The organism is Sporosarcina sp. P34, from assembly GCF_002743375.1.
In the GTDB taxonomy this organism is placed as follows: Bacteria; Bacillota; Bacilli; order Bacillales_A; family Planococcaceae; genus Sporosarcina.
This window is the reverse complement of sequence record NZ_PDZC01000006.1, coordinates 115,343-173,013: the sequence shown is the minus strand read 5'-3', so window position 1 is coordinate 173,013 and position 57,671 is coordinate 115,343. Positions and strand designations below refer to the sequence as shown.

At 39.3% G+C, this 57,671-nt stretch carries 62 protein-coding genes, 1 other RNA gene and 1 riboswitch (2 of these 64 running past the window's edge); of the genes, 20 read left to right on the top strand and 43 right to left on the bottom strand.

The genetic code is table 11. The features are described 5' to 3' along the window. The 4 genes from CSV63_RS10895 to CSV63_RS10880 all read right to left on the bottom strand — a co-directional run. Positions 1–221: the beginning of a LutC/YkgG family protein gene (locus CSV63_RS10895; RefSeq protein WP_099695816.1), read on the bottom strand. It extends 496 nt beyond the left edge of the window; 221 of the gene's 717 nt are visible here — the first part of the coding sequence; the start codon lies at positions 219–221; the stop codon falls past the left edge of the window. 2 nt (positions 222–223) lie between these two features. Then, positions 224–1,645, bottom strand: coding sequence for a LutB/LldF family L-lactate oxidation iron-sulfur protein (locus tag CSV63_RS10890; protein WP_099695815.1), 1,422 nt, complete (start codon positions 1,643–1,645; stop codon positions 224–226). A 20-nt stretch (positions 1,646–1,665) separates the two neighbouring features. Next, a complete protein-coding gene (locus tag CSV63_RS10885; protein WP_099695814.1) occupies positions 1,666–2,385 on the bottom strand; it encodes a (Fe-S)-binding protein in 720 nt (239 codons plus the stop codon). A gap of 148 nt (positions 2,386–2,533) precedes the next feature. Further along, positions 2,534–3,256, bottom strand: coding sequence for a FadR/GntR family transcriptional regulator (locus tag CSV63_RS10880; protein ID WP_099695813.1), 723 nt, complete (start codon positions 3,254–3,256; stop codon positions 2,534–2,536). A gap of 217 nt (positions 3,257–3,473) precedes the next feature. On the opposite strand from CSV63_RS10880, the gene CSV63_RS10875 reads away from it, so the two are divergent. Further along, entirely contained in the window at positions 3,474–5,300 is a 1,827-nt protein-coding gene (locus tag CSV63_RS10875) for an L-lactate permease (RefSeq protein WP_099695812.1), read from the top strand. 43 nt (positions 5,301–5,343) lie between these two features. Here CSV63_RS10875 and CSV63_RS10870 read toward each other — a convergent pair whose 3' ends face one another. From CSV63_RS10870 to CSV63_RS10860, 3 genes are read right to left on the bottom strand one after another with little or no spacing between them, the layout of a single operon-like run. Next, positions 5,344–5,853, bottom strand: coding sequence for a methylated-DNA--[protein]-cysteine S-methyltransferase (locus CSV63_RS10870; protein WP_483315657.1), 510 nt, complete (start codon positions 5,851–5,853; stop codon positions 5,344–5,346). Positions 5,854–5,872: 19 nt separating this feature from the next. Further along, positions 5,873–6,187 carry a DMT family transporter gene (locus CSV63_RS10865; protein ID WP_143565396.1) on the bottom strand — a complete coding sequence of 105 codons (315 nt, stop codon included), beginning with the start codon at positions 6,185–6,187 and terminating at the stop codon, positions 5,873–5,875. Between the two features lie 2 nt (positions 6,188–6,189). Then, positions 6,190–6,525 (bottom strand): DMT family transporter, encoded by a 336-nt coding sequence (locus tag CSV63_RS10860; RefSeq protein WP_099695809.1) that lies wholly within the window; start codon positions 6,523–6,525, stop codon positions 6,190–6,192. Between the two features lie 156 nt (positions 6,526–6,681). Further along, positions 6,682–6,782, top strand: a riboswitch (SAM riboswitch). 80 nt (positions 6,783–6,862) lie between these two features. On the opposite strand from CSV63_RS10860, the gene CSV63_RS10855 reads away from it, so the two are divergent. Continuing rightward, on the top strand, positions 6,863–7,993 hold the full coding sequence (locus CSV63_RS10855; protein WP_099695808.1) for a methionine biosynthesis PLP-dependent protein: 1,131 nt from the start codon (positions 6,863–6,865) through the stop codon (positions 7,991–7,993). A 130-nt stretch (positions 7,994–8,123) separates the two neighbouring features. Here the strand turns inward: CSV63_RS10855 and CSV63_RS10850 are convergent, their stop codons facing one another. From CSV63_RS10850 to CSV63_RS10835, 4 genes are all read right to left on the bottom strand, one after another. Further along, positions 8,124–8,306, bottom strand: a complete 183-nt coding sequence (locus tag CSV63_RS10850) for a hypothetical protein (protein ID WP_099695807.1) — start codon at positions 8,304–8,306, stop codon at positions 8,124–8,126. A 218-nt stretch (positions 8,307–8,524) separates the two neighbouring features. After that, a complete protein-coding gene (locus CSV63_RS10845) occupies positions 8,525–9,040 on the bottom strand; it encodes a type 1 glutamine amidotransferase domain-containing protein (RefSeq protein ID WP_099695806.1) in 516 nt (171 codons plus the stop codon). Positions 9,041–9,107: 67 nt separating this feature from the next. After that, entirely contained in the window at positions 9,108–11,177 is a 2,070-nt protein-coding gene (locus CSV63_RS10840) for a FapA family protein (RefSeq protein WP_158233953.1), read from the bottom strand. Between the two features lie 59 nt (positions 11,178–11,236). Next, positions 11,237–11,470: a hypothetical protein gene (locus CSV63_RS10835; RefSeq protein WP_099695804.1), complete on the bottom strand. Its 234-nt coding sequence runs from the start codon at positions 11,468–11,470 to the stop codon at positions 11,237–11,239. A 112-nt stretch (positions 11,471–11,582) separates the two neighbouring features. Here CSV63_RS10835 and ssrS point away from each other — a divergent pair. From ssrS to CSV63_RS10820, 3 genes are all read left to right on the top strand, one after another. Then, positions 11,583–11,776, top strand: a non-coding RNA gene (ssrS, locus tag CSV63_RS10830) — 6S RNA. 310 nt (positions 11,777–12,086) lie between these two features. Then, entirely contained in the window at positions 12,087–12,569 is a 483-nt protein-coding gene (locus CSV63_RS10825) for an antibiotic biosynthesis monooxygenase family protein (protein WP_304442418.1), read from the top strand. A gap of 66 nt (positions 12,570–12,635) precedes the next feature. After that, positions 12,636–13,133 (top strand): DUF3231 family protein, encoded by a 498-nt coding sequence (locus tag CSV63_RS10820; protein WP_099695803.1) that lies wholly within the window; start codon positions 12,636–12,638, stop codon positions 13,131–13,133. 483 nt (positions 13,134–13,616) lie between these two features. Here CSV63_RS10820 and CSV63_RS16515 read toward each other — a convergent pair whose 3' ends face one another. Next, positions 13,617–13,778 (bottom strand): hypothetical protein, encoded by a 162-nt coding sequence (locus CSV63_RS16515; protein WP_158233952.1) that lies wholly within the window; start codon positions 13,776–13,778, stop codon positions 13,617–13,619. A gap of 183 nt (positions 13,779–13,961) precedes the next feature. Between CSV63_RS16515 and tatA the strand changes: the two genes are divergently transcribed. Next, a complete protein-coding gene (gene tatA / locus CSV63_RS10810) occupies positions 13,962–14,174 on the top strand; it encodes a twin-arginine translocase TatA/TatE family subunit (protein WP_099695801.1) in 213 nt (70 codons plus the stop codon). Positions 14,175–14,492: 318 nt separating this feature from the next. On the opposite strand, the gene CSV63_RS10805 is transcribed toward tatA, so the two are convergent. After that, positions 14,493–15,092 carry a LysR family transcriptional regulator substrate-binding protein gene (locus tag CSV63_RS10805; RefSeq protein WP_233192047.1) on the bottom strand — a complete coding sequence of 200 codons (600 nt, stop codon included), beginning with the start codon at positions 15,090–15,092 and terminating at the stop codon, positions 14,493–14,495. Positions 15,093–15,142: 50 nt separating this feature from the next. Continuing rightward, positions 15,143–15,313, bottom strand: a complete 171-nt coding sequence (locus CSV63_RS16780; protein ID WP_233192045.1) for a LysR family transcriptional regulator — start codon at positions 15,311–15,313, stop codon at positions 15,143–15,145. A gap of 121 nt (positions 15,314–15,434) precedes the next feature. Between CSV63_RS16780 and CSV63_RS10800 the strand changes: the two genes are divergently transcribed. Continuing rightward, positions 15,435–16,130 carry a YczE/YyaS/YitT family protein gene (locus tag CSV63_RS10800; RefSeq protein ID WP_099695800.1) on the top strand — a complete coding sequence of 232 codons (696 nt, stop codon included), beginning with the start codon at positions 15,435–15,437 and terminating at the stop codon, positions 16,128–16,130. Between the two features lie 126 nt (positions 16,131–16,256). Here the strand turns inward: CSV63_RS10800 and CSV63_RS17040 are convergent, their stop codons facing one another. The 3 genes from CSV63_RS17040 to CSV63_RS10785 all read right to left on the bottom strand — a co-directional run bounded on the left by CSV63_RS17040 (position 16,257) and on the right by CSV63_RS10785 (position 18,777). Beyond that, on the bottom strand, positions 16,257–17,039 hold the full coding sequence (locus tag CSV63_RS17040; RefSeq protein ID WP_099695799.1) for an ASCH domain-containing protein: 783 nt from the start codon (positions 17,037–17,039) through the stop codon (positions 16,257–16,259). A 238-nt stretch (positions 17,040–17,277) separates the two neighbouring features. Continuing rightward, positions 17,278–17,814 (bottom strand): acyl-CoA thioesterase, encoded by a 537-nt coding sequence (locus CSV63_RS10790; protein WP_099631905.1) that lies wholly within the window; start codon positions 17,812–17,814, stop codon positions 17,278–17,280. A 141-nt stretch (positions 17,815–17,955) separates the two neighbouring features. Then, the gene (locus CSV63_RS10785) at positions 17,956–18,777 is read right to left on the bottom strand and encodes a Cof-type HAD-IIB family hydrolase (protein ID WP_233192043.1); all 822 of its coding nucleotides are present in this window, start codon (positions 18,775–18,777) and stop codon (positions 17,956–17,958) included. 236 nt (positions 18,778–19,013) lie between these two features. Here CSV63_RS10785 and CSV63_RS10780 point away from each other — a divergent pair, with 236 nt between their 5' ends. Then, positions 19,014–19,760, top strand: a complete 747-nt coding sequence (locus tag CSV63_RS10780; RefSeq protein WP_099695798.1) for an AAA family ATPase — start codon at positions 19,014–19,016, stop codon at positions 19,758–19,760. Positions 19,761–19,815: 55 nt separating this feature from the next. Here the strand turns inward: CSV63_RS10780 and CSV63_RS16510 are convergent, their stop codons facing one another. Beyond that, a complete protein-coding gene (locus CSV63_RS16510; protein ID WP_158233951.1) occupies positions 19,816–19,959 on the bottom strand; it encodes a hypothetical protein in 144 nt (47 codons plus the stop codon). A 128-nt stretch (positions 19,960–20,087) separates the two neighbouring features. Between CSV63_RS16510 and CSV63_RS10775 the strand changes: the two genes are divergently transcribed. Beyond that, the gene (locus tag CSV63_RS10775) at positions 20,088–20,279 is read left to right on the top strand and encodes a hypothetical protein (protein WP_099695797.1); all 192 of its coding nucleotides are present in this window, start codon (positions 20,088–20,090) and stop codon (positions 20,277–20,279) included. A 462-nt stretch (positions 20,280–20,741) separates the two neighbouring features. Here the strand turns inward: CSV63_RS10775 and CSV63_RS10770 are convergent, their stop codons facing one another. The 6 genes from CSV63_RS10770 to CSV63_RS10745 form a co-directional block, all read right to left on the bottom strand. Then, complete coding sequence (locus CSV63_RS10770; RefSeq protein ID WP_099695796.1) at positions 20,742–21,263, bottom strand: YcxB family protein; 522 nt, start codon at positions 21,261–21,263, stop codon at positions 20,742–20,744. After that, positions 21,247–21,837: a histidine phosphatase family protein gene (locus CSV63_RS10765; RefSeq protein ID WP_099695795.1), complete on the bottom strand. Its 591-nt coding sequence runs from the start codon at positions 21,835–21,837 to the stop codon at positions 21,247–21,249. Before CSV63_RS10765 ends, CSV63_RS10770 begins: the two co-directional genes overlap by 17 nt. Positions 21,838–21,849: 12 nt before the next feature. Further along, complete coding sequence (locus CSV63_RS10760) at positions 21,850–23,022, bottom strand: MFS transporter (RefSeq protein ID WP_099695794.1); 1,173 nt, start codon at positions 23,020–23,022, stop codon at positions 21,850–21,852. 96 nt (positions 23,023–23,118) lie between these two features. Beyond that, complete coding sequence (gene msrA, locus CSV63_RS10755; RefSeq protein WP_099695793.1) at positions 23,119–23,784, bottom strand: peptide-methionine (S)-S-oxide reductase MsrA; 666 nt, start codon at positions 23,782–23,784, stop codon at positions 23,119–23,121. A gap of 92 nt (positions 23,785–23,876) precedes the next feature. Further along, a complete protein-coding gene (locus CSV63_RS10750; RefSeq protein WP_099695792.1) occupies positions 23,877–24,431 on the bottom strand; it encodes a GNAT family N-acetyltransferase in 555 nt (184 codons plus the stop codon). 164 nt (positions 24,432–24,595) lie between these two features. Further along, a complete protein-coding gene (locus tag CSV63_RS10745) occupies positions 24,596–25,234 on the bottom strand; it encodes a pentapeptide repeat-containing protein (protein WP_099695791.1) in 639 nt (212 codons plus the stop codon). Between the two features lie 81 nt (positions 25,235–25,315). On the opposite strand from CSV63_RS10745, the gene CSV63_RS10740 reads away from it, so the two are divergent. Beyond that, a complete protein-coding gene (locus CSV63_RS10740) occupies positions 25,316–25,804 on the top strand; it encodes a DinB family protein (protein ID WP_099695790.1) in 489 nt (162 codons plus the stop codon). Between the two features lie 44 nt (positions 25,805–25,848). Here the strand turns inward: CSV63_RS10740 and ytvA are convergent, their stop codons facing one another. From ytvA to CSV63_RS10710, 6 genes are all read right to left on the bottom strand, one after another. After that, positions 25,849–26,607, bottom strand: a complete 759-nt coding sequence (ytvA, locus tag CSV63_RS10735; protein ID WP_233192041.1) for a YtvA family blue-light photoreceptor — start codon at positions 26,605–26,607, stop codon at positions 25,849–25,851. 164 nt (positions 26,608–26,771) lie between these two features. Beyond that, a complete protein-coding gene (locus CSV63_RS10730) occupies positions 26,772–27,704 on the bottom strand; it encodes an ABC transporter ATP-binding protein (RefSeq protein WP_099695789.1) in 933 nt (310 codons plus the stop codon). Then, positions 27,704–28,768, bottom strand: a complete 1,065-nt coding sequence (locus tag CSV63_RS10725; protein ID WP_099695788.1) for an ABC transporter ATP-binding protein — start codon at positions 28,766–28,768, stop codon at positions 27,704–27,706. Before CSV63_RS10725 ends, CSV63_RS10730 begins: the two co-directional genes overlap by 1 nt. 15 nt (positions 28,769–28,783) lie before the next feature. Continuing rightward, entirely contained in the window at positions 28,784–29,809 is a 1,026-nt protein-coding gene (gene opp3C, locus CSV63_RS10720) for an oligopeptide ABC transporter permease (RefSeq protein WP_099695787.1), read from the bottom strand. After that, positions 29,809–30,741 (bottom strand): oligopeptide ABC transporter permease, encoded by a 933-nt coding sequence (gene opp3b / locus CSV63_RS10715; protein WP_099636523.1) that lies wholly within the window; start codon positions 30,739–30,741, stop codon positions 29,809–29,811. The genes opp3C and opp3b overlap by 1 nt, the downstream gene beginning before the upstream one ends. A gap of 171 nt (positions 30,742–30,912) precedes the next feature. After that, positions 30,913–32,643 carry a peptide ABC transporter substrate-binding protein gene (locus CSV63_RS10710; protein ID WP_099695786.1) on the bottom strand — a complete coding sequence of 577 codons (1,731 nt, stop codon included), beginning with the start codon at positions 32,641–32,643 and terminating at the stop codon, positions 30,913–30,915. 191 nt (positions 32,644–32,834) lie between these two features. On the opposite strand from CSV63_RS10710, the gene CSV63_RS10705 reads away from it, so the two are divergent. Further along, entirely contained in the window at positions 32,835–33,179 is a 345-nt protein-coding gene (locus CSV63_RS10705) for a DUF3899 domain-containing protein (protein ID WP_099695785.1), read from the top strand. 82 nt (positions 33,180–33,261) lie between these two features. Here the strand turns inward: CSV63_RS10705 and CSV63_RS10700 are convergent, their stop codons facing one another. Continuing rightward, positions 33,262–33,813 (bottom strand): YusW family protein, encoded by a 552-nt coding sequence (locus CSV63_RS10700; protein WP_099695784.1) that lies wholly within the window; start codon positions 33,811–33,813, stop codon positions 33,262–33,264. Between the two features lie 110 nt (positions 33,814–33,923). Here CSV63_RS10700 and CSV63_RS10695 point away from each other — a divergent pair, with 110 nt between their 5' ends. Then, positions 33,924–34,823 (top strand): catalase, encoded by a 900-nt coding sequence (locus tag CSV63_RS10695; RefSeq protein WP_099695783.1) that lies wholly within the window; start codon positions 33,924–33,926, stop codon positions 34,821–34,823. Between the two features lie 200 nt (positions 34,824–35,023). Here CSV63_RS10695 and CSV63_RS10690 read toward each other — a convergent pair whose 3' ends face one another. The 4 genes from CSV63_RS10690 to CSV63_RS10675 form a co-directional block, all read right to left on the bottom strand. Continuing rightward, positions 35,024–36,448, bottom strand: a complete 1,425-nt coding sequence (locus CSV63_RS10690) for a glycosyltransferase family 2 protein (protein ID WP_099695782.1) — start codon at positions 36,446–36,448, stop codon at positions 35,024–35,026. Position 36,449: 1 nt separating this feature from the next. Then, entirely contained in the window at positions 36,450–37,490 is a 1,041-nt protein-coding gene (locus tag CSV63_RS10685) for a HEAT repeat domain-containing protein (protein ID WP_099695781.1), read from the bottom strand. Continuing rightward, a complete protein-coding gene (locus CSV63_RS10680) occupies positions 37,483–38,328 on the bottom strand; it encodes a response regulator (protein ID WP_158233950.1) in 846 nt (281 codons plus the stop codon). Before CSV63_RS10680 ends, CSV63_RS10685 begins: the two co-directional genes overlap by 8 nt. 101 nt (positions 38,329–38,429) lie before the next feature. Then, positions 38,430–39,503, bottom strand: coding sequence for a hypothetical protein (locus CSV63_RS10675; RefSeq protein WP_099695779.1), 1,074 nt, complete (start codon positions 39,501–39,503; stop codon positions 38,430–38,432). A gap of 217 nt (positions 39,504–39,720) precedes the next feature. Here CSV63_RS10675 and CSV63_RS10670 point away from each other — a divergent pair, with 217 nt between their 5' ends. Further along, positions 39,721–40,605 (top strand): amidase, encoded by an 885-nt coding sequence (locus CSV63_RS10670; protein WP_099695778.1) that lies wholly within the window; start codon positions 39,721–39,723, stop codon positions 40,603–40,605. A 1,143-nt stretch (positions 40,606–41,748) separates the two neighbouring features. Then, positions 41,749–43,155 carry a purine-cytosine permease family protein gene (locus tag CSV63_RS10665; RefSeq protein WP_233192040.1) on the top strand — a complete coding sequence of 469 codons (1,407 nt, stop codon included), beginning with the start codon at positions 41,749–41,751 and terminating at the stop codon, positions 43,153–43,155. Positions 43,156–43,259: 104 nt separating this feature from the next. On the opposite strand, the gene CSV63_RS10660 is transcribed toward CSV63_RS10665, so the two are convergent. Next, on the bottom strand, positions 43,260–43,772 hold the full coding sequence (locus CSV63_RS10660; protein WP_099695777.1) for a flavin reductase family protein: 513 nt from the start codon (positions 43,770–43,772) through the stop codon (positions 43,260–43,262). A gap of 293 nt (positions 43,773–44,065) precedes the next feature. Here CSV63_RS10660 and CSV63_RS10655 point away from each other — a divergent pair, with 293 nt between their 5' ends. The 3 genes from CSV63_RS10655 to CSV63_RS10645 all read left to right on the top strand — a co-directional run bounded on the left by CSV63_RS10655 (position 44,066) and on the right by CSV63_RS10645 (position 47,148). Continuing rightward, positions 44,066–44,329 (top strand): translocon-associated protein subunit alpha, encoded by a 264-nt coding sequence (locus tag CSV63_RS10655; protein WP_099695776.1) that lies wholly within the window; start codon positions 44,066–44,068, stop codon positions 44,327–44,329. 222 nt (positions 44,330–44,551) lie between these two features. Continuing rightward, the gene (locus CSV63_RS10650; protein ID WP_233192038.1) at positions 44,552–45,385 is read left to right on the top strand and encodes a gluconate 2-dehydrogenase subunit 3 family protein; all 834 of its coding nucleotides are present in this window, start codon (positions 44,552–44,554) and stop codon (positions 45,383–45,385) included. A 17-nt stretch (positions 45,386–45,402) separates the two neighbouring features. Then, positions 45,403–47,148: a GMC family oxidoreductase gene (locus CSV63_RS10645; RefSeq protein ID WP_099695775.1), complete on the top strand. Its 1,746-nt coding sequence runs from the start codon at positions 45,403–45,405 to the stop codon at positions 47,146–47,148. Between the two features lie 703 nt (positions 47,149–47,851). Here the strand turns inward: CSV63_RS10645 and CSV63_RS10640 are convergent. Continuing rightward, a complete protein-coding gene (locus tag CSV63_RS10640; protein ID WP_099695774.1) occupies positions 47,852–48,154 on the bottom strand; it encodes an NAD-dependent epimerase/dehydratase family protein in 303 nt (100 codons plus the stop codon). Positions 48,155–48,352: 198 nt separating this feature from the next. On the opposite strand from CSV63_RS10640, the gene CSV63_RS10635 reads away from it, so the two are divergent. From CSV63_RS10635 to CSV63_RS10625, 3 genes are all read left to right on the top strand, one after another. Then, positions 48,353–48,907, top strand: coding sequence for a TetR/AcrR family transcriptional regulator (locus tag CSV63_RS10635; protein ID WP_099695773.1), 555 nt, complete (start codon positions 48,353–48,355; stop codon positions 48,905–48,907). 66 nt (positions 48,908–48,973) lie between these two features. After that, entirely contained in the window at positions 48,974–49,441 is a 468-nt protein-coding gene (locus CSV63_RS10630; RefSeq protein WP_099695772.1) for a GNAT family N-acetyltransferase, read from the top strand. Then, positions 49,438–50,781: an MATE family efflux transporter gene (locus CSV63_RS10625; protein ID WP_099695771.1), complete on the top strand. Its 1,344-nt coding sequence runs from the start codon at positions 49,438–49,440 to the stop codon at positions 50,779–50,781. The genes CSV63_RS10630 and CSV63_RS10625 overlap by 4 nt, the downstream gene beginning before the upstream one ends. Positions 50,782–50,881: 100 nt before the next feature. On the opposite strand, the gene CSV63_RS10620 is transcribed toward CSV63_RS10625, so the two are convergent. The 6 genes from CSV63_RS10620 to CSV63_RS10595 form a co-directional block, all read right to left on the bottom strand. Continuing rightward, entirely contained in the window at positions 50,882–52,825 is a 1,944-nt protein-coding gene (locus CSV63_RS10620; protein WP_099695770.1) for an ABC transporter permease, read from the bottom strand. Next, positions 52,815–53,576, bottom strand: a complete 762-nt coding sequence (locus CSV63_RS10615) for an ABC transporter ATP-binding protein (RefSeq protein WP_099695769.1) — start codon at positions 53,574–53,576, stop codon at positions 52,815–52,817. Before CSV63_RS10615 ends, CSV63_RS10620 begins: the two co-directional genes overlap by 11 nt. Before the next feature lie 103 nt (positions 53,577–53,679). Then, positions 53,680–54,681: a sensor histidine kinase gene (locus CSV63_RS10610; RefSeq protein ID WP_099695768.1), complete on the bottom strand. Its 1,002-nt coding sequence runs from the start codon at positions 54,679–54,681 to the stop codon at positions 53,680–53,682. Beyond that, positions 54,678–55,367 carry a response regulator transcription factor gene (locus CSV63_RS10605; RefSeq protein WP_099695767.1) on the bottom strand — a complete coding sequence of 230 codons (690 nt, stop codon included), beginning with the start codon at positions 55,365–55,367 and terminating at the stop codon, positions 54,678–54,680. Before CSV63_RS10605 ends, CSV63_RS10610 begins: the two co-directional genes overlap by 4 nt. Before the next feature lie 107 nt (positions 55,368–55,474). Beyond that, positions 55,475–56,254, bottom strand: coding sequence for a YqhG family protein (locus CSV63_RS10600; RefSeq protein ID WP_099695766.1), 780 nt, complete (start codon positions 56,252–56,254; stop codon positions 55,475–55,477). A gap of 13 nt (positions 56,255–56,267) precedes the next feature. Next, positions 56,268–57,671: the 3' portion of a DEAD/DEAH box helicase gene (locus tag CSV63_RS10595; protein ID WP_099695765.1), read on the bottom strand. Its footprint extends 129 nt past the window's final position; only the last 1,404 of its 1,533 coding nucleotides appear in the window; its start codon lies off the right edge, out of view; the stop codon is at positions 56,268–56,270.

Genomic DNA, 57,671 nt, shown 5'->3' with positions numbered 1-57,671 from the left:
ACTGGCAATGATTCTTTTGTCGTTTCGACAATATCTGTATGAATTTGCTCACATTGCACACGTAATACTTCGAGCAATTCATCTAGTGAAGCGCCTGCTAATACTGTACGCTGGGGCTGATGTTTCCAGATCGGTTTTTCTACTTTCATCTTGGGTTCGCGCCCTAATTGTGCCGCAATGGTACCTAGAAAAGCATCACGATTTTGAATTGTTCCTCCCATGCTTATTTGCCCCCTTTCTGATCATAGAACCAGTCACGGAAACGCGTATTGCCGACAGCTGGGAACTCCCGTAAATCGGTCCAGTCCTTCAGCGGTCCCGGACCTTTTGAAATCCGGTCATTTTTCGTCAAAGGCTTCATCGCGGTAGATGCTACCTTTGAGCCCATAGAATACAACGGATTCGATGCAGCACCAATCCCGAATGCTTTCATTGCCAGTCTTTCGGAAATAGGTGATCGACCTTCTTCTTCCACAATGATGCGTCGATGTGTGTGAAGTAGTTCGTGAAGCGGGATTTTCACCGGACAAGCATCCGTGCACGCTCCGCATAGTGTGGAAGCGAAAGGCAACTCTTTAAAATCATCGTAACCACCAAGCAACGGCGATAGTACAGCACCTATTGGGCCCGAATAAATTGAGCCGTAGGAGTGCCCACCGATATGACGATAAACAGGACATACGTTGACGCAAGCAGCACATCTGATACATTGCAACACGGATTGAAATTCTGTTCCTAAAATTTCGGATCGTCCATTATCGACGATAACTAAATGGAATTCTTCTGGTCCATCTACATCCCCTTCATCCCTAGGGCCGGTTAACGCTGTGACATAACTCGTCAACTTTTGCCCCACTGCACTTCGTGTCAATAAGCTGACTAATACTTCGAATTCTTCAAAAGAAGGTACTACCCGCTCCATGCCCATTACCGTAATTTGAGTTTTCGGCAATGCAGAGACAAGTCGTGCATTCCCCTCATTCGTCACAAGACTAATGGAGCCTGTTTCAGCAATCGCAAAGTTGCAGCCTGTAATACCTATGTCTGCATCCAAGAATTCCTGGCGTAGCTTTTCACGTGCATGCAAAGCCAGTTCTTCCGGTTTAGAAGTCTTATGATAATCCAATTTCCCCTCAAAAACCTCGCGAATTTGTTCTCTATTTTTATGAAGGGCAGGTGCTACGATATGAGACGGCGGATCATGATCATCCACTTGAAGGATATACTCTCCTAAGTCAGTCTCTATGACTTCACATCCGGCTTCTTCCAGTACGGCATTCAGATTAATTTCTTCCGTTACCATCGATTTAGACTTCACGACTTTTTTGCCATCTTTTTTCTTAACGACATCCCGAACATAGTCACTTGCTTCTTCAGCAGTTTTCGCAAAAAATACGTGACCGCCACGTTCTGCTACGTTTTCACTTAGTTGATGTAAATAGAAGTCCAAGTTTTCAAGGACATGCTGACGAATTTCTTCTCCATGTGAACGCCATTCTTCCCAATTACCCAGCTCTTCTGCAGCGTCTAGCCGTCTACCATGCAAACGCTCCTGAGCACTGGCCACTGCTTGTCTCATAAAATCGTCTGAGATATTATCCTTTGTTCGATCGGTAAAGTTTTTCTTGCTGAATTTCATAGCCATTACTATCACCTCACTTTTATTTACTCACGACTATTTAACACTTGTGCGATGTGCATGACACGGATTGGTTTGCCAACTCGTTCTGCACGTCCCCCAATATTCATCAGACAACCACAGTCTGCCCCGATTAAATAATCTGCTTCAGTCACTATGGCACTATTGACCTTCTCATCTACCATCTGTTCAGAGATATCTCCCATCTTAACGGAGAATGTACCGCCAAAGCCGCAACAATTGTGCGCATTGGGTAAAGGTATCATTTCGAGTCCTTCCACTTGATTCAATAACTTTTTCGGTTCTTCGCTAGCGCCTAGTAATCTCGTCATATGACAAGACGGATGGTACGTCGCTTTTCCTTTCAATTTCGCTCCTACGTTTTCTACTTGCAGTACATTCACAAGAAATTGAGTGAACTCATACGTTTTATCTGCCAACTCTTGAGCCCTCGGTAACCAATTCGGATCGTCTTTGAATACGTCAGGATACAGTTTAAACATCGTCGCACAAGATCCGGATGGAGTCACTACATACTCTGCATTTTCAAATGTCTTTATCATATTTTTCATCGCTGATTTTGAATTTTCTACATAGCCACTGTTATAAGCAGGTTGTCCGCAACATACTTGTCCTTTTGGAAACGACAATTCACAACCTTGTCTTTCGAGCACTTCTACCATGTCTTTTCCAGCGTCTGCATAGAACATGTCCACTAGGCATGTGATAAACAAGCTAACTTTCATAGTCATTCACCTCTTCAAAATAGATTTTATAATGTCAACAGGTCATCAGATGACTTTAAGTTATTTCCTAGCATACTATAAAGCTTATTGATTTAACAGATATTTATGACAAATAATTTAAAAATCACCCGTAACTAGACGGGTGATTTCATATTTTGATTGACTTCAAATAATTAGACAATACATTTTCTACGTTGACCAAATGTCCTTGCATATGAATTGCTGCGAGATCTGGCTGCTGTTTTTTAATCGCTAGAAAAATCGCTTCATGCTCTTCATACAATCGATCAACTGTCGCCGCTTCCGTATACAAGCAGATTCTCCGAGTTTCCCTCATAGATTCTCCTATTAGGCTTGCCACATGGTTCATTAGTGTAACAAGCAACGTGTTGCCCGTAGCTTCTGCAATCGCAAAGTGGAAGTCAAGATCCGCTTTTTCCCCAAGAAGAATATCACCTGCATGTTCTTTCATACTGCGCAAAGCCTTTTCCATTTTCGCTAAGTCTTCATCTGATCGATTTAGCGCCGCGTTGGTAACTGCTCCTACCTCTAGTATTTTCCGTACGCCTAGCAAATGATCGACGTCTTGCTGATTCATCAAAATAGCGCTTTGCAATGGAAATGCCAAGTCTTCAGATGAAAATTCATTGACGTACGTCCCTTCACCTTGCCGCATTTCAATGAGCCCCAATGCACGCAATGATGTCAACGCTTCCCGAATGGCTGATCTTCCGACACTGAAGCTTTCCGCCAATTGCTGGACGGAATCCAGTTTATCTCCCGGCTTAAGCTCGCCGCTTCGAATCATTTCCAGTAAAGCATCTGCTACTTCTTCATATATTTTCTTAGGCTTGATTTGCTTATACTTCATGATCTTTCACTCCTGTCTGCTGTATTCATTATAATCCAAAAATACACCCTGTGCTAAATTCACATATATTATTCACTATCAGAAAACACAAAATTCTTCTTGTCTTTTAATTTGGCAGTCTATATAATCAAAAAAAGAAGTCATTAGGTCGTCTGATGACCTAATGAGTAGCAGTTAAATGAAAACGTTTTCAAAAAAGATACTGGAGGTTATTTATTTGAATTTACTTGTATTGTCTCTTATTGCTTTACTGCCCATTATTACTATTTTTGTATTTTTGGTCTTATTGAATTGGCCCGCAAGTAGGGCTATGCCTATTGCACTCGTCGTTACTGCTTTGATAGCTATATTCATTTGGGGAACGAAGACAAATATCGTGGCGGGAGCTGCGTTCAACGGATTAATTACCGCTTTAGAGGTTATATTCATTGTCTTTGGCGCCGTACTCTTGCTCAATACAATAAAAGAAAGCGGAGCAATCCACACAATTCGTAGCGGTTTCACTTCCATTTCACCAGACCGTCGTATCCAAGCGATTATTATCGCCTTTTTATTTGGTTCTTTCATCGAAGGTGCATCAGGATTTGGGACACCAGCTGCAGTTGCGGCACCCTTGTTAGTCGCGGTCGGTTTTCCTGCACTTGCTGCAGTTATGGTGTCATTAGTAATTCAAAGTACAGCCGTATCGTTTGGAGCGATCGGAACCCCTATTCAGATTGGTGTCAGTACAGGCCTTTCCGATCAGCCCGCTGTCATGGCAGCCCTTGAAAAAATAGGCATGAGTTTTCCGGAGTTTCTACTGCAAATTACTATGAATACTGTACTAATTCACGGTGTAATTGGTTCTTTAATTCCGTTATTTCTGGCTGCCCTGCTGACACGCTTCTTCAGCTCTGCCAAGTCCTTCCATGAAGGGTTGAAAGTGTGGAAGTTTGCATTGTTTGCAGGTCTAGCATTCACTATTCCTTACTTCATTATCGGAATTACATTAGGTCCAGAATTCCCTTCCTTGCTGGGTGCACTCATTTCATTGATCATCGTGATCCCCGCTGCTAGAAAAGGTTTATTCATGCCAAAACCAGAAGATACTTTTGAATTCCCACCGCGCACACAGTGGGAGGAAGATTGGTTCGGCAAACTGAATCACGAAGCGCCCAAACCGCTGGATGAGAGCCGTAGAATTTCGATGTTGAAGGCATGGATGCCATATTTAGTGCTAGCAGGTTTGCTTGTACTTTCAAGAACACTTGAACCCTTCACTGCTTTACTTAAACATTCCGCTGTTACACTCAAATTTGAGAATATGTTCGGTTCGGGTATCACAACGGCATCTACACCATTATTCTTGCCCGGTTTCTTCTTTATTGTTGCTTCATTGTTCGGTTATTTATTGTATCGAATGAAACCTTCAGAGTACGTAGTTGCTTGGAAGAATTCGTTCCACACAGCTGTTACTGCAGGAGTTGCATTAATATTTGCCGTACCCATGATTAAAATATTTTTGAATACTTCATTGGCAGCCGGAAAAGTGGCTGCAGATAGCGCATCTTTAGTCGGTGAAAACATGCCGCTTATTTTAGCTGAAAGCGTTTCAGTCGTAAGCGGAGAGTTTTGGCCAATTGTTGCACCAGTTGTCGGTGCGCTCGGCGCATTCATTGCTGGCAGTAACACCTTTAGCAACATGATGTTTTCACTGTTCCAATTCGGCGCAGCAGGTAATATCGGTCTTGATACTGCTCAAGCAGGCATTGTTGTAGCGATGCAGGCAGTCGGCGGCGCTGCCGGAAACATGATTTGCGTGCATAACGTCGTAGCTGCTTCGGCTACAGTCGGACTAATAGGCAAGGAAGGGCTACTCATACGACGCGTCCTCTTCCCTCTAAGTTATTATCTGCTGACTGCAGGTTTCTTGGGAATGGCAATTATTCATGGAATCTTCAATATCTGGCTACTCATTGCCATCATCATTGTTGTTGGGTTTATAATGAAAATGGCGACAGATAAACGTAAGTTGTCTGCAAATATCTTGCGACAGCCTTCTTAAATAGCAACAATAAAAGAGCCTTAGGGCTCTTTTATTGTTGCTATTATTCATTTATCTTCATGTGAATACTTTCAAGCAAAATCAGCTTCGCTTTTTGGTTTATCCCGTCACGATAGCCTGACAAACTGCCATCTTTCGCAATAACACGGTGACAAGGCACCACAGCCATCACAGGATTCTTGCCTATTGCAGATGCCACAGCACGAACAGATGACAATTTCCCAATCTGTTCCGCGATGTCTGAATACGTCATAGTTTTACCATACGGTATTCGTTGTAGTGCTTCCCATACTTGCAGTTGAAACGATGTTCCTTTTAAATCAAGTGGAACCGCTGAAAATTCTTTCGTTGTACCCGATAAGTACTCCTTCATCTTGCTTATATAGACTCCGAGCTTTGTTTCATCTTCTATTAAGTCAACTGTATCCAACCGGTACGACCAGTCTTTCATACGTTCTACACTATCTTCAGCTAGACCCGCATAGCACAGTCCTTGTTTTGTAGCAGCTATTGTTACAGTCCATTCATTAAAATTAAAATTTGTCCAATAAATCAGTTATGCCACTCTCCTTTCATCCGAATAACTTCAAGCCTACAGCACCGAAAATGATGAGCGATAAAAAGAAGAGACGTTTGATGCTAGCAGATTCTTTGAATATCAAAATCCCCATTAGCACCGCTCCCGCCGCTCCTAAACCTGTCCATACCGCATAGGCTGTACTCATCTGAATTTCGCGCATAGCAAGAGACAGGAAAACAAAACCAAAACCAAAAATCCCCACAATAAGTAACAGTCTTTTAATTGAACGCTTCTGTAAATAATAATTAATACTCACCACACCGAAAATCTCACCGAGACTGGCAATCACTAAGTATATCCAAGCCACTGTCAGCCACCTCCTTCTATATCGGCTTTTTCATCTGTTGTCAGCTTAATGCCGACTACTCCAATAACGATGAAGCCGATGAAGGTCAGCGTAACCCACGTAAAACTTGCTTGAAAGAAGAATATATCTACTAAAAGGATTGCAGCGGCACCAGATCCAGTAAAAACAGCGTATACCGTACCGGAAGGTAATCTCTCACATGCTTTTATAATAAAATAAAAACTCATTACAATCGCCATAACCGTTCCTGTCCATTGCATTACAGTTTCAGAATAACGAAGACCAACTACCCAGAAGATCTCTATAACAGCCGCCAATGCGACATAGCCCCAAGCCAAAATGAAAATCTCCTTTCCGTTATGAATAGTATCTATCAGTATAACAAATCTTTTACTGAAACAAAAAATCAATAACTGATGGTAAAAGGAAACTTGCATCTAACATATCTGCATGATAGAATAAATTCGTCAACAGTTTTTCCTATATTACGAATATTCTTATCGAGAGAGACGGAGGGATAGGCCCAGCGATGTCTCAGCAACCAGCCACAGGCACGGTGCTAATTCCAAGGGTGACACCACCTTGAAGATGAGAATACTGTATACACTTGTATGTTCGAGGGCCTATTCGAAAAGAAGAGGTTCTTTTTTATTTTGCCGGGGGGGATGGATATTCATGACAAACAACGGATTAGAAACTAGATTAGTACAACTTGGAAACCATAGTGATGAGAAAACCGGAGCAGTCAATACACCGATATACTTGTCTACAGCGTACCACCATGAAGGTCTAGGCAAGTCCACGGGGTATGATTACACACGAACAAAAAACCCTACGCGTTCTATCCTGGAGGATGGAATTGCAAACTTAGAATCAGGTGACCAAGGATTTGCATGCAGTTCTGGAATGGCGGCCATTCAACTTATTTTATCTTTATTTAAAACAGGTTCGGAACTATTGGCGCCTGAAGACTTATATGGCGGTACTTATCGCCTGTTTAATCAATATGAAGAGACGTATAATATTAAGACGCGGTACTTATCGTTCAATGACGTTTCAGAAGTCGAGCAAGCGATTACTGAGCGCACAAAAGCGATCTTCTTGGAAACACCTACAAATCCATTAATGCAAAACATAGCCATCAGTACGTATGCGGAATTAGCTAAAAAACATGATTTATTGCTAATTGTCGACAATACGTTTTTAACACCTTATTTCCAGCGGCCAATTGAGGAAGGCGCAGATATTGTCATTCATAGCGCGACGAAATATATCGGCGGACATAATGATGTGCTCGCAGGTCTAGTCGTGGCAAAAGGTGAGGAATTATGCGAACGTCTATTTACCAACCATAATGCGATTGGAGCTACATTGTCTCCTCTTGATTCATGGCTTGTCGTACGCGGTCTAAAAACATTGCATTTACGCATGAAACAGCATGATGCAAATGCGAAAGTGATGGTATCTTATTTAGAACAAGAACCTCTCATTACCGACGTGCTCTACGCTGGAATCGGCGGAATGTTATCATTCCGTGTACAAAATAGTGAGTGGGTCGGGCCATTCCTTGAAAATATGAACTTAATTTCATTCGCCGAAAGTTTGGGCGGTGTGGAAAGCTTCATTACGTATCCAACTACACAGACGCATATGGATATTCCATTAGAAGAACGTAACCGTCGTGGTGTAGACGACCGTTTGCTACGTTTCTCAGTGGGAGTAGAGGATGTAGAAGATTTGATCGCGGATGTAAAACAAGCCCTTTATGCTGCAAAAGAAGTAGTCGAAGGCGTAAAAGTTCAATAATCGTAAACAGTACAACTCGAACAGTCAATTTAACTATGACAGTTCGAGTTATTTTTATTCACTCATAGCAAGACACGATAGATTGAATCTATACAAAAAAGCATCCAATTATATTGGATGCTTTTCTTTATTAATGAGCTTGATGCCATTTTTTCTTTTCACTCGCATAGACGACCGCTGCCGGTGCTGCGATAAACGTAAGCGCCGCCATTCCGGAGAACATACCCGCCAGTTCTTTACTTCCAAAGGAAAATCCAGTTGCTGCACCTAATATAATTCCTGCTACTACCGCTAACGCAACAATCTTATACATGTTAGACCCCCGACCTTTCATTTGTAAGACGCGATCGTCTCTCTGATTTATTCGTTACTTTTATCATACTCTCATTGAGAACCTTTTTCAAGTACAATTGAGAATCTTTTTCAATGTTTGTCAACATGTACTATTATCGTATGTTGTAGGCAGTAGTATAATGTGCAAGGGACATAAAAAAACGTCAAGGCTTTTACACCCTGACGTTCAACGTATTATTATTTTTCTAGCAGTTTTACTGATTCACGATTAAAAGCTGGAATATCATCAGGTGTACGGCTTGTTACTAGTTGATTCTGACAGACTACAACTTCTTTGTCAGCGTATTTTGCACCCGCATACTCCATATCTACGCGAATCGACGTATATCCCGTTGCATCGCGGCCTTCAAGTGATTTTGCTGTTATTAGCAATTGCGGACCATGACAAATTGCAAAGACAGGTTTTTTTGCATCCATGAACTCTTTGACAAATTTCACAAAACGATCATCTGCACGTAAAATATCCGGTGAAAATCCACCTGGAATAAACAATGCATCATAATCTGACGATTTAACGTCAGCAATCGCTCTATCAATTTTCACTTTAGTATTTTCTTTCATACCCGTTACTTCCGATCCTGCTTCCGTACCGATCACTTCTACTTCATGTCCAGCTTCTTTATAAGCAGCAGCTGGTTTCAAGTATTCCGAGTCCTCGAACATATCTCCAAGTACTGTTGCAATTTTAGCCATAATGCTTACCACTCCTTATATGATGTTCTATAAATACTATTCCACATAATAAAGAGATTAAACATTATTACCCGAGGTCTAGTTCCCCTGCAGCATCCAATCGAGCAGTAATGTTCATTGCATCTTTGGAGAAAACGTATTTGCGGGTACCGATATAAATTTCTGTTCCTGCATACACTGCTCCTATTTTGATACGTCCTTCTGCACTTGTGCGAACAACGGTTTTGACAGGACTTTCAGAACCAGCCTCCTGCATCGCGACTTCTAGACGAGCATAAATTTCTCCTCCTCTGCACACACCTTTTATTCTAATCGTTTCATCCGCAGTTAAATCGCTATGATAGATACCTTTTGAAATCACTTCAATATGTCCGCTACTATACAGTTTGCTATTAATCGCATATGGAACGCTCAACTTAGTCTGCGGTAAACTTTCTACAGCATACAACTGAGTGAGAATATACGCATCTTCAATCAACCGCTCAAACTCCTTCATACTCTGGAGATGTTCATTGAGCGGATTAATAAAGATCGCATATAAACGATTTGCTACGCTTAACCATTCTTCGTCTACTTTTTCATTTTGTTCACGAACTTTTAGTATGAATTTTTTATTAAGGTCTTCGAACTGAGCATAACGCTTCTCCATTAGTAAATAAATTAAGCGTTTCAACTCTGATGGACTTAGCTCTAATTCTTCTCGACCACGAATAATGAATATCTGATTCACTGCCTCTTTAATCTGAATAAGCATTTCCGTCACACTTTTAATCAGAACTACTAATTCATTGACCGCAGCCTCCTGCTTGCCAACGGTTATTGTGGAGGACAACACATTACCTTTTACTATAACTTGTTTAGTCGCATGAATTTCTGCTTTTGTAATGGATCCAGTGACAAATACGCCTCCTGTCGCGCCTACAAACATGGAAGGTAAAATATTTCCACCGATACGTACATCACCTTCAAAGCGTATGTTGCCACTTTCGAGACTTACTTCTCCTGGATGAATGAATTCATTATTGACATCAATTTTCACAATATGACCTCGTCTATCCAATACGGGTTTTCCTGAAATTAACGCCACGAGATCTGCTTGCACTTTCTGAATATTTTTCCCAGGCCGTAGTATAATATCACGTACAGGCTTCACAGGAATCGCACGTCCTAACAAGCTCTTTCCGGGCGTGCCCGGAACAGGCATAATATGTGTCGCAATCACTTGACCTTCTTGCACATTGGTGATCGCATTCATTTCTCTAAAATCCACCTTTTCTTCACTGTTTGGGTCAAATTCCTCATAGTAGATATGTACTTCTAAATCACCGTCTGTGCCGTTAACTGGAAGTGTACCTTTCGCGACGATTAGCTCATACGGCTTATCTACTTCTGTTACTTTTTTGATTGCCGGGAACAAAATTCCCTGTTGAACACCCATTGCTTTCAATTCGTTCACAATCGTCTGTGGCTGTAGATCATTGGTATATTCAATTGTTTCTTCAACACGAATTGCCAAACATGGAGACCAAATGGTATCTACTAAAGAACGCTTAACTCGTTTACCAGGTGTGAAAGAAAGTAATGCAATCATATCTTTCTCTAGCAATTGAATCGTGAACTTCGAAGCAATAACTTCATCTTGAATTGTAACCTCTACTTTATCTTCTGGCTGAATCAATTTAGGTTCTGATTGTACTTCTCCATTAATCGTGATGATTGCATGATCATTTGGTATAATTGACGGCAGGCTGTCTCCAACAAATTGAAACTGTATGTCGCCGTTGTGAATTCTAGCACTGCTTAACTGCAGATTCGATTCTGTAGTTGATGTTGCTTGCGTCACATTATGCTCTTGTTGAACTGAAGAGGTGATGATAGTTTCCATATCTATTTCATCTAGCAATCCAGCAAGTTCCTCAATTTTAGATAGCGGACGTTCAACGGATTGTTTGGCTTCACTATATTCTGCCTTTGTAACTTTAACTTCTGCCATAATTTTTCGTAAGCCCATTAAACGGCGTGTTGGATTGGAAAGAACATCTACATTTACCTGTTCACGTCGCAATTCTAAAATATCCAGAGCCTGCTGAATCGCTTCTTCCACTGTATTCGCTTGAACTGTTATTACTTTTTTCAATGTAATCATCCCCGTCTTTCTTACTATTACTTTCATAGTATCACAACGAGGTCTGATCTCTAAAAGAATATTCCGATAATTACTAGTATAGCTATAATAAACGATCCGATTTGCCCGATTACCGCAGATGAAATGACTGGTTTCTTTTGAAATATATCGATTAATTCAATATCCTCCCGAAGTTGTTTTATCTCTTGACGGAGCCCATCCATTTCTTGATTTAACTTACTGATTTCCTGTGTCTGCCTTGTAACCAGTTCCTGTTTTTCCGAGTTTTTTTCATGTTGTTCCATACATGACCACTCCTTGTCTTTTCACTTCTATACGTTTTATCTTACGTTTTGGTTTCAACGAACAGAAGAACTTTCCATTTGCATTTCATCTTTCGCGGGTGTAAGATATATCTACAAGCTGTATTGTTCGTACAACATTAAGTTTTAACCTTTAAGCTGTAAAAGGGAGTTTATTACGAAACGCAAATGGCGTGCTGGGTTCCTTTTAGCAACCCAGACATACAGGAACGTTTTCCGCAAACACCCACTTTGAGGAGTGGTGGTTTAAAACTTTCTATGACTAAGTACGGCAAACACGGCTTACATAAATAAAGACAAACCCTTCTATCTTGGATGGAAGGGTTTTTTTGTATGCAAAACGACTTGAAAAGCAAAGGTCAACTTTTTTCAACTACTATTTTCTTAAGAAAGTATTTTGCCGTCTGACGACAATCTCCTTTTCCATTTTCGTTAAAAAATAATCACATGTCTTTACACATTTCTTTACTACATCTCGTGCATTGGCGTATTAACAATATCAGGCTACTAGCATTGCTTCCTTATTCATTGAAAGCTTTTTCCTTTCTACGTTATACTAGATACTACTTATAAAATAGAAAAAGATGAGGTGTTTCAATTGAAATTATTTAAATGGACAGGGCCACTGGAGGAATCAGGTAACTTACCAGAAGAAGCACGTGCTTCACTAATGAATAATGATGAAGAAGTGCTTGTACTGCAAGAACAGGAAACCACTCTAGACAATGCAATCGAATACGATGTGTTGGATCAAAGCGGGGATCTTCCATCTGGGCGTTTTGCTGTATTAAACAATATTCCAGTAACTGAAGAAGGAAGAGAGATTTTTGAACAACGCTTTAATAATCGCGCACGTCTAATAGAGGCAGAACCAGGATTCGTAGCGATCCGCGTATTGCGGCCCGTACACTCTGGCACATATGTGATTTTGACTATGTGGGAAGACGAAGAATCCTTCAAAAACTGGCAAGAATCACAAGCTTATGGGAAAGCGCATGCGAAACGTGGCACAGAAGATGGTGTCGATCAACGTCCTAATATCTTCTCGGGACCTTCATTTGTTACAACTTATAAAAAATAAGTATAAATAAACGATATTTGCAAAGACTACTCTTGAAGTGAAAATCATGATGAGGAGAGTGTTTTTGTGGGTATTTTAGATGGTAATCCAAAAGATCAACCTATGCATTACGGGGAAATCACTGCTATCTGGGCGTTTATGGGTGCAAATAACGGTTTGATCAGTGGCTATGAGGCTTTCGTCAATCACGCAGAAGACCCTGATCTAATTCGTCTACTTGAAGAAGCAGTTAAGATGATGAAGGCTGAAAATAAAGAGTTCGGTAAAGTACTGAAAGCTAATGGCATCACACCGCCACCTGCACTTCCAGAAAGACCGAAAGCAAATGCTGAAGATATTCCTGCAGGTGCACGCTTTATGGATCCTGAAATCAGTGGCGCTATATCTATTAATGTTGGACAAGGACTCGTTTCTTGTAGTATGGCTATGGGTCAATGTCTACGTGAAGATGTTGCAGCTATGTTCGCAAAGTGTCATATGGAGAAAGTAGCATTTGGTGCCAAATTACTGAGCTTGAACAAATCAAAAGGTTGGATTATCCCTCCGCCATTGCATGTAAACTGATCAGCACATAACTTCACCGAGCGTGTATACGCTCGGTGAAGTTTTTTCCTAGTATGAATAAGTTCTGTAGATATATTCATTAGAACTATGGGTGAAATCATTTCATCAAAAGGAAGGATGTGTATATACCCGAAGAATCGTAAGTCTGAGATAAAACAACAAGAACGATCTGTACAGTATAAGCGGCTACAGTGGCTAGGTAGTACGGAGTGTAACGAGGAGCTAACATCTGTTCTAAAATGCCGGTAACCCATTAATTTAGAAAACCAAATGTGACCTAATAATAGAGGATAAAATAGAGAAATCACAAGAAGGAAAACAAACGTCATCTAATACTACTATTGATGACGTTTTCTACTAATTATTCTACGGTTCCAGTTCCTTGTAGCTTGACTTCCACAGTCACTTTGAATTCTATATCAGGGTATGCATTTTACCATGAGAATAAATATCTTCTAGATGCAACCGAGTAGTACGGTAATGTTAACCAAAGTCAAACGGGTATAGATTCTCCAAATATAGCAAATGCACGATTCGATCTTTACTTTTCAAGGTTTTTTTCACAATATCCGAAGTGGGTTCCAATCGTTTAGCCAAACGCGTAAAGTATTCAGGTGGTTCTGTATGACGGGTTGTTTCATCCATACTCATCACTTCTTTCTCATCGAACAAGTTATTTGTTAGTTTGTCCAATGAATGGAAGTTTAATCATAAGAGAGGAAAAATACTCCTCCACAACTAAATTTCTAAATCGTGTTTTATTAGATGCCAAACGGGTTATGATATACAGAGGACTACATTTTTTAAGCTATGAAAGGAGGATTCCCTATGAACTTAGCAGCAATTGGAGTACCTGGCTTAATCATTATTTTAGTAATTATATTAATTTTGTTTGGCCCACGAAAATTACCCGAAATTGGTTCGGCAGTAGGAAAAACATTATCTGAATTCAAAAAATCGGCAAAAGACATCATGGATGACGATGATGAGCCTAAGAAAATAGAAGTTCAACAAGTAGAAGCTAAAGATCAAGTGAAGTAATATTCTATACGTGAAAAAGCCAACCACTAATGTGATTGGCTTTTTCATGTATGATTCTATATAGTTTAAATTACAATTAGATACCGTATGAAGGACAGTATTTGCTGATTTATCCTATTCACTTCATTTCGGTACGTGCTTGCTTAAGCTTGGAATTATTTGTGGTAGTGACTTCATTAACATCTCACCGTACCTCCAACATCCTCATTTAGAGTTGCCATCAAGCCATAAAGGTTACCAAGAGTCATGGTGAATGTTGTTATGTACAGAATCTACTAACTCCCAAAATTGAGTTGTTGCTTTGGAAACTTGTTCTTTCTATATCTTAATCATGACTGGTTCAACACGAAAATTAAATTGCGTTAATTCATAAATCTTCAATTGGTCCTTTGGCACCGCGTATGCTACACGTGGAATAATAGAAAACCCTAAACCTTTACTAACCATTGCGATAACAGTTGTTAGATCTTTGCTTTCCATTACAATATTAGGAGTAGTATGCGCTTCTTCAAAAGCTTTTAGGATATTTTCATAGTAAGCGTGTCCTTCCATGGCAGCAAGCATAATAAATGGATGCTTGGCGAGATCTTGAAATGTAACGTTCCCGGATGAAAAAACATCTCCCCAGCTACGCGGACTTACCACCACGTATTCCTGTTGTTTTAACTCTAATACATCACAATGTGCTCTATTTTCTAGTCGCAATAACAAAGCCACTTCAATTTCTTTATGATCTAGCTTCCTCAACAATTCCTCGGAACTTCCTTTTTCAATGCTGATTTTGATATCCGGAAACTGTTTACGATAGATACTGATGTAGTCGACAAGCAAATTCAGGCAAGCAGACGAAACTCCAATACGTAATGTGCCTGCACTGCCATTTTCAATTTCCTCTATTTCTTTCTTAACATCTTCCATGCTACGCAATAACCTTTTTGCATATTGATACAGGATGTGCCCTGTTTCTGTCAGTTCCCATTTTGTCGATAGCGGTGAATCAATGTTGTGCCAAGCTCAGTCTCCAGCCTCTTTAATTGTTGACTAAGTGGCGGTTGAGCAATGTGTAGTACGAGCGCTGCTTTCGAAATACTTTCTTGGTCTACAATCTCCTTAAAATAATGCAACTGTTTAATATCCATGATTCCCACTCCGTTATAAACTATTTAATATGTCGTCTTTCAATATTATATATTATTTATATCTCCCTTTACGTGATAAAATAAATTGAATCACATATCGAAAGCAGAGGTTTTCGTCCAGATGAATACTATTTCCAAACGACTTACCCTATATGTAATAGGTTTATTTTTATTATCTCTAGGCGTTAGTTTCTCTATTCAGGCTAACCTTGGAGTTTCTCCCGTTTCATCACTAGCTTACGCTATCTCCCTTACGTCGGGTTTGACGATCGGGATCACGACAATACTCGCAAACATCTTATTCATTTCCGCACAGATTCTTTTGAATAAAAAACGTATCGGATTACGTGAATTTGTTGTTCAGTTAGTTATTGTATTTCTATTTGGTCTGTTCATGGATAGTACATTAGCCATTGTGCAGATACTTCCTGCTCCTGACACATTAGTAGGTAAATATCTATTCCTATTCATAAGTTTATATATTATATCGGCTGGATTGTTAGCCTATTTTTCAGCAGGATTGCCTTTAATGCCTTATGATGCACTAACCTATGTTATAAGTGAACGTTTTAATATGAAATTTGGCAAAGCAAAAATATCCAGTGATTTACTAAATTTCGCACTTGCTGGCATCATTTGCCTAGTATTTCTTCAATCGCTAGGAGCCATTGGGATCGGAACCATTCTAGCCGCATACTTTATCGGGAAAATCCTCGGTAAGATGATGCCGCGATTCCAGCCTTTGCTTCAGGGCTGGGTGTATAAAAGTACAGAAGATGTAACGATGGAAGAAAAAGAAGGAGTTGAACCCATTTAACAACCATTTCTACACACAAAAGGAGATGCTAAAAGCCGTAATGAATACGGCTTTTAGCTCTCCTTTCCTACCACTGAATGCTATGATCTATACTTACTGTTAGCCTAATCATTCTCCATGACAGATTTAGTTCTTATACACCAATTTAAACGTTTCACAAACTACTGGAATTTCATGATGGAAATCTCGATTAACTTCTTTTAATTCATTCGTGAAAAACGTTTCATGAACTTCTTGCCAATAACGCAATGAACGATCCCCTTCACCTTCCAAATACGCATGTTCTTCCGTCACTTCATTGAAAGGCACTACTTTTACTGCTATATTTTCTACGACTGCGACCGCTATTCCATTGCCATCCAGAATAATATTATGAAGACCTACCATTGGTAACGGTTCATTTTCTAATTCATAGAGCGTGTAGTTAGAAGAGGTCGCCGTTTTAGTTCCCTCTACTACCAACGAAGCAAGTTCATCCGCCATTTGTTTTGAATTTCCAAATGACCAGGCTACGTACTGTTCAGGCGCATCCGGATGTGTACTTTTGAATTCTTCCCATACCCGCTCAATTGACTCTTTACTAATATATTCTTTCCACGCAGTAATTCCGCCTTCCAATACCGTAACATCGTAATCTCTACCAGAAAGGATGTTCGCACATTTAGTTGCAGAATTTCCTGTTGTACACGTAATAATCATTTCTCCATTTTTCGGCAACTGTGGGAGCACATTCTCCACATCATCTTCTAACATAAAGATTTCTGTTTTTGGCACGTTTATGTCCTTCACCGTGTTAGCTTCGATATGAAATTGATTATATTTATCCTCAGCACGTACATCTACTAGAACAAGTGCTTGTTCAGCTTGTATTTTCTTGAATAATTCCTCTGCAGTAATCATTTTAACCATAAACTGATCCAACCCCTAACTTTACTTTGATACTTCTCATTATAGCTGGAATTAACTATTGGTTGTTATAGTAAGATGATTTATATAGTCGAATATATTTTTGAACAATAAAAAGATAGGTATCCTCCAAGAAAAGTAATTAGAGAACGTCCTATCTATTAGTAGTATGGAACACTATGTTACATGTTATACATGATTTTAAAAAATACTCAGTCAATCCCAATTGACTGAGTATTTTTTATGCATTCACTTGTACAGGATCATGCCATGGATAGTTATTCGTTAATACTGAAGCTAAGTCTTTACTTTGCTGTTTACGCATTCTACGGATCTCTGCGCGCTGCGGTGCAGTTTCATGTAAATATTTTTCTTCTTCTGTTTCTGGAATGACACGCGGAACAGTCAATGGCTTTTTATTCTCATCCAATGCAACAAATGTTAACAATGAGGTGGCTGCAATTTTACAATTACCAGTTGCCAAATCTTCCGCAATCACTTTCACGAAAATCTCCATGGAAGATTTTCCAGTCCAAGTCACATATGACTCAAAGCAGACTGAATCGGAAGGACGGATTGGATACAGAAAGTCTACGGAATCCATAGATGCCGTCACACAGTCTGCTCTGCTGTGTCGAGCTGCTGAAATCGATGCAATTTGATCAATATCGCTCATTAAACGTCCGCCAAACAATGTATTATGGTTGTTTACATCGTTTGGAAATACTCTGCTCGTTCGTACGACCCTTGATTCCCGACACTGCTTTTCTAGTTTCATTGTAAACATGGCCTCCTCCAAGATGTGAACCAAATTACTCTATGAGTAATTTGAAAAATCGAACAATTCTTTTTTTGTATATCATCTAAATATACTCTTCGTTCACAGAACTGTCAAGAATATTTTTTCACACCTTTTGAATTACCTCTTCATACTTTCATGCAGCAACGGAATGTCTTTTTCCTCTAGCAAGCCTAAACTGATCAAGCCTTTCATAATACCATCTTCTGAACAAGATGCGGTCACGAGATCTGCTACTTCTTTTAATTCGGGTATAGCATTTTCCATTGCTACCCCAATACCTACTATCTCGATCATTTGCATGTCATTGGCACCATCTCCAAATGCATAACTGTTTTCAATAGGTATATTCATATGTTCAAGCATTTTTTGTATACCGATTGCCTTAGAAGCCCCTTCAGGCAACATATCTACGGAGTTTTCATCCCACCGAATAAAGGAATAATCCTTGAATAACTCCATATACTTTTCGGTTTCCTTTGGAGTAGAGTAAATTTGCACTTGATTCACAACAGAATGAGAATATACGTTAGGATCTACAGGAGGGTACGGTATTTTTAAACGTGCAGTTCCTTCCTGAACAAGAGGATGTTCTGCGACATTCGACACGAACGATTCAAACGTGGAGTATGTCAATCCATGTCCTTGTTTATGCGCAAGTTTTGTAAGTTGTTGTATAACCTCTGGCTCCATAGGATTCGAGTAAATTACTTCCCCTTCTAGTACCACATGCTGTCCGTTCATGGAAACATAGGAATCAAATGATAGTTCTTCTAGCAACCATTTGAACATAAGTGGAGCTCTGCCAGTACAAATTACAGTGTATATGCCTTTCTCGCGTAGTGCAGTAAGAGATTGCTTCGTCGATTCCAAAATTGTTTTGTCATGGTTCATTAATGTTCCATCTAAATCAAAAAACACTATTTTTTTATCTTGATTCACTTTCTAATCCCCTTTCATTTCTCGTTGTCTATCTCGTAGTTTATCAATTACTGATCACATATGCCTTGAAGTTGCTCGAAAGTTCAATATACATGTGCTAAAACTAAAAAATGCATTTGATATTTTCATAAATACTGGTTATTCTTTTCCTATAGTATATTTATTTAGACGGATGCTATTAGAGTGAATACTTGACGTTATCAATGATTAATATGACTTAGAGGAGAGAGTATTATATGTATACCGACTCATTCATTCGGGGAATGCGTTTGAAGCGTGATCAAGTTGCTTCATTTAAAGACTTTCCTTTTCATTTACCAAGTATTAATAAGCTAACCGAGTTAGACTTTCATCCAAACGTGACATTTTTTGTCGGAGAAAATGGTATGGGCAAGTCGACATTACTTGAAGCTATTGCCATAGCCTCTGGTTTCAATCCAGAAGGAGGCTCACTGAACTTTAACTTCTCTACTTATAATTCCCATTCCGTATTGGATGAATATATTACACTCATCAAAGGCATTATCCGACCGACTGATGGATTCTTTTTGCGTGCTGAAACTTTCTATAATTTAGCAACGACAATTGAAGAGCTAGATCGTGCTCCAGGTCCCAGTCCAAGGATTATAGATGGCTACGGGGGAACTTCATTACATGAACAATCACACGGTGAATCATTTTGGTCAACTTTCATTCATCGCTTTAGGGGTAATGGTATTTACATACTGGATGAGCCGGAGGCAGCTTTATCACCAATGCGTCAACTGTCTATGTTGAGCAGGATTCACGATTTAGTTAGTGAAGGCTCCCAGTTTATAATTGCAACACATTCCCCAATTCTATTATCCTTTCCTAGCGCAAAAATCCTTGAATTTACAGACGAAGGTGTGCAAAAAACGACGCTAGAAGAAACAAGTCACTATCAAATCATGAAGCAGTTTTTTGATGACAAAGATCGTATGTTACATTATTTGCTAAAATAAATGAATTGGATGAAAAAGCGATTATTTCCAAGGAAATAATCGCTTTTTGTCATTCTTAATTTTCTTTTTTTACTTGTTCTCTTGCTTCCTTCTTTATTTCTTCTACTTGTTCTTCAGCTTTTTTTGCTGCATCGTTAGCTAATCTTGCTGAACTTTTATCGTTATCGTCTTTAGGTGTATCTGCATAACTTTTTGTCATTTTCCACACTCCTGTCTGATTAAGTAACTTTATTATTCCCCTGATTCATGAAATAAAAACACACGTTTTTTAATTACCTGTTTTTTCATGATACAATGAGGGTAGAATTTAGGAAAGGTGGACTACTTGTGTCTAAGAAATTGGCTATCTATTTGTCCATGCTTGTCATCGGCTTCACATTTTTATTTTTAGCGGTCTTTCTCGATTTATCCGAAAAATTGAAGTGGTTGTTTTTAGCGATCGCAATTATATTAAATGTTACGTGTGCTGTAGCCGCTATGAGAATTGGCTTGAAAGAGATGAAACCCAGTAAAAAATAAATATCTTTTTGCAGAAAGAAGTGCTACCCATGAAGCGTTCTGCTAGTTTCCGAAATAGATTTTCTTGTTCTCACACGAGCTCGTTTAGTTGAATGGGCCTAAGAAAAGAGTAAGGAGTAGAATCCATTTACAACTAGAATAGAATTCCAACGCACAGTATTAAACGGTGTTGGACAGGTCCACAGTTATGCACCAAAAAATCCGCCATATTTAGAGCAACCTGCATTGATCTTTATCTCGTACAACGTGATAAAGATCAACATTCATTTCAAGTGAAGATGCAAAATCGTCTATTCGCCGGATTCATCGCGACTGGATCTTTTGCTACATTTACTTATAGCTTCATAAATTTCCATAGCGAACTAACGATTGGGTCTGTTATAATACTACTCATTTCTTTTTTGAAAATATCGTCACTAAGAAAAATAAAAATCAGGGGGGCAGTAGCCTCTGATTTTTTATTTACCTTATTTCTGTGCTCATCCGTTGTTGGATAAAACTCTTTAGCCCCTCAACTGAATGAACATCTCGCTTTGGAATGATATATGCGCTTACTGTACTTGTATATATGTAGAAATAATCCGTATCTTCAATCAGTTGTTTCACGCCAGCCCATTGTACGTTTGTTTCACCAACAGCTGTCTGATCTATTATGCCTGTTTTATTCATCTTCATAGAGTGTTCTCCAACAAGCCCTTCATTCTTACCGCCTCTAAGCATCTTGCTCACTTGCCGTGTAATATGAAAGTAAAAATACTTAGGATAAAAGATCACCCATAGAATAGCCGTTACTCCAAATGTCGCCAATAACGGGCCTTTCGCCATATCTGTAAAAACAGATAAAAAATATGCAAACAGTAAAAATATTAGCGGCGATATATACCGCTGCCATTGCAATGAATTTTTACCGACTTTAGAAGTTTTCACATGATACAAATTAAAGGCTACCACGTCTTGTTCCGTTAAATCATACTGGATTTCCATTTATTCCTCCCGCAAGGTGTGCTGTATTATTTAACAGCAAGCAACTTTTCTCTTCTATGTTTATTATAGTCAATGAAGTATTATCGATCTTGACTGTATACGTTTCATCTTCCATTAGAGCCACAATGATCCGTTTGATAAAACTTCCATGACTCACGACGAGAAGACGTTGATGTCGATTCTTCCCGATTTGTTCATTCACAAATTCAAGACCTCGCGCTACAACACTTTCCGCCGTTTCAAACTGTAAATCTAATTCCCTCCATTGTGGACCCCACTTCTGCTGTCGCTCTGATTCCGTCGTTCCTTCAATCAATCCGCCACTACGCTCACGCAGTCGATCATCTTCCACGACTTCAATCCCCGACTGGCTAGCAAGCAAATCTGCTGTCTGTCTAGCACGTGTCATAGGGCTAGTAAAAATGATGTCCCATTCCTCACTTGCCAAGCGCAATGCCAACTTTTTTGTAGTCTCTATACCCTCTTCATCCAACGGTATATTTGAACTTCCTTGTGCACGCCCTTCTTTATTCCAAGCAGTCACACCATGCCGTACAAAACCAATAATGGTCAATTCAATCCCCCCCTAAATAGTAGGTCTGAAAGATGGCGTTCTTTTGATCCAGATATAATTCAACACTACACCAAGTAATAAGACAAATGCTCCAAAATAGAACGGATAATCAACATCGATATCAAATAATGCTCCACCGATGATGGGACCAAATACATTTCCAATACTCGTAAACATCGAGTTCATACCACCGACAAAGCCCTGTTCATTTCCCGCAATTTTTGACAAATAAGAGGTTGCTGCTGGTCGTATCAAATCGAACCCTACAAAGATAATCATTGTAACGGCCAGTACGGAAAAATAACTTTGAACGAACGTCGTAAGAAAAACTAAAATAGACGAAAAAACTAAACAGAATAAGATTAGGCGTTTCTCCCCGATCGTTCTCGCAAGCTTGTCGAATAATACGACCTGTGCAACTGCTCCGACTAGCCCGCCTCCCGTAATGATGATCGCAATGTCTTTGGGTGTGAATCCAAACTTATGATCAACGAACAAGCTAAAAATGGATTCAAATGAAGCTAAGCCAAAAGATAAAATCAATATAATAATAAAGACAATGAAATAATGGCGCGCAAATATCCGCTTTAATCCCGGTTTTGTTGCGTCCTCCACTACCGCTTCTCGATGACGTTCCGGTTCACGCAATGCAATAAAGGAAAAGATCGCTGCAAACAGAGCGAGTCCGCCAGCAAAGAAGAAAGGAACCCGAGTACCATATATCGCTAGAAATCCGCCAATCCCTGGACCTAATATAAATCCCGTAGATATGGCAGCGGACATAAAGCCTAATGCCTTGGAACGAGTTTCCATTGTTGTAATATCTGCAATAAAGGCAGTCACAGCTGGCATAATGAAAGCCGCACTAATCCCGCCTAGAATCCGGGATGCAAATAGTACCGGCAAGGTCTGTCCAATCCCGAACAAGAATTCGGAAGAACTAAAAATGATTAATCCAACGACAATCATTTTCTTTCGGCCAACTGTATCTACCCATCTTCCTGAAAAAGGTGAAACAAGTAGTTGGGCCACCGCAAAAGTCGCGAACATATAGCCAACCACTGTACCCGATATATGTAATTCATTCATTAAACTTGGCATAACAGGTATAACTAATCCAATTCCCAAAAATGCTATTAGTAAATTGGTCAGTAGCAGACCTAACGTGATGGTTTCCTTTTTCATCTACTCTCTCCTACACTCATTCTAAGTTGATATTGGAATATCATAGCAACCACAGAATAAAGTTACAAGAAGAAAAGATTCGGAACTTTAGTGATTTCACCACTTTATTTTCAAGAACTGCTGAACGAGTTGTTGTCGTGCATTTTCATGTAATGGCCAGCTTTCCATTTCATTCACAATTTGATCACGTGTTCCAAAACCTTTAACGAATCCATTCATTCTTGCCGCAAATGTAGAATGGATCAGCGACTCTGCAGAAGGATATAATGAATGTAACTGATCTAATACATTCGGATAACGCTTCAAATAATATTTCTGATGGCGGGTCTCAGCTAATGTAAAATGGCCTAATGGTGTGATTTCCGTTTCAATTGGTTCTCCAAGCTCTATCTCCATTTCCTTCTTGACTAAACCGATTATCCGTTTTTGTTGCAGGTTGTGATAGCGCAATGATGAAACATATTGTTGCCCTTTGTATTGATCACGGTTTGGATAGTGATTACGCCAAAAATGTAGAAGTATTTCTTCGTAAGAAATACTCGTCGGATCATAATCGATTTCTATCGTTTCAGTATGATCCTCCATCTGCCGATATGTTGGCGCTGGCGTAGTTCCGCCTGTGTACCCTACACGTGTTCTGAGGACACCTGGCAAGCTGCCAAAGCGCGCTTCAGGTCCCCAAAAACATCCCATTCCAAATGTCGCGGTCTCCAACACTCTGTTCTTCGTTAACTCTTTATCTATTTCGGTAGTGGTTAGCATGGTGATCCTCCCTTTATATTCATTGTACTATAATCGTTATGATTTCATAAAAAAACAGAGTCCATTTTGAGAATGACTCTGTATGAAACGTATTATGCTTTTTTACACTTTCCCCACTCACCTTCCAGCATACCGTATACGATTAAATCATGATAATGGTCATATAAAAACTCACCGTCACGAATAACTCCCTCTTTCTTAAATCCTAATCGTTCAGGAACTGCCTGACTTCTTTTATTTCCTGTAGCACATCGGATTTCTACACGGTGTAGGTCATATTCTTCAAATGCATAATCTACCAGCGCAGACACTACCGCTGTCATGATACCTTTTCCTTGATAATTTTGAGCTAGCCAATAACCAATACTTGTTTGCCTATTTGTATAGTTAACTGAATGGAATCCTGCAAAACCTGCCAGATCTCCTTTATACAGTATTCCTGCCTGGAACCCATCTTCTTCTGCGAATTGTTGTAACCACGCATGTATGATTGGACCATACTGATCCACGTCCGTCATGGAATCAACCCACGGCAACCACTCACGTAAGTATTCCCTTGATTCATCTACAAGAGTAAATAATTCATGTGCGTCTTTCTGTCCTACTAGTTTCAATGAAATATCCTCTGTTACTTGATGTACAAACATAGCATAGCTCCTTTAATAGCAGTCAATTTATTCCGTGAACATTTACTATACCCCTGCTTTACATTTGTCGAAAAAACCAACATAGCTATGCAGCATAAATAGAAAGGGGTAAGTATATGACATCTTATTTTTCAAGAGTAGTTTTACTACCTAATTACGTCGCTCTATTCATCACGAATATCTAATCCCAACATGGCAGCAAATTGAATCGCTTGCATAGAGGATACGACACAACCATCCAAATCTTTTATAGATACTGTCATGCTCTCGAATTCTGAAGTGTTGATCTCCACTCCTTTTAGAGACGTCTCATCAAAGCTTGCAGAATCCAGATTACATTTCATAAAGTACGTATTTTTTAGTTTACAATCAAAAAAGTCCACTTCTTTCACTTGGCAAGTATCGAACCACACTCTTTCCCATCTTGTATGCACAAATGCGGAGAGATTGCATATACACTCCTCCAATAACACATCCGTGAATCGAGCATTTGCAAAGTTCACACCAAGCATTTTGCAATTATGAAAACTCACACGGTGAATACTACTACCCGTCAAGTCCGCATTGGAAAAATCACAGTTCTCAAATCGAACATCTGTAGCAAATAGCTCTGGTAAAATAGCTCCTTGAAAGCTGGAATTCTTAATGAGCATACTTGTTAATTGCATACGTTCTATTGTTTGCCCATCTATTCGAGAATCGACAATACTTGTGTTTTGTAAGAATGGATCCTCTTCGTGAAGCAGGTCTTGTAACTGTCCCGACGTTAAATGCTCGGGTATTTTAGGTTTCTTTATTTTCATAGGTAGATCTACTCCTCCTCAAGCTTTTATAAAGGATTTATCATGTTACGAGTGGTACTATGATTAGAAGGGGTGACTATTATGGAAATTAATGATCAAGCACGTAAAGAGCTTTTAGCGCAAATAGAAGACCTGTCCGATGAAGTGATTAATCGAAAACCAGCTGAAAACAGATGGTCTATTAAACAAATTGTACAACATCTATACTTAATGGAAGGTAGCATTGCTAAAACTATTCAGACTAATCTTTCTAATGGAGATCAAAACATCACGACAAAGAAGCCGATTCAACTTACTGTGGATCGTTCTAAAAAAGTAGATGCGCCTGATTTCCTGACGCCAACTCCAGACTTTTCTACTCTCCATGACTTGAAGAGCAAGCTTTCTGCTACTCATTCGACTTTACATGATATAGCCAAAAACGCAACAGAAGATCAATTAGCAGTAAAGTCTTATCCACATCCAGTTTTTGGTGAAATGAGTCTTACGCAGTGGATTCCATTTGTCGGCTATCACGAACTGCGTCATATTGAACAAATTAAAGAAGTAAAAGAACAACTCGGTATCTGATAAAGACCCCTATCATAACACTTGTTATGATAGGGGTCTTTTCTCTATCGCTGAATATAGTAAATGGCTTGCTGAATACTTGAAAAAGTTTTTAGTGTTTGCTGTGGATCTTTAGCTGACGCTAATTTTTGTGCAAGATCTGGCGAGATGCCTGTAATATAAAGTTGGCTTCCCATAAGCTTCAAAACTTGCTGAATTTCTAACAACCGATCAATCGAAGTTCCTTGTTGCCAATATAAACCCGTTATATCAATCATTACATGATCTACTTCATTTGAGTGAACGTAGTCACTTAGCTTCGTAATTAATAGATTAAAACGCTCTTCAGTCATTTCACCAATTAATGAAACAGCCGCCAGATTGTCGTAAATTCTCATGATGGGTAACATAAGCTGTTCTATTTCATGATCTTTCGTATGCAACTCTTCTATTTGTCTGTATTGTACAGAAACATCTGTCTGTGTACCAATGCAATACGGCACTCCACTAATAGTAATTGGACGAAGACTGAGTCGATTCCAAAATAACGTACCGTCTTTTTTATAGTTTTTCAATACGATTGTCAAAGGTGTTCTTTCTGAAACCGCTCTTCTAATTTTCGAGACTGTATGAGGATCTGTATCTTTACCTTGAAGAAATCTACAATTACGCCCGAGTATTTCTTCTTGAGTATACCCCGTCAACGTTTCGAATGTTTTGTTAGCAAAAATAATTGGATTATCCTCTTGCGATAAATCTGTTACCAAAGCTCCAACTCTACTTCCATTAATGATCGCTTCCATCAATTGTCTTTGAACTGCCACTGTTAATTTCTTTATTCTAACCACACCCTATCAATTCAAATGGCATTTATATATTAATAGTAGCATATTACTCAATGAAACATACAAATTATATGAATAATCGTCGGCTTTACTATCGTAAAAGAAAAACCCCTCTGACGATTGCAAATCAGAGGGATGTTGTTTTATACATATGTGGCTTGCATCTCAGCAAGTTCTTTCTCTGAACATAATACAAAATGTTCAGGAGCCACTTCACGAAATTCCACTTTTTCGTCAGGTCCATATTTATGATCCTTCGGGTTGTACGGATGGCGCACACGTGAACGTTCATAAATCGGGTCAGGTAGTGGAATCGCTGACAACAAAGACTTTGTGTAGGCATGCATGGGATTTCGATATAATTCATCCGCTGGAGCCACCTCCACCAGTTTGCCGAAGTACATCACGCCAATGCGATCGGAAATGTATTTAACCATCGATAGATCATGAGCAATAAATAAATAGGTCAGCCCTTTTTCTTCCTGTAATTCTTTCAACAAGTTGACGACTTGCGCTTGGATTGAAACGTCTAATGCAGATATCGGTTCATCCGCAATGATGAACTCAGGCTCTACGGCTAATGCACGTGCAATTCCGATACGCTGACGTTGACCGCCTGAGAACTCATGCGGATAACGCTCAGCATGTTCACGATTTAAGCCAACAATCTCAAGCAAATCAATTACCCGTTGCTTTCTATCCGTTTTACCTTTTACTAGACCATGTATATCTAGTCCTTCAGCAATAATATCCAAAACTTTCATCCGTGGATTCAAAGAGGCATATGGATCTTGGAAAATCATTTGCATCTTTCTATTCAGTTCATGATTTTCCTTTTTAGTTTTTGGTGCGTGTACATCTACACCATTATAGAGAACTTGCCCCGCTGTCGCGTCATATAATCGGATCATTGTACGTCCTGTTGTGGATTTACCGCAACCTGACTCCCCTACTAACCCAAATGTTTCTCCACGTTTTATAGTAAAACTAATATCATCTATCGCACGGACTTCAGTAGATTTCCCTGCATTAAAATATTGTTTAAGGTTACGTACTTCAATTAAATTGTCTGACATCACACAGTACCTCCCGTCTGCTCAACATAGTACCGGCTACCTTTAAATGTTTTCATACGCTCAATAATAAGGGCAGGCGGTTCAACCTGTGGTGCCTGAGAATGCAATAACCATGTCGCTGCGTAATGTGTATCGCTCACCTTGAAGAAAGGAGGTTGGCGCTCCATGTCGATCTTCATTGCATATTCACTGCGCAATGCAAATGCATCACCTTTTGGAGGATTTAATAAATCTGGAGGTGTGCCGGGAATCGCATACAGCTTTTGATCTTCTAAATCCATAGACGGCATAGAGCTTAGTAAGCCCCATGTATAAGGATGTTGGGGATTATAGAAGATTTCATCTACTGTACCAATTTCTACTATTCGCCCACCATACATAACAGCTACCCGATCAGCAACGTTTGCTACAACGCCAAGGTCATGCGTGATAAATATGATAGAAGTATCGGTCTTCTTCTGGATGTCTTTCATCAATTCGAGAATCTGCGCTTGAATCGTGACATCTAGCGCTGTTGTCGGCTCATCTGCAATTAATACTTTCGGATTACATGCAAGCGCAATCGCAATAACGATTCGCTGACGCTGTCCACCAGAAAATTGGTGGGGGTACATCTTATACCGATTTTCCGCATTCGGTATACCGACCAAGTTTAATAGTTCAATCGTCTTTTTACGCGCTGCTGATTTATTGAGTTTCTGGTGTTTTAAGATTGGCTCCATGATTTGCCTTCCAATGGTCATAGTTGGGTTTAATGAAGTCATTGGATCCTGGAAAATCATCGATATATCTTTACCCCGAATCTTTTGCATATCTTTTTCAGAAATTTTCGTTAAATCTCTTCCCTCAAATAGAATTTCGCCATTCTTATATTCAGCACTTGATTCAGGAAGTAGCCGCATGATAGATTTCGTCGTTACAGATTTACCCGATCCCGACTCCCCCACAATTGCGAGCGTCTCTCCTTTTTGCAAATCAAAATTTACCCCACGAATCGCCTTCACTTCACCTGCAAATGTATGGAAGGAAAGCTCGAGATCTTTTACTTCTAATATGTTTGTCAACTTGCTCTCCTCCTCTTAATCTTTCATTTTAGGATCTAGTGCATCACGTAGTCCGTCACCTATTAGGTTAAATGCAATCATAAGAACACTAATGACAATGGCCGGGAACAATAATACATATGGCTGATTTTCCATCACTTTGTATCCGTCGTTGATCAATGTACCTAATGAAGCTGCTGGTGGCTGAAGTCCGATTCCGATAAAGCTCAAGAATGCTTCAAAGAAAATCGCATTTGGAATCGTGAACATCGTATTGATGATGATGATCCCTAGCATGTTTGGCAGTAAGTGCTTCGTAATGATTTTTCCGTCTTTGGCGCCTAGCGTACGTGATGCCAATACGAATTCCTGTGATTTATATTTCAATGTCTGCGCACGTACAATACGCGACATCCCTATCCAACCCGTTATGGTGATCGCGACAATGATGGCGGTTATTCCAGGGTCCATAATCATAATCATCAAAATAACGACAATTAATGTAGGAATTCCAATCAAGATCTCAACAACGCGTTGCATGATATCATCTGTACGTCCACCGAAGTATCCCGAAATCCCTCCGTACGCAACACCTATAACCATATCAATAGCCGCGGCTACGAATGCGATGAATAATGAAACACGAGTACCTTCCCATAGTCTCGTAAACAAGTCTCGACCAAGTCCATCTGTACCGAACCAATAATATTCATCAACTTTTTTCATCTCGTATAGATTGACAGTCTTTCCTGCTAGCTTACCATCCCCATCAAAAAAACCTGTTGCTTCAATACCTGGAATTTTAGGTGGTAAGTTTGCATGGCGTAAGTTTTGCGCATCTCCCGCATGTCCATTTAAATGGGGGCCAATGAGCGCCATAATGATAACTACTAAAAGAATAATCATACTGACAATAGCCGCTTTATTCTTGCGGAGGCCTAACCACGCATCCTGCCAGAAACTTAAACTTGGTTTCTCAATTCGTTCGGAATGATGCGCGTCGATTGTCACTCGCTCAAAATCTTCTGGTGTTAATTTTTCTTGTTCGTTTTCATTGCGCATTATCCCTTACCTCCAGACACACGAATACGTGGGTCGATAACCCCGTATAAAATATCCACAATAAAAATAACTGCAATAAGGAAAGCCGAGAACAATAACGTCGTACCCATGATCGTGGCATGGTCATTCGTCATGATAGACGATACGAACTGTTCACCTATTCCGGGAATCGCAAAAATTTGTTCTACAACAAGTGAACCTGTCACCAAACCAGCTGCAAGTGGTCCAAGAACTGTAATCAAAGGAATTAAGGCGTTTCGGAATGCGTGTTTGAAAGCAATTTCGAAACCATTGGCACCTTTTGCTTTAGCCAACATAATATAATCTGAATTCAAAACCTCAATCATCTCAGTCCGTATGAAACGCGCGGATAGGGCAAGTGGCCCCATAGCGAGTGCAAGCGATGGCAGGACACTAGATTTCCAACCGTCATTCCACAATCCGACCGGTAATAGATGCCACTCTGAAGCAATCCAATATTGTAGCAATGATGCAAATACAAAGGACGGAATGGAAATACCGAGTATTGCAAAAAAGGTGCTTCCGTAATCCCAGAATGTATTATGCTTCAATGCAGCAAGCATACCTAGCAGGATTCCAACAATAGTCCCGAAGACCATCGCTTGCGCTCCCAAGATTAAAGAAGGTTTCAATCTTGTAGCCAATAAATCGTTGACACTCTTCCCTTTAAATACAAACGACGTACCCAAATCACCTTTTGCCAAGTTTTTCATATAGATTGCATACTGCACAGGCTTAGGCTTATCGATTCCATACTTCTTTTCAACAATTGCTTTCTGTGTATCATTCAATTTGTTGTAAGAAGCAATCGGTGAACCTGGCAATGTCTGCATAAGGAAAAAAGAGGCCGTTGCAATTAAAAACAACGTTATGAACATATATACTATACGTTTTCCAATATACTTAACCACGGTATGTTACACCTCCACAAGAGTTTCTTACTTATTACGCAAGTAACCACTTGACATTTTTCGACAATAAATTAAATATTGAAATTATTTGCTGTTACTAAAAAGAGAGTATATGGATATCTACCCCCATATACTCTCCCCTATTAAACTTAAATCTTTACTACTCTACGATTATTTACCTGAAATGTACGCCCACTTATAGCTATAATCTGCGCCAAATGGATGATCTACTAAGCCTTTGAAGTAAGGCTTATGCAAGAAAATCAAGCCACGCTGATAAATTGGTGCAATTGCAGCGTCTTCATCAAGTAGAATTTTCTCAGCTTTTGCGAATGCTTCATAGCGTTCTTGTGGCTTAAGCGCCAAATCGCCTTTAGAGTCTTCAATCAACTTATCGTACTCAGGATTAGAGTAAGACATTAAGTTGTTTGTTCCATCTGTTACAAATAGATCCAAGAATGAAATCGGATCTTGGAAGTCTGGTCCCCAACCTGATACTTGAATATCGTAGTCTTGGTTACCGTCCAAATCCAGACGTACAGAGAATGGTACTTCTTTCAATGAAATTTTTAGTCCTTCTAGATTGCTTTCCAGTTGAGACTTAAAATACTCGTCCATTTTCTTGGAAAGCTCAGTGTCTCCGCCTAGAATTTCAAGGCTAAGCGATTCAACACCTAGTTCTTCGAGACCTTTTTTCCAGTGATCTTGTGCTTCTTCCACATTGTACTCCAAGTAGTTACCACTCAATTCACGGAAATCTTTCTCATTTTCATCGAATGCAAAGTTTGTTGGCACTAGGAAGTTTGCAGCTAATGAACCATTAGCTAGTACTACATCTACCATGTCTTCCTTTTCGAAAGATTTAGCAATAGCTTTACGGATGTTCTCATTAGCAAGTGGTGTTTCTTTACCATCACGTTCTTGGTTAAATTTGAAATAGAATACAGATGTTTCAGATTGAAGAACAGCTTCTTCATCATCACGGTATTGCATAGCTAGGTCACCGGAAACTCCTGCACGATCCAACTTTCCATCCTGATAAAGTTTAATTGCTGTTGCAGAATCTTTAACAACGTTTACATGAATTTCATTTAGCTTAACATTTTCTGCATCCCAGTAGTGTTCGTTCTTAACATAAGTCCAGCTATCTCCCGTTCCATCCCATTTAGTTAAAACGAATGGTCCGTTTGAAAGAAGGTTATCAGAATTTGTTGCAAATGCATCCGCTTTAGAAGCTACAAACTCTTCTTTAAGTGGATAGAAAGTTCCGAAAGACATAAGTGACAAGAAATAAGGTACTGGACGTTCCAATGTTACTTCAAACGTCTTTTCGTCTATAGCTTTAACTCCAAGCTCAGATACTTCCATTTTTTCTTCGGAAATTGCTGTCGCGTTTTTCACTACGCCAGACATCATGAATGGTCCATAAGGTGAACCAGTTGCGGGATCGATTGCACGCTGCCAAGCATACACGAAATCATTTGCTGTAACAGGTGTTTCATCAGCCCACATCGCATCGCGAAGTTTGAATGTATACGTCAATCCATCTTCACTTACTTCCGCTTCCTCAGCAGCCATTGCAGGTTCTGCAATATTTTCTTGGTTTAATCGATATAAACCTTCATTGATATTGTTCAATACGTTGAAGCCAACTTGATCTTCTACGATTGATGAGTCAACAGATGGGATAGCGGCAGATTCAGCTAAGTATAATACTTGCTCAGCATCTGGCTCTCCGTCTTCGTCTTTGGCATGCTTTTTTTCTTCAGTTGCCGCATCTTTGTCCTTGTCGTCACCGTCTGCTGCTGGCTTCTCTTCGTTTTTCGAACCGCCACATGCAGCTAAGAACATACTTAGGACTAATGTTAGTGCCATTAATATAAGCCACTTACTTCTCTTCAAATTGTTGACCTCCCCTTTGATGTTTTTGTAGTGCTAGCTTTTTCATTATACAAGAAAAATGTATAGATGTAAACGCTAACAACACTATTGTCATAATTTTGAACCATCATGGAAGATTCTACACATTTTAATATATATCTTGTATGATAGACAGTAGTTACACACTCTATTATTGAAAAGAAGGATTCCATATGAAACGTACTATTATTGTATTTCTACTATTGCAATTAGTAATTGTTATTTCCGTTTATTCAGTGTACGATGAAATTTCGCTACTCGGCTATATTAATGTCTCCTTTTTCGTCAGCGGATTTCTGCTATTTATCGGTGCGGTGGTATTCATTATCCGTTCAGGCTCTTTTGACTTTTTCACGAAGAGTACACGAAAAATCTTTGCTTTGAAAGGCCAGAGGGAAGCGCTAGATTCGATGCGGGTCCCATCTGAGACGATATCAATGAGTCCGGCATGGTTTTTCGCAGCTGGTATACCCACTTTCCTTTTGATGATTGTTGCGCTTCTGGTATACTATTTATAATTTTTAATCCCGACAGAACACCTTAGGTCTATTATTTTCCACGTTAAAAGAGCCCTCTCTTAAGGAAAGGCTCTTTTCGGAGTTATTTACGTTCTTCTACGTCTAATTTACTTCCATCATTAAATTTAATTTCCACTTCAATCTTCTCGTAATTTGCATCCAAGCCAAAGACTTTCAGTACTTGGTCAATCGTTTCCTGGTTTGTGCTATCTTTTGTCAAATTGAGCTGTTTAACCTTAGGGTACAGATCATCAAATGCTTCTTGGTTTTTCAAGTATACGCCATTTACTTCATCTTCCACTTTCGCTTCAATTGGTTCGTTGTCGTCTTGTTCAATATCTGCTTCGTATTCTTTATCTCCACTGTACGAAACCTCTATTTGGATTTCTTTAAATGATAGTTTATCCATTTCTGCTTTCATATTATCCGTCGCAGAGTCTGATTGCTGTACAGCGTCTGTGTTACCTTCGCCAACAGTGTTTTTGTTAGTATCATCAGTTGCAGGCTCCAAAGGTTGTTCCACAGGGGGCGTTGTGCCTGAGTTTTCCTCCACAGTGTCATTCTTTGTATCAGTCCCGCACGCTGCGAGGCTGAGTGCCAAGACAGATATTCCAGTTAGTAACATACGATTCATATACTATTCCTCCTAAAGTTGTCTTACTTTTATTGATACCCCAATTTCTATTTTTTAATCGCTTAGCTTTAATTAATGAAGGGTATGTTGTATGTAAAGGAGTGATTCTTATGAATAATCAAGGTTCCTTAACCGCTAAAGTAGCTATTGATTCTATTGAATCAGCAGTGCATACAGAAAATCATTTGCGTCGTGCACACGCAATAGGTATCGCATTTGATGCGACTTTCCAGCCTACTGGAGCTGCTGTACCTTGGACAATAGCTGCCCACCTACAACAAACAGAAGTTCCTGCTGTTGTACGTTTTTCTCACAGTTCTACAAGCCGAAACTCAAATGAGCAATTGAATCCAGTTAAAGGAATGGCAGTTCGTTTTCAGTTATTTGATGGTACTTTCACAAACTTGACTATGGCCAATATACCCAGCTTTGTCAGTAAAACTCCAGATGCCTTTATTCGTCTATTACAGGCATTTGATTCTAACAGTACATGGTCACAACGAATAGATGCACTAATACAAGATACTGAGTACAAAGAATTTGGTTCCATTTTAAAAAAACTACAACCTTTCCGTAACTTCGAGTCTCTTCATTACTATTCTATCCATGCGTATTATTTGATAAACAAGGACTTGCAAAGACAAGCCGTCCGATTCGAATGGCAACCTCTTCCGCAAAATGATGATGGGAATAGCAATAGCTCTAAGGAAAACGAACTCATTCATAAGGTACAACTAGACCAGTCCATACGTTTTCGCTTACTCATACAATTAGCTGAACAAGGAGATATAATTGATGATCCTACTATCGCCTGGCCCGATGATCGAGAAAAAATTGAAGCAGGAATCCTGACACTGAAATCTCTTCGTGCAGATAACGCAGAGTCCTTCATCTTTGATCCAACAGTCACTACACAAGGAATAGAATGCAGTGATGATCCAATATTACATTTTCGTTCCAAAGCATATGCCGAATCCGCCAAGCGGCGCGGCGTTAGAGAGACGAGGTAACTTCCCTATATCATAATTATACGAGTAGTAACAATATATCCTTCGACACTACCATTTTAATCATACTTTTCGAAACAAGTATGAATGTATACATCCACATGTAAAGTTGAATAATCGTTAACGTCCCTACATTTCATTACTGAAACCTTTTTGAATGAAAATATGCCTGATATAACAGGCACGTTACTTCAGGCATTTTTTCATTCACGATCTTCTGATAATCCCCTACGTTGAATACTTCCCCATTCACGTTTTCTGCGCAGTGCACTACTAATCCCCTCCGTGCGCCAAATCAGAGTCAATGGCCTATACCAAAACACTTCGGTTAATGACAACATTACTAGACGAAATAGATCTTTCACTGCGGGATACGTATTACGGCTCCACGCCTCCAGTAAGATGGATGCCATCGAAAACAGGGATCCATATAAGATGAATAATAACCCAAGAATTCCAGCGAAAACTATATATGCTTCTCCCATAAATAGACATAGGACCATGTAGGCATAGCCAGCCAATTCTATTACCGGTCCAAGCAATTCAATAAACAAGAAATACGGAATAGATAGTAGCCCTACAGGACCGTACTTGGGATTAAACGCCATTTTCTTATGTAACCATAGGCTTTCGGCTAGTCCTTGATGCCAACGTCGACGCTGAGTACGTAAATCTTTGAAGTTATCAGGAGCTTCTGTCCAACAAACAGGGTCTGGTGTAAACACAATTTCTTTATCTTCTTTACGATCCGATATTTCTTCATGTAGCTTTACTACTAATTCCATATCCTCTCCAACTGTATTCTTAGTATATCCGCCTACTTGCAATACCCATTTCTTTGAAAAGACACTGAATGCTCCCGATATGATTAACACCATATTGTATTTACTGAGCGCCATCCGTCCCATAAGAAACGCACGCATATACTCTATAATTTGCATTATGACGATAGTTGAGCTCGGCAAGCCTTCTCTAACGACTTGCCCCATTTGTATTTCATAGCCATTGGCGATCCGCACAGTGCCACCTGTCGCAATCACTTCTTTATTAGATTCCATGATAGGCTTCATTACACGCAACAGTGACGTACTGTCCAATATGGAATCACCATCGATGGAACAGAAATATGGGTATTTTGACACGTTAATTCCCACATTTAAGGCATCCGCTTTTCCACCGTTCACTTTCGTAATCAACAGTAAGTTAGGGTGCATATCGGATTGATATATCGCTTCAATAGGTTGTGTTTCAAGTTGTTGATTCACTACTTTTCGAATTGGCTTCATATTGAAATGCTCAATTACGACATCTTCCGTATTATCTATAGACCCATCATTGATTACTAATATTTCAAATTGGGGATACTGCAATGCCAACAATGAATAAATATTTCCAAGCACACCTTCTTGCTCGTTGTAAGCAGGGACAATTATCGTTACGGGCTGCGTATATATAAAATCTACCGCTCCTTCATCCGATAACTTCTTCTGCAACTTTCGTTCTTTTCCTAACTGAATAAAAGCAATAAGTAACATGGAAGAATACGAAAAAATAACAGCCAGCATATAGACGAGCAATATATAGCCAACAAACCCAAAAAACGAAGACGTGATTAAAGGTGCGTTCATCTTAGTACTCCTTTCCGAACATCTCTTCCGCTACATCGATCGCAAACTCATCTGTAGACATCGTTATAACAGTGTAAAGTGCTTGGTGACCATTCTTCAAAGATTTAATCGATTTTGCAGCTTGGGCACGAACTAAATAATTAGGATCTTTAATTAAACGTTCAAGTATAGGTAATGCTTCTTCCGTCGTTGCAAAACGGAAAATCTTCGCTGTCATTAGACGTTCTTCCCATATGGTTGAATGAGAGAATGATTCATATAACTCAAGCGAATTCGCTACTTCCAGCTCAGCAATACTTTTTAATGCTCTAATCCGTATTTCTTGCGACGGATTGTCCAAACACTGATGTAATAAAGGAAGCCAATCAAGGTAATGATGAACACCTATAATTTCGATTATCGTCAGCTGAAGCAATTCAGGCAAAACATTGAAGTCTTCCGCTAGTAAATTAATCTGTTCTTCATCTAACTCCATCAATAATTTTTTATAATCAAATTCACCTAGTGGGATTTTCGGAGCCACGAAATGAGTTACGAAGTCAGTACGAGAAAACTTTCCTAAAACCTCATAAATCAATAATAATTCTGTTTTTGAATACTTTTTCTTTTTTTCCAATAACGACGAAACCGGGTCTAGCATAAACTGTAAATTGAATAAGCTGATTTTATTGAGCGTATTAATACGCAGTTCCCTACTCCGACTAGTGAGCTTTTTGCTATAGTAATCACTCATATATAACGAAGCAAAAGCATTTACCTTGTCATTAATTTCATCTGAGGAAAAGTTGTAGATAATGCGAAAAAACAACTCATCAATCGCTTCGAGTTCAAGATTCTTATGAGGTTTAAGCGCTACATGTGAAAATCCATCTCCGAATAAATATTCATACCAGTCGATTTGACGATCTTCGATATAATTTCCAATCGCCTCTTTTCTTTTCACTTCTTGTATTCTATAAAACACAAGTAAAAAGAACAGAGCGAAAAGTATAATCAGCAATACTACAATGACTAGTAGCAACGACAGTAATATCTTATCCATGATAAATCCGTCTCAATACTTTCTTAATTTGTGATTCAAATAATTTCGGATTGAATGGTTTCGTTATGTATTCGTCGACCCCGTATTGATAAGCATAAATCATTTCCGCTTCACTTTTTCTCTTGGTCATCATAAAGATGTGATATTTCTGCATATTCGGCAATTCGCGTAGTGCGTATAATACTTCTAATCCATTTTTTCTCGGAAGAATATCATTCATAATGACTAAATGCGTGTGGGAAGACTGATACCAATTGGACTCAATGAAATCTTGTCCGTCACGGAACACTTGGATATCCAGGTCCAATTGTTTTACTGAAATACGCTCCACTAGTTTCTGTATAATCATCGTGACAACGGGGTCATCTTCTATAATACTCACTCGCACACATTGTCGCTCTAACTTCCTAAAAGAACGATCTTTTACATAAGGCGTATCACCTTGTAATTGCAATGCACGGTTTACCGAATCATTTCCAACTTGTAACACATCTTCAAGCGTCGCATCTCCATTACGAATTTCAATTACCGAAACGCCCACTCGGTATGAACGAGTGGATTCGGTACGGCGCAATCTTTCAATAAAGACATCCGCTTCATCTTCTCCGGTATTCGCCATTAAAATGATATCCGGTTCACCTATCGGGAAACTGAATAATAAATCTGAAGTACGCATCTGCTCCAGAAGAATTTGCTTCATTTCAGGACTTTCAGGGCTCTTGACAAAAACAAGGGTGAACACTTGTCGGAAACGTTTGGTGTTTGCCATCTGCCAATGAAAGAGTGAACGAAAAAGAGAAGCATCCAAGATATTCAGTTCATATTTATTTATTTGCATACTCATTACACCCTTCTTCAGCTAACTTATTGTTAATCTTTCTTCAAGTAGACTATGCGTAGTCAGTGAAACTCTCATCTTTCAGTAAAGGCATCACTGCCCTATTGACTGTTTTTTCTCTTATAGGTTTCATCTAAGATCTCTTCCATCATTGGGAAATATGTCAGCCAATAGAAAGCCGAAACATCTTTAGCAAAATATTTGTAGACGGGATGTACCCCTTGCCATTTAACAATGGGATTCTTATCAAAATCTGCATAGTCTCCCGCGAAATAATAGGTATTCGCTTGTTCTTGATGCAACACTGCAGGGAATACTTCCGGAATATCGGCCTCATGTAATACACTACGACCTTTTTCCGTCAAATCAAATTCATATGTCGCCAATATGTTGGTTTGTTCAACTGGTTCCACTACATCGAACCAATACATATAATTCGATGAATATACATTTGGAAATTTTTCTTTTCCATCACTCGTTAACTTAAAATGAGCAGCACTTTTATTTTCTTGTCCATCTAAGACAATCACTTTTCCAGATGTATGAACAAACGCGAGACCAGAACCAGCAAACAACCATTCACGATTCTTCTCCTCTTTATATCCTTCAATAAGCCATTGGGGTACTTCTGTATTCGACAAATCAGTAAAATAGCGACCAATCCATCCTGTCCAAGTAATCCCTAGTTCCTTTTGCATGATCTTACTCATTTCTTCACTAGTTGGTGATGCAAAACTATTGAATTCTACGATTAATGTCGTATCCTCACCTTTGCTAGCCATTAGTTCGTTCCACTCCATCCATTCCATACCACCGTATAGTAGTTTCGACCGTGAACCATCAGGTTTAGCTTTAAGATCATTGCTGAATACACCATATGTATCCGCAACATAGATCATATCAAGTGGCCGTTCGTGAAATGGCTCCATCGCAACTTGGTCATACGGATCGAATCCATAATAATCAAGACTTTTATCATAAGGTTCCTTGTCAGGTCGCACGATTTTCTTTCCAGCCAATACATGAAATAAACCGTTATGCTCACGATAATCATCCTTTGCGACCGATTTATCAATCACCGCTATATCCAGTATTTTCTCTTCTTTGAAAGCCCAATAAATTCGTGGAGACAACACGAGTAAAATCAACAGTATAGCTATGGCTATTTTTTTCACTAAGATGTCTCTCCTTTACGTGTATTGATTACTAGTTAATTTTTCCGAATTCTATTTCTAGTATACTGTCTAGTATTCTTTCAAACAATCTGCATTTACATAAACACAGTACAAATATACTAGAAAATCGAGGTTATGTTAGTGTATAATTAATTAATAGTGCTAAAATATCATGAAATTCTATTCTATGCTATGTAAGTAGAGAAAGGTGACTACAATGTCTAAGAAATCCCGAAGCGTTTGGATGGTAGCGATTCTATTGATTCTATCTAACTTTATTTGGTTAAAACCCATGCTAACCATGCGCATTGACCAACCAAAAGCCACGTGGTTGTGGCATACATCGCAAATACTTAATCAGTCTAATACACTTATCGAGTTTTTAGATAAAAAAAATGTATCTACGCTGTATTTGCAAGTTAACGCAAATATACCAAATGAGGCTTACCAACGCTTTATTCGCAAAGCGAGCGAGCGAAATATAAAAGTGCACGCCCTGGATGGCGCGCCATATTGGGCAACTGACCAACAATCTGTTCAAAACTTCTTTCATTGGGTAGAAAAATATCAATCTGTTTCCGAAAATACTGAAAGGTTTACCGGTATTCATCTGGATATTGAACCATATATTTTGCCTACATGGAATACTAATTTACAAGGGACCGTTCAGGGTTATCAGCAAAATATCCGATTCGCGGCCAGCAAATCCACTAACCTTGGATTACATTTTGGAATTGATATACCGTTTTGGTTTGATTCCATCAACTATTCGAATGTCATAGGTGAAGGGGTACTTTCAGAATGGCTGATCGACCAATCCGATAGTATAAATATTATGGCTTACCGTAATAAGGCGGATGGTCTTAATGGAATGATCAATTTAGCAAAAAGCGAAATAAATTATGCTAGCGTTACAGGCAAGCAAGCGCGCGTTGCAATAGAAACGAGTAAATCTTCTGAAGGAGATTATTTATCTTTCTTCGGTAAAAATAACGCATATATGGAAAAACAGGTAAAAGAAGTTGAACGATCATTTAGTCCTGCTGAAGGGTTCCGTGGAATTGCTATTCATTCGTTAGAGAGCTGGATGATACGTAAATAGTTAGTTATGTATGAGGAGTGCGGCATCTAGAAAGAGGTTGCTAAAAAGTTTTTTAAACGCATTTTTAAAGCGTTACTATATGGCTTTCTGATTTTATGTTCTATTCAATGGAACTTTTAAAAATTAAATTGCAGTCATTACGCTTTTATTAGATGACTTCGGTATTGTGCCGTAGTCGTCTTTTTTATATCTCGCTATTCAAAGGTGCTGTACTAATGATACATACTCATCTACTAGTACTTTCAGCAGATTAAATATTAGCCGTCTTACTAAACTAAAATCCCTTTGAAGCGATCTAAAAAGCATCCTAGGTGCTTCTACTGAATGGCGTATGGCTGTAATGGATATTAAATCCTTTATTCCCATCTAGGTTATTTTTAAACCATGAAGGGTATATTATTACGTAGAGATTTACTCTACACACGACGTATGTCGTATTTCATACGATTTGATTGCTACACAGATATTCAACCTTATTCTATTTATGCATACTTACAAAGTACAATTCCCCAGCCAAACAAGCTCCCTTATTTACATTGCAACTCTTCCTCAAAGTACTGATTATAATGGCGGCACTTTTATAGAAAATGCACCCATCCCTTTAGTTGAAAGAGAGGAATCCATACGTTTACATTTATCAATATAATACACTGACCAAGTAGTTTTTATTTGATACTCCCACTATTGCCTGCCCAATAACTGAAATAACGAAACATGAACGTTACGAAAAAATCTCTTCACATAAATAACAGAAGATTTCTCGTCTTTGATCCACTAGTACATTTCTGTTCCGCGTAGCCCGATGAATCGGCTAACACATGACGTTAGTAAAAAGAATTTACAACTATGTACCAAAATTACCATGGTATTTTATAACATAACCGTTTTCATTTATAAATTAATATTTTTAAGGATTTTTTCTACAAGTCATTTTCCTATGAATCTATAATCATGTGCAAAATCAGACTTTTGTAGTGTTATTTTTACAAATACATTTCAAACTTGATTTTTTTATTACACTTTTGTTAAACTAGCAACGTGTCAATTCAATGAACGGATTAAATTCATCAACTTGCATGAATCAGAACAGGCTAGCTAGGCTGGCAGGAGGGGTTGACTACTTATTACAAGGAGCTGATGTGTATGACTACGGAAGCAGAAAGAGTATTGAATACTATGGAAGAAGATGAAACGGAAAAGGATTATTCCTTAGATCGTGTACCTTTGGAAGACCGAAATAAAAGTTGGCTGAGCATTACGAACATCACGTTCGGCATCGCAACTGCTATCTTTTATTTTCAAATGGGTAGTGTTATGGCTTTGCAATTCGGTGCACCAAACGCTATCGTTTCGGCTATCTATGCTATTATTGTCGCCGGTTTGCTTGGTACGGTCATTGCGTATTTATCCGCTAAATCTGGCATGAACGTTAATCTATTATCACGAGGTGGCGGATTTGGCTATATCGGATCATCGCTGACATCATTGATTTATGCTTCGAACTTTATTATGTATTGTGCGTTTGAAGGATTAATCCTCGTTTCCGCTGTACACTTTTTTATGCCTGATTTCCCCAAATGGATTTTAATTGTCATTTTCGGCACGCTCGTTATTCCACTGAATTGGTTCGGAATTGAGCAATTGGACAAGCTTCAAAAATGGTCCATGCCAATATTTATGGTGTTCCTGATCGCAGCCATTGTATTATCGTTCATCAAACCGGCTGTTTATACTGGACCCGTGTTCTCTTATATGCCTGAAGGCGTTCAGTTTGGGGGAACCGCATTATTATTCTGTATCGGGATGCACAATGGAATTATGGGATTAACGGCTTTACTCGCATCAGACTATGCACGTTTCCTAAAGCCGTCCGATAGAAAGCTCGGTTCAATTGCAATCGGTTTCATTCCGCAGATTTTTTGTTATGGAGTAATGGGCGGACTCGGTATTTGGTTCGGTGTGCGATTCTTGGAAAAAGATCCAGGCGTATACATCGTACTGTTGTTAGGTATCGGTGGTGCATTATTTACGATGTTGACACAGTTACGAATTAACGTAACCAATATATACAGTAGTTCTTTATCGCTATCAAATTTTTTCGAGAATGTTTTCCGCTTCACGCCTGGACGCAGATTTTGGGTAGTTATCTCAGCTGTAAGTGCTATCATATTAATGCTTGGTGGAATCGTGGATCACTTAGATACTGTCATGACATTCCAAGGTGTGTTCCTATTTTCGTGGGCTGCCATTCTTGTGACAGATGCAGTAGTGGTCAAAAAGTGGTTGAAAATAGGTCCGACCTATTATGTTGCTAAACAAGAGTATTTGTACAAATGGAATCCCGTTGGTGTTGCATCGCTACTTATAGCTAGCACATTCGGATCTGTCGCAGCGTCTGGATATCTCGGGATATTTCTACAGTCTACAGCTGCATTTATGGCTGCTTTATTGGCTGCTGGATTGACAGTAGTCATCGCTATGTATACAAAAGGCAAATATTATTTAGTACAAGAGCCAAATGATATTACTGCAGAAGATAAACTAGGGTAGGATTAAGCTACTTGGAATAACAAAAAAACACAAATAATAAAATACGCATGAAAAAAGCCGTCTCTTTGAAGACGGCTTTTGTGTACGTATGAAATGTTCCAAATTCAAGCTTTGTCATCTTGTTGATAGAAAACGGGTGGCACAGATCCAAATACCCTACGGTGGTATAACATAGGATCTTTATTTTTCTCGATTTTTAAATCGATTACTTCGCCAATAAGAATAGTGTGATCTCCAGCTTCAATCGTTTGGAACGTTTTACATTCGAATACACCGAATGCATCTTCGATAATTGGCAATCCGTTATCTGACATTTCCCATTTACATGTAGAGAAACGATCTTCTACGCGACTCGCAAACGTATTACAAAGCTCTTTTTGATCACCTGCCAGTACGTGCACAGCAAATTTACCGCCCTCTGTGAAGGCTTTAATAGATGAAACTCGATGATCAATAGACCATAAAAGAAGCATCGGATCCAAGGACACAGAAGCAAAAGAGTTTACTGTCAGTCCAACTGGTGTGCCGTCTTCCGTTACTGCAGTCACCACTGTTACACCAGTGGGATAATTCCCCATAATTTCTTTGAATAAATTCTGTTGTTCTTCTTTTTTCATGAAACATTCTCTCCTTTATAAATAAGCCAATTTACGTGAAAGATTTAGTCCATCACTTTTGAAGTAGGCATGTCTATTTCCATCATAGCACTTTCACCGTCTTTCTTCAGTTTTCTCCTCTTGTAATCACGTATTCTTTTGGAGTATGTATTTTTCCACTACATTTTTTCTTTTTCCGTAAGGCCATTATCATTACTAAAGGACCACTTCTGAATTTTCAGGTTTACAAAACAAAAAATAGGATATTTACAACGTAAGAAAGTCTATCAAACATTTAGAGGAGGAAATTACTAATGAATTTGACTAAACTTAAGAAAAGTAATTTATTGAAAGTAGGAACAGCAGCTATTCTTTCTGTGGGTGTTCTTAGTGCTTGCGGAGATGATGATCCCGTTATAGATGAAAATGATGATGTTGAAGTAGATCAACCCGCTGATGTAACACCAGATGATGATGTGAATGTGGACGAGCCTGAAGTAGACATGGAACCTGATACAGATACTGAAGTAGACACGGAACCTGATACAGATACTGAAGTTAAAAATAATGACGAATAACCTATAGTATGAACAATCCCCTCTGTAATCACTCAAATACGATGATTTATTGAGGGGTTTTTCATTTTACATATTTATTCTGTGTTATTACACACGCAATTTTTTTACTTTTTATGTGTAAGATCTTGGCACTACGTATAATTTTTCCCCATTCATCACACTATGAGAAGTAGTGGTGCATTGGTAAATTATGAAAGTCATATATACAAGGAGGAGAGCAACGTGACAGAACCTAGACAACCTGATGATACACAAAAAGGAATGAGTCGTAGGAATTTCATGAAAAACACCGGTCTATTAGCGGGAGGTCTAGTCGGCGGATCATTATTCGGTGGACTGTTGACTAACCAGCTCCAAAAACCAGGCGCACCTACAAACACGGAAAAAGAAGACAACCACTTATTGGAGGCACGTACATTCTTTAGTAATGCCGAAGACTTTCTTATACTTTCCGCTGCTACTGAAAGGCTGTTTCCCAAAGATGATTTAGGCCCAGGCGCTATTGAACTAGGAGTCCCCTACTTTATCGATCGACAACTTGCCGGGGAATGGGGAATGAACGCAAAAGAATATATGAAAGGGCCGTTTTTGCAAACAGGTGCCGCAGATCCATATGAAAATCAAGAAGAAATGACGCAAGACCGAGGTCCAAACGCTGAAACGCAAGTACCTACACCAGCCTTCAGGTATCAGACTCCCATGACAAGAGGAGATATTTTCACGGAAGGCGTACATGCATTGGAACAAACGGCACAAGAGAAATTCGAAACAAACTTTCGTAATTTAGAACCGGAGCAGCAAGATGAGATTTTGCAGATGTTCGACGAAGGAAAAGGGAAAGTGAACGGTGTCGCTTCAACGACGTTCTTTAATCTGTTACTACAAACAACCATTGAAGGTGCGTATGCTGACCCGGTCTATGGCGGAAACCGCAATATGGAAGGCTGGAGAATGAAGGAATTCCCTGGTCCACGTATGAGCTATACAGCAGATATTGAAAAAGAAGACTTCATAGTAATGAAACCTGAAAGCTTACGTAATTACCAAGGTCACTGATAACGGGAGGAACTCATATGGCGAAAAAACTAAAAAAAGTAGATGTTGTCGTAGTAGGAAGTGGTTGGGCAGGTGGAGTAGTCTCTGCTGAATTAGCTAAAGCTGGCTATCAAGTCGTCACACTAGAACGCGGAAAAAAACAAGACCGACGAGACTATATCGGTGTTAAAGATGAATTACGCTATACTAATCGTTACGAGATGATGCAAAATCTATCTCCTGAAACCATTACGTCACGCGTGAACATAGAAGATACTGCCCTTCCTGTTCGAACAAGAGCAGAAATGATGGCTGGTACCGATTTGGGCGGTGGTAGTGTCCACTGGGCAGGTGCGACATATCGATGGAGACCGATTGACTTTGAATTGCGTTCTAAAACTATTGAACGTTACGGCAAAGAGAAAATTCCTGAAGGTATGACGATTCAAGACTGGGGCATCACGTATGATGAAATGGAACCATATTACGATAAGTGGGAAAAAACCGCCGGTATTTCGGGCGAACCTGATCCACTTGGGGATAAGCGTTCTAATGATTACCCTAATCCTCCTATGCTAGCATCGCCAGCTGTAAAGTTATTTAAAGAAACTACAAAGAAAATGGGTTATCACCCTTACCAAGTGGCTTCGGGAAACTTATCACAGGCGTACACGAATCCCGATGGTGAAAAATTAAATGCTTGTATGTTCTGCTCTTATTGTACGATGTACGGCTGTGACTTCACGGCTAAATCGGATCCGTTGGCTACAGTTATTCCAACTGCCCGAAAAACGGGAAACTGCGAAATTCGGACCAACTCTTTAGTGCGTCGCGTTCTGCATAAAGATGGAAAAGCAACCGGTGTATTATTTACTGATACACGTACAGGAATTGAATACGAACAACCTGCAGACGTTGTCGTATTAGGTGCGTTTTCCTTTACTAATAATCGCTTATTGATGCTTTCCAAGATTGGGACACAGTATGATCCAACAACACGTAAAGGAACAATTGGACGGAACTTTAATGGACAATTTAACATCACATTCCTTGGAGCAAGAGGATACTTTGAAAAGAAGAAGTTTAACTTCTATATGGGAGCAGGTGCTCTTGGTGGTGCTATGAGTGACTTCGCCGGCGATAACTTTGATCACTCTAATCTAGATTTCATTAATGGTGGGGGCATTGAAATGCGCCAATATGGGGATGCTGCTATATCGTCGAACCATGTTCCTAGAGGGACACCAAAATGGGGACCGGAGTTTAAGAAAAACTCGATCCATTACGCGAATCGTTCGCTAGTTGTGTGGTATACACCTGCTGTCATGTCATGGTGGCATAATTATGTGGATCTCGATCCGACGTACAAAGACGAATACGGAGATCCGCTACTACGCATTACGAATCGTTACACAGATCAAGACCGCAATATTGCTAAATTTGGAATTGAAAAATGTAGCGAAATCATGAAAGAGATGGGTGCAGATATCATAGACGAAGATGAGGTTCCAGAAGAGTTTGACCACATATATTCAGGCGGTCACTATGCGGGCGGCATCATCATGGGAGCAGACCCTGAAACCTCTGCAGTGAATAATTACCTTCAAATGTGGGAGATGGACAACCTATTCGTTGTCGGCGGTTCAGCGTTTCCCCAATTTGGAGGTCATCACCCCACTTCAACTATCGGTGCGTTGGCGTATCGTGCAGCAGAAGGCGTAGAGAAGTATTTAAAAGAAGGCGGTCCGCTTGTAGAAGCGAAGCAAGCAACTCTAAATGCCTAATAACCCCTGCAGCCGAATAGATTTCGGCTGCTTTTCGTTATACAACATCCGTGAGTATTCGGTAATGTAAAAAGGGTTATGCTATTCTTAGAATAACGTTACCTGTACTGTATGCCTCCTTACTTTAGAGGTTTACTTAGGAACTGTCTGAATGTATAGTGCAAGTAGAGCTCATTCATACTGAACCATAAAGAAAAAACGGATTCTCAGTGCAATACTGGGAATCCGTTTTTCTTTATCGTACATTGGAAGCGACAATTCCTAATCGATCACGTTCAATAACACCTAACTTGTACATACGCCAACGGAAACTAGACATAACAAACGCGTGCATACTGGCTTGCGTTATATATTAGATGGACCATGGAATGGAAGGTAAATAATCATGAATCGCAATGATTACTTCATTCGATCCTGGAATCTTTCGAAACTCCATTCTTCCGCGTTCTTTGGAATCAGGATCCATTAATAGACCACCTGTAAGATAGTAGAGCGAGCGATCCTTTGTCCTGCGATCTACAGAATAACGTAATTCAAGCAATGTACGATTCCCGAGGAAACCCGATTCGACAATTCAACTCGTCATCTATATTTAGGTAAAATCCTTACTGAGAATCGTCTAACTAGCTTCGATACAATTGAAAAGTAATTGCCTTACGGACCGATAATCAGCCCTACATTTAATGCAGTAACAGGAACGTTATTATGCAAAGTTATCCGCTAAAATAACATCCATATCTTCAAAAGTACCTTGAGATAATTTCGCTGACTTCAGCATGGAATGAACTAGATATACCGCAATATCAGCACCAGCCAAGCTCTTCTCTGCATCTTTCATAGAAAACAGATCACAAGATCGCCACTCTACGTCTTCTGTATTCTCCCGTTGATCTCCATTGCGAGATAGACCAATCACTTTGGCTTTTCCTCTAATTTTTTTCAATAAATTATTGCCAATATATCCACTCGCCCCCTCAACGGCCGCAACCAACTTCTTTTCTCCCATACAGTCACCCCTCTCTCGTACATGTACAATAAAATTACCCGATTTAAGAGTTTTATAAGCCTATTTATTAAAATAATATTAATTAAATCAACAGTATTTGCTTTTTATATAAAGAGTAGTTATACTAATCATAGAACGATGAAAACTATACGTGTTTTTATAGTTTTCATTCTATATATAGTGATAGGAGTACGATAAATGAAAGCACGTATTATGAAGGCTTTCCTCGAAGAAGTTCATGAGAAAAGTATGAAGTTCACAATGGATGATCTAGCCAAAAGACTAGGTATTAGCAAACGGACTTTGTATGAACACTTTTCTTCCAAAACGGAAATTTTAGACGCGATTATAGACTCAACATTACAGGAGTTCGACGAAAAAACCGGTAGGATTATGAACGACCAAGAATTACCTCTTGTAGATAAGATTAAGAAAGTCATTACAGTCATTCCGAAATATAATGATTTTTATAACTGGCAAATCCTTGATCAGATGAAAAAAACGCATCCAGAACAATGGGAACGCGTCCACGCAGCACTTCATGAATGGGATGAACTTCGCGAATTGATTGAACAAGGAATTCATGAAGGAATCATTGCAGATCAAAACGTAGAGTTACTGATGAAGTTGATTATAGATGCAACGAACTCCACGCTTGATCGAAAGTTTTTTTATGAAAATCGTATAACTGTAACCGAAGCACTGGATTCCATAGTGGATATTCTGTTGTTTGGGTTTATTATAAAACGATGAATAAATAAACTGATAAAACAAAAATAGTTTTACCGTTTTACACAAAATTGAAAGCGAGATGGAATTATGAGCCTCCACGCAAGTGAGGTAACGAATGAAAATTGGCAGGATGTTGCCTATTTATCCGTACACGAAAACCAAAAGAACTTTATTGAAAGCAATTCATTTTCACTAGCACAATCACAATTTGAACCAGAATGGAAGTCTATTGGATTATATGATGGAGAAAGTTTAGTCGGTTATGCAATGCATGGACGTGAGGCAGATACAGGCAATGTATGGCTTGATCGCTTTATGATCGATCAGCATCACCAAGGAAAAGGCTATGCCAGCAGATTTCTTACACTTTTACTTACCAGAATGGAAGAAAAATATCAATGTGACAAGATTTATTTAAGTATTTATCCAGATAATAAAGCAGCACAACACTTATATGAAAAGTTCGGATTTAAGTTAAATGGACAAATTGATGATTTGGGTGAATTCCCTTGTCTTATCATGGAACTTGACCTTCAAAGGAGTCCTTTGCAATGAGTTTTTCACCCAAGTTAAATCAATTAGATACTGAGCCAGTAGGACGTATCTTTTTACGGTACTTAATACCGTCAACTATCGGTATGTTGCTGATGGCAATCAATATTGTAGCGGACGGCATCATGGTCGGTAATCGATTAGGTGCAGAAGCATTAGCGGGAGTCGGAATTTCGGCTCCCGTTTATACGATTTTTTTTGCCATTTCCCTTTGGATCGGTATAGGTGCCGCCACGAAATACTCGATGGCAATAGGCTCCAAAGATGTTCTGAAAGCTCGTTCGATTTTCACACATGCTATTTTCTCCATTTTCTTATCCACCATTATAGTAGGTTTAACTGCTTTTATCTTTAGGGATCCGTTAGCTTACGCACTTGGAGCCAATACAACTACTTTCCCTTATGTTTCACAATATTTATTTGTCATTCTACTATTTGGCTTTATCTTTACTGTAGAAAACACCTTTAGTATTTTCGTACGCAACGATGGAGCACCGAATCTTTCAATGGCTGGGCTAATTGTGACATCTGTCGTTAACATCATACTGAATTATGTATTCTTATTTATTTTTGATTATGGTGTTGCCGGTGCTGCATCTGCCACCATTATTGCATCATTCATAGGTATGCTAGTACTCGCAACCCACTTCTTAAAAAAGAACAATAACTTGAAACTCATTCGCTTGAAGTTTAATAAAAAGCTGTTTCTAGCCATTCTATTTGTTGGATTCCCGAGCTTCCTTTCCGAGCTAGGGATCTCTATCTTTACCATTACACATAATATCGCGTTCGAACGGATGGCCGGCACGGAAGGTGTTGCGGCCTTCTCTATTTTGAACTATGTACACAGTGTCATGCTCATGCTGTTCCTTGGAATGGGTGGTGCGATTCAGCCACTTATTAGTTATTATCAAGGCTCCGGCAACCGGGCGAGGATGAAGGAAACTATAAAGAAGGCTACTCTCACCGTCGTCATCGCAGGTGCTGTGTTCTTCCTTGTCGGTCAATTCGCGGCAAGCCCTATCGTATCGATCTTCGGGGACTTCCCACAAGCCGTAAGAGATTTGGCTACTACAGGAATTAATCTATTTTTCTTCGCTTATTTATTCACAGGTACGAACTTTGTCATGATGACCTATTATCAGTCTATCGGCAATGTACGAATGGCAACTTGGATCACTGCTTCACGCGAAATTATCATTATGTTGATTTTCTTGTTAATACTACCTCGTTTCTTTGGATTGAACGGTATTTGGTTGTCTATTCCAGCCTCTGAGTTTGTCGTGTTTGTTGGTGTCTACTTATATCAAAGAAACGCTACTCGGCATTCTTTAATTGGCTAATTTGGATAAAGCATATCAAATCGTAGTAGCTGAATTAGTAGGTAGTAATTAATTCATAATAAGATACCCCTGACCTTACCGTGTCAGGGGTAGTAATCTGTTATAGGGATTCTTTAATTACACGCTTATAATTCAACACGGAAAGCAAACCAAATATCGAATATAGTGCTGTGTAGATTAACATTACGATAATCGTTGGTGTCAGCATTTCAGTACCGAATAAAAACCAGCCGGATTTCACAGCAAAATAGCTGTGTAAGAGACCGACCACTAACGGAATCCCGAAATTAAATAACTGCTTTCGTTGAATCCCTTTCAGTAAATCCGTTTGTGTATAGCCTAGTTTACGAAGTATAGTGTAGTTCGACTTTTCATCTTCACTTTCGTCCATCTGTTTAAAGTATAGGATACAGCCTGACGTAACAAGGAACGCGAGGCCAAGGAATCCCACGATGAACATGCTCATGCCAGCACCTTGCATTTGTTTCGTCTTTTCCTCAAGCTTTGATTCATGTCCTGCCCACTCATTTATCCCCAACACATTAAATAGTTCATTCGCTCTTCCGAGATCATTTTCATTCTCAATATCCACTCCATGATACTCAGTAAATTCGGACGTTATGGAAGGATCTTTATCTACATTCATTCTCTGAAACACTTGATCATCCACTACCGCGACAACAAAACCATAAGCTACACGTGTTGGAAGAACAGCTACTCTTTCCGTCCCTTTTAGCGTTAGATCATACACATGCTTTTTGCCTTGAAATACGATTTGCTGATCCGCTTGGAATTTCATAAATTTTTCCGTCAAACTATCGGAGTTAACGAAGAGCAATTCCTTTTCTTCTACGTCTACCTCTGGCAATACCTCATCACTAATGACAATCATCTGCATATCGGTGTAACTCATCTCTTGACTTCCCCCACCTGGAACAGATACAACTCTCGATAAATCAACAGGTATAGTCAATAGATCAATAGCTGAATCTGAATAAGCTATGCCCTCACTGTCAAGTGCCTGCGTAAATTCCATTGCACGCGCAGTGTCAGGAATGGTAAAGTCGGCAGGAATAGTTCGCTCTACTGACTTTTCCACTGAGTAATATGATATATAACTTAACGACAGTAACGCTATGGATAGCGCAGATAACGATGTAATTATCATTAACAGAAGAGAATTGGATCTCATTCGAAACATAATGGAAGAGAGAGACAGCACGTCGTTAACGTTCAAATATCCTCCTTTACGTTTACGAATCATGTTAGAGATAAAGCTGACAGACCCTTTATAAAATAAATAGGTTCCTAAGACCACAGAAGCTAATATAACGATCATCACTAGAAATAGCTGATTTCCAAGGAACACACTACTAAATAATCGGGATGATAAATAATAGCCGAATACAATGAGTAGAATACCGACCATTCCGATGATCGCCTCGAATACTGTCATCTTTTTCACTCGCTGTTGTGTCACGGTCGTCACACGGAACAAAGACAATATACTTTGACGTTTAATGAATAGCGCATTCATGATCAAAATTAATACAAAGATTGCCGCAAATACGATCAACGTCTGAAGTAATGCCTCCGAAGAGAAACGCAAAGTCGCAACATCCGTTACACCGGTGATCTTAAATAGAATCAACATAAGTAATCGTGACATCGAAAACCCTAAGAATATCCCTACAATGAGAGAACCGACGTATAAAACGAAATTTTCCACGCTTAAAATACGGAAAACAGTTCCTTTCGTCATCCCGATCAATTGGAACAATCCAATCTCCTTACTGCGTCGTTTAATGAATAGATTGTTAGCATATAGCAAGAATACAGACACAATAACAATCAGAAAAACTGAACCTGATTTAATAGCTGCGGCACCTTTCATTCCTCCCGTCACATCGTCCAATGCTGGATCGAACTGCAAGGTCACGAATGAAAAGTACAAGCCTACGCTAAAAATCAGCGCAAAGATATACACATAATAATGCTTGAGGTTTTTTTTGATATTACGGAAGATTAGTTGATTAAGCGTCATGTTGCACACCGCCCAGCACACCTTGCGTTTTGATTATGTCATTAAAAAATTCGTTACGCGTTTGGTCTCCTTTATTCAGTTGCGTATAAATTTGTCCGTCTTTGATGAACACGACACGCTCACTAAAACTTGCGGCAAGAGGGTCATGAGTGACCATAATAATAGAGGCTTTTCGTTTCGTATTGAGATCACTTAATTTGTTCAACAAATCGGATGCCGCCTTTGAGTCAAGAGCGCCTGTTGGTTCATCCGCAAAAATGATGCTCGGATCATGGATGAATGCTCGGGCAGCAGACGTCCTTTGCTTTTGACCACCAGATATTTCATTTGGATATTTAGTGGCGATTTCCGAAATACCCAATTCCTCCGCCACTGCAAGAAACTTTTCATTGGCTACTTTTCTAGATACTTTTTGTACAGATAGTGGGAGTAGTATGTTTTCTTTTACTGTTAATGTATCGAGTAGGTTATAGTCCTGAAAGATGAAGCCCAGATGACGTTTTCGAAATTCCGCCATTTGCTTTTCTTTCATGTCATTGAGATTCTGGCCTTCTATACTGATCGTTCCCTGGCTAACACGATCAATCGATGAAAGCACGTTCAATAGGGTCGTTTTTCCCGAACCCGATGCCCCCATAATGCTGACAAATTCACCCTTTTGCACTTTGAGGTCTAGCGCACTCAATACTTCTTGTTTATTGAATTTATTACCGTATGTTTTATAGATTTTTGTCGCTTGTAAAATTACCATATTTATCACTCCTTGTTCTTTCTATCTTAATCAATGTACTGATTTTTCTCCTGCCTTTAATATGACAATTAGAAAAAGCATGTGACGATTATGTCACATGCTCCTACATATGCGTTATACGAATCAATTCATTTTCTTTCGCAAAGATCAAAGAGAACCGCATACCTTCTCCTACTGTTGATTCTACTTCAGTCGTAATCAGGAGCGATTCTGCCACTTGTTTTGCTAAGTACAGCCCCATTCCTGTGGCAGCATGATGTTGATGGTTTGCTGTTCCAGTGAAACCTTTGTCGAATATTCGAGACAAGTCCCTTGGAGCAATTCCCTGCCCAAAATCTTCAATCGATAGCGTGGTGATTCCTTCCTTACTAGTACACCGGATACTTATGTCCGAATCCTTGCTGTATTTCACCGCATTCGTCAGCAATTGCCTAATAATGAAGCCGAGCCATTTTGCATCAGTCAATACATTTTCTGTTTCCAATAAGATATCAAAACCAATGCGCTTTTGCATACACCATTGTCTTAAAGATTTAATTTCTTGAAATAGCAACTTCTGCAGATCTGTCTTTTCGATATATAAATCATTCCGGATGAAGGGGATGCGATTTAGATGTAGTTGCTGGTCAAGTAATAGATGAATCCGAAGCCACTCGTACATCAACTGTGAGCGGAGTGTAGAATCCGTACGTTCGATCATTAATTGCAACGTGGTCAGCGGCGTTTTCACTTCATGTATCCAATTCAACATGTCATCTTTCTCTTGTTCTAAACTAATTTGCAATTCATTCAACTGGTGTTTAAATACTTGAATTTGTTCGGACATCCTTTCAGAAGTAATGGCTTCGAAAGGACTATTCGCTTCAGGTATTGCAGTGAGATCGAATGATGGTTCTACCGTTTCTAAGCGTTTATAGAATCTTGATTCTTTTTCATAACGCATGACTATAAAAATAACGAAGGATAAACAGGAAATGAATGCAATATAGACAGTAGACAAAAACGGAATACTTGTGTCCAAATAACCCATTGCTAGAACGAGCAGTTGCGAGAAGATAAAGAACAGTATCCAACTAGCACGTTCTCTAAGAAATAATTTGATCATAATTGTTCTTCCTTCGCCATATACCCTTGCCCCACCTTTGTTTCGATCACATCTATTAAGCCGATTTCCGCGATCCGTTTACGCAAACGGTTAACGTTGACTGTCAGCGTATTATCACTAACAAATCTTTCATCATCCCAAAGACTCGTGATGATTTCCTCCCTTGATACAATTTCATTCTTTCTAGCTATTAATATTTTCAAGATGTACATTTCATTTTTCGTCAACTCAATAGTTCCTTTTTCATTGGTGAGCGTACCTTTCACAAAATCAACAGCGGCATCACACCACGTTTTCACTTCCAATGTCTGATCGGCACTATAGCTATAAACACGGCGTAGGATTGCTTGGATTTTCGCAATCAATACATCAAAGTGAAATGGTTTTTGAACGAAATCGTCGGCCCCGAGTTGCATCGACATCACCATATCAGTCGGATGATCTCGTGAAGACAAGAAAATAATTGGGACATTCGAATGCGTTCGGATCATCCTACACCAATGAAATCCATCAAACTTCGGTAATTGGATATCGATGATGACAAGATCCGGCTTGATTTCCGTGAATTCTTGCAGCACATGGCCAAAATTTTGAATTCCCACCACTGAGTAGGACCATTGCGTTAAACGTTCTTTTATTTCTTCAAATAATGTTTGATCATCTTCGATTAGCAAAATTGTAAACAATGAACTCACCACACTTTTTCTTAATTGTTATTAGTTTATCCTATAAACAGTCAAAATTAAAACAGCGCGTAAGTGAAAGTAGATTCACTTACGCGCTGTCGTGTTGTCTATATTAAATAAAATAACCCACCATTCACCACATCCACCGTAATGCGCGGTTTAAAACGCTCTTCCATTGCTTGCTTCTCCATCTCATAGCACTGAGGTTTCGGTTCTTGCCCTTCATAGAAGTAATCTAATACTGCTTGATCTTTCTTCCATCTCTTTTCCGCTTCCTCCACCCATGTTAGATCTTCTCCTTCAATTACTTGAGAGATCACCGTATCCAATCGATCAAGTGCGCGAGTAGGTGTGATGATATAAGGTAAGTGAAATACTTGTTCAGACGATTGCTCGGACAAATCCCGCATAGCAATAGTCTCCTGGAACTCTTTTAAGACAGTACCTGTCATCAAATTGATGCCTAGTGAATACAGTATTTCCTTCGTTTGATGGCTGGTGAATGACACTTTATAATTTACACCCACCCACGGAGTCAAAATCTGCTGTTCGTTAGTGTCTACTATGCGCTCGTACAGTTTCACGTACTGCCCCATCTCTTTGGTCAATCGAAATAATTGATGGAGCCGCGGAGATCCCAGATGAATTACTTCCCCTTTCATTCCGTTTTGCAACTGCTGCATATCTGTAATTAGCGTGAGCTGTGCCGGATTCGGTATCTCATTGACGCTTTCAATATATCTCCAATAAAAAGGCCGATTCATAATTCGTTTATCCATATCGATGGTTAGTTGCACAGTTAAATAATGTTCATTTCCATGAAGTATTTCACAGTCATTTTCCGTAAAGAATCTGTGAAGATACGTATGGATTTCTGTCGAATGCATACATTCTCCTCCTTCACACAGACTGTTCTTTCATTTCCAAAATATCATCTAGTTCGCCTACTACTTGTTCGAACGTCTCAATCTTTCCTTGCAGCACTTTCATCACATGGTCATCAATCGTTTCTTTTACAGCCAAATTGTAAATCTGTACATCGTGTTCTTGCCCTAGCCGATGTACACGACCTATTCGCTGTTCTAATTTCATTGGATTCCAAGGAAGATCATAATTGATGACATGATGGCAAAATTGCAGGTTAATTCCCTCTGCTCCAGACTCTGTCGCGATTAGCACTTGCGCTTGCTGCTTAAATAAATGCTTAATCCACTCCCGACTGCTTTTGCTTAACTTGCCGTTAAAAATGACATTTGATATTCCATTCGCATATAGATAGTCACTCAAATATAATTGCGTCATACGATATTCAGTGAAAATAATCACTTTTTCGTTCGCTTGTGCAATCAATTCGGCCGCTTTTTTAGCTTTAGAATGAATCGACATTTTTTCCAATTGATCGATGACATCTTTCACATAGGAGATTTCTTCCGCTTGCTTACATTCTTGCAGTTTCATCCTTAATGTACCAATTGTGGCATCGGGGCTGCTACACATTTCCCTTTGTAAAGTCATCGTGGAAAATGCATCGGAGAATAGCGGAGATAGTTGTTTCAGATTGGATATAGCGGTGTAGGCCTGTCTTTCACTGTCTGTGAATGTGATAGGAACTGTATGAATCTTCCGTGTGGACCATTCCACACCCGTATCCTGCCGTCTATTACGGACCATGACCTGGCTGACTAGCTCTTTTAAATAACTATCTCGCTCTTCATCACGATTTTTAGCAGAAAACACGGAAGAAAACTCCTCATAGTTTCCTAAATGGCCTTGTTTAAGTAACGTCACTAGATAAAACAATTCAAACGTATCATTTTGAATCGGTGTTGCTGTAAGCAATAAACAGAACTTCTTCTTCAAACTTTGTACAAATTTATAACTGATCGTCTGATGATTTTTTAATTTATGCGCTTCATCTACAATAATCAAATCATAATCTTGCGCAAAGACTTTCTCCTTATGTGGACTGCGCTTGGCTGTGTCCATACTCATGACGACTACATCTACATAATCGAGCTCGTAATTCTTTTTGTACAACAGCGCAGGGATGTGAAATTTCGTATATAGCTCTTCCACCCATTGATTAACTAGAGAAGCGGGTACTAGTATCAGCACTTTTTTCACGAGACCTCGCAGCAAATATTCCTTAATAATTAGGCCAGCTTCAATAGTTTTACCAAGCCCTACTTCATCTGCTAAAATTGCTTTACCGTTCATCTGTTCAATCACTCGTTCAGCCGCTTGTATTTGATGAGGTAACGGTTTTACATTGGGTAAGTAAGCGAGTGACTGCAATCCAGTAAA

Coding starts and splice junctions, on each gene's coding strand:
- CSV63_RS10855 (WP_099695808.1), top strand. CDS start 6,863: ATGACAAACAACGGATTAGAAACTAGATTAGTACAACTTGGAAACCAT.
- CSV63_RS10740 (WP_099695790.1), top strand. CDS start 25,316: ATGGAAATTAATGATCAAGCACGTAAAGAGCTTTTAGCGCAAATAGAA.
- CSV63_RS10655 (WP_099695776.1), top strand. CDS start 44,066: ATGAATTTGACTAAACTTAAGAAAAGTAATTTATTGAAAGTAGGAACA.
- CSV63_RS16510 (WP_158233951.1), bottom strand. CDS start 19,959: ATGACAAAAAGTTATGCAGATACACCTAAAGACGATAACGATAAAAGT.
- CSV63_RS10680 (WP_158233950.1), bottom strand. CDS start 38,328: ATGCAAATAAATAAATATGAACTGAATATCTTGGATGCTTCTCTTTTT.
- CSV63_RS10770 (WP_099695796.1), bottom strand. CDS start 21,263: ATGGAAATCCAGTATGATTTAACGGAACAAGACGTGGTAGCCTTTAAT.
- CSV63_RS10660 (WP_099695777.1), bottom strand. CDS start 43,772: ATGAAAAAAGAAGAACAACAGAATTTATTCAAAGAAATTATGGGGAAT.
- CSV63_RS10850 (WP_099695807.1), bottom strand. CDS start 8,306: ATGTATAAGATTGTTGCGTTAGCGGTAGTAGCAGGAATTATATTAGGT.
- CSV63_RS10760 (WP_099695794.1), bottom strand. CDS start 23,022: ATGAAAAAGGAAACCATCACGTTAGGTCTGCTACTGACCAATTTACTA.
- CSV63_RS10780 (WP_099695798.1), top strand. CDS start 19,014: ATGTATACCGACTCATTCATTCGGGGAATGCGTTTGAAGCGTGATCAA.
- CSV63_RS10890 (WP_099695815.1), bottom strand. CDS start 1,645: ATGGCTATGAAATTCAGCAAGAAAAACTTTACCGATCGAACAAAGGAT.
- CSV63_RS10620 (WP_099695770.1), bottom strand. CDS start 52,825: ATGACGCTTAATCAACTAATCTTCCGTAATATCAAAAAAAACCTCAAG.
- msrA (WP_099695793.1), bottom strand. CDS start 23,784: ATGCTAACCACTACCGAAATAGATAAAGAGTTAACGAAGAACAGAGTG.
- CSV63_RS10645 (WP_099695775.1), top strand. CDS start 45,403: ATGGCGAAAAAACTAAAAAAAGTAGATGTTGTCGTAGTAGGAAGTGGT.
- CSV63_RS17040 (WP_099695799.1), bottom strand. CDS start 17,039: ATGGTTAAAATGATTACTGCAGAGGAATTATTCAAGAAAATACAAGCT.
- CSV63_RS10730 (WP_099695789.1), bottom strand. CDS start 27,704: ATGTCAGACAATTTAATTGAAGTACGTAACCTTAAACAATATTTTAAT.
- CSV63_RS10705 (WP_099695785.1), top strand. CDS start 32,835: ATGAAACGTACTATTATTGTATTTCTACTATTGCAATTAGTAATTGTT.
- CSV63_RS10630 (WP_099695772.1), top strand. CDS start 48,974: ATGAGCCTCCACGCAAGTGAGGTAACGAATGAAAATTGGCAGGATGTT.
- CSV63_RS10610 (WP_099695768.1), bottom strand. CDS start 54,681: ATGATCAAATTATTTCTTAGAGAACGTGCTAGTTGGATACTGTTCTTT.
- CSV63_RS10665 (WP_233192040.1), top strand. CDS start 41,749: ATGACTACGGAAGCAGAAAGAGTATTGAATACTATGGAAGAAGATGAA.
- tatA (WP_099695801.1), top strand. CDS start 13,962: ATGAACTTAGCAGCAATTGGAGTACCTGGCTTAATCATTATTTTAGTA.
- CSV63_RS10700 (WP_099695784.1), bottom strand. CDS start 33,813: ATGAATCGTATGTTACTAACTGGAATATCTGTCTTGGCACTCAGCCTC.
- CSV63_RS10640 (WP_099695774.1), bottom strand. CDS start 48,154: ATGGGAGAAAAGAAGTTGGTTGCGGCCGTTGAGGGGGCGAGTGGATAT.
- CSV63_RS10880 (WP_099695813.1), bottom strand. CDS start 3,256: ATGAAGTATAAGCAAATCAAGCCTAAGAAAATATATGAAGAAGTAGCA.
- CSV63_RS10690 (WP_099695782.1), bottom strand. CDS start 36,448: ATGAACGCACCTTTAATCACGTCTTCGTTTTTTGGGTTTGTTGGCTAT.
- CSV63_RS10750 (WP_099695792.1), bottom strand. CDS start 24,431: ATGTTTGTACATCAAGTAACAGAGGATATTTCATTGAAACTAGTAGGA.
- CSV63_RS16515 (WP_158233952.1), bottom strand. CDS start 13,778: ATGGATGAAACAACCCGTCATACAGAACCACCTGAATACTTTACGCGT.
- CSV63_RS10845 (WP_099695806.1), bottom strand. CDS start 9,040: ATGGCTAAAATTGCAACAGTACTTGGAGATATGTTCGAGGACTCGGAA.
- CSV63_RS10790 (WP_099631905.1), bottom strand. CDS start 17,814: ATGAAACTAGAAAAGCAGTGTCGGGAATCAAGGGTCGTACGAACGAGC.
- CSV63_RS10600 (WP_099695766.1), bottom strand. CDS start 56,254: ATGCATTCGACAGAAATCCATACGTATCTTCACAGATTCTTTACGGAA.
- CSV63_RS10805 (WP_233192047.1), bottom strand. CDS start 15,092: ATGGAAGATGTTAAGAAAGAAATAGAGGAAATTGAAAATGGCAGTGCA.
- CSV63_RS10695 (WP_099695783.1), top strand. CDS start 33,924: ATGAATAATCAAGGTTCCTTAACCGCTAAAGTAGCTATTGATTCTATT.
- CSV63_RS10835 (WP_099695804.1), bottom strand. CDS start 11,470: ATGGAACAACATGAAAAAAACTCGGAAAAACAGGAACTGGTTACAAGG.
- CSV63_RS10685 (WP_099695781.1), bottom strand. CDS start 37,490: ATGGATAAGATATTACTGTCGTTGCTACTAGTCATTGTAGTATTGCTG.
- CSV63_RS10800 (WP_099695800.1), top strand. CDS start 15,435: ATGAATACTATTTCCAAACGACTTACCCTATATGTAATAGGTTTATTT.
- CSV63_RS10635 (WP_099695773.1), top strand. CDS start 48,353: ATGAAAGCACGTATTATGAAGGCTTTCCTCGAAGAAGTTCATGAGAAA.
- CSV63_RS10625 (WP_099695771.1), top strand. CDS start 49,438: ATGAGTTTTTCACCCAAGTTAAATCAATTAGATACTGAGCCAGTAGGA.
- CSV63_RS10745 (WP_099695791.1), bottom strand. CDS start 25,234: ATGAAAATAAAGAAACCTAAAATACCCGAGCATTTAACGTCGGGACAG.
- CSV63_RS10615 (WP_099695769.1), bottom strand. CDS start 53,576: ATGGTAATTTTACAAGCGACAAAAATCTATAAAACATACGGTAATAAA.
- opp3C (WP_099695787.1), bottom strand. CDS start 29,809: ATGCGCAATGAAAACGAACAAGAAAAATTAACACCAGAAGATTTTGAG.
- CSV63_RS10670 (WP_099695778.1), top strand. CDS start 39,721: ATGTCTAAGAAATCCCGAAGCGTTTGGATGGTAGCGATTCTATTGATT.
- CSV63_RS16780 (WP_233192045.1), bottom strand. CDS start 15,313: ATGGATATTAAACAGTTGCATTATTTTAAGGAGATTGTAGACCAAGAA.
- CSV63_RS10885 (WP_099695814.1), bottom strand. CDS start 2,385: ATGAAAGTTAGCTTGTTTATCACATGCCTAGTGGACATGTTCTATGCA.